59 protein-coding genes are annotated in these 55,832 nt (G+C 59.7%); 38 read left to right on the top strand and 21 right to left on the bottom strand.

Annotated elements, in window-relative coordinates:
* The first annotated feature begins 4 nt into the window (after positions 1–4).
* Positions 5–658, top strand: a complete 654-nt coding sequence (locus QSK43_RS10030; protein ID WP_332303366.1) for an alpha/beta hydrolase — start codon at positions 5–7, stop codon at positions 656–658.
* Between the two features lie 44 nt (positions 659–702).
* Here the strand turns inward: QSK43_RS10030 and gmk are convergent, their stop codons facing one another.
* From gmk to mltG, 3 genes are all read right to left on the bottom strand, one after another.
* Positions 703–1,365 carry a guanylate kinase gene (gene gmk, locus QSK43_RS10025; RefSeq protein ID WP_332303365.1) on the bottom strand — a complete coding sequence of 221 codons (663 nt, stop codon included), beginning with the start codon at positions 1,363–1,365 and terminating at the stop codon, positions 703–705.
* 4 nt (positions 1,366–1,369) lie between these two features.
* Positions 1,370–2,257, bottom strand: a complete 888-nt coding sequence (locus QSK43_RS10020; RefSeq protein ID WP_332303364.1) for a YicC/YloC family endoribonuclease — start codon at positions 2,255–2,257, stop codon at positions 1,370–1,372.
* 66 nt (positions 2,258–2,323) lie between these two features.
* Positions 2,324–3,544 (bottom strand): endolytic transglycosylase MltG, encoded by a 1,221-nt coding sequence (gene mltG / locus QSK43_RS10015; RefSeq protein ID WP_332303363.1) that lies wholly within the window; start codon positions 3,542–3,544, stop codon positions 2,324–2,326.
* Between mltG and QSK43_RS10010 the strand changes: the two genes are divergently transcribed.
* Positions 3,534–3,914, top strand: a complete 381-nt coding sequence (locus QSK43_RS10010) for a hypothetical protein (protein WP_332303362.1) — start codon at positions 3,534–3,536, stop codon at positions 3,912–3,914. The genes mltG and QSK43_RS10010 overlap by 11 nt on opposite strands.
* Here the strand turns inward: QSK43_RS10010 and fabF are convergent.
* The 4 genes from fabF to fabD form a co-directional block, all read right to left on the bottom strand.
* Complete coding sequence (fabF, locus tag QSK43_RS10005; RefSeq protein ID WP_045017301.1) at positions 3,911–5,173, bottom strand: beta-ketoacyl-ACP synthase II; 1,263 nt, start codon at positions 5,171–5,173, stop codon at positions 3,911–3,913. The genes QSK43_RS10010 and fabF overlap by 4 nt on opposite strands.
* Before the next feature lie 165 nt (positions 5,174–5,338).
* Positions 5,339–5,575 carry an acyl carrier protein gene (locus QSK43_RS10000; protein WP_003502080.1) on the bottom strand — a complete coding sequence of 79 codons (237 nt, stop codon included), beginning with the start codon at positions 5,573–5,575 and terminating at the stop codon, positions 5,339–5,341.
* 350 nt (positions 5,576–5,925) lie between these two features.
* Positions 5,926–6,663 (bottom strand): 3-oxoacyl-[acyl-carrier-protein] reductase, encoded by a 738-nt coding sequence (fabG, locus tag QSK43_RS09995; RefSeq protein ID WP_045016896.1) that lies wholly within the window; start codon positions 6,661–6,663, stop codon positions 5,926–5,928.
* A gap of 164 nt (positions 6,664–6,827) precedes the next feature.
* Positions 6,828–7,772: an ACP S-malonyltransferase gene (fabD, locus tag QSK43_RS09990; RefSeq protein ID WP_332303361.1), complete on the bottom strand. Its 945-nt coding sequence runs from the start codon at positions 7,770–7,772 to the stop codon at positions 6,828–6,830.
* Positions 7,773–7,995: 223 nt separating this feature from the next.
* On the opposite strand from fabD, the gene QSK43_RS09985 reads away from it, so the two are divergent.
* From QSK43_RS09985 to rplI, 5 genes are all read left to right on the top strand, one after another.
* Complete coding sequence (locus QSK43_RS09985) at positions 7,996–9,039, top strand: aldo/keto reductase (RefSeq protein ID WP_332303360.1); 1,044 nt, start codon at positions 7,996–7,998, stop codon at positions 9,037–9,039.
* A gap of 291 nt (positions 9,040–9,330) precedes the next feature.
* Positions 9,331–9,792 carry a 30S ribosomal protein S6 gene (rpsF, locus tag QSK43_RS09980; RefSeq protein ID WP_045016900.1) on the top strand — a complete coding sequence of 154 codons (462 nt, stop codon included), beginning with the start codon at positions 9,331–9,333 and terminating at the stop codon, positions 9,790–9,792.
* A gap of 13 nt (positions 9,793–9,805) precedes the next feature.
* Positions 9,806–10,054, top strand: a complete 249-nt coding sequence (gene rpsR, locus QSK43_RS09975) for a 30S ribosomal protein S18 (protein WP_003496832.1) — start codon at positions 9,806–9,808, stop codon at positions 10,052–10,054.
* Between the two features lie 188 nt (positions 10,055–10,242).
* On the top strand, positions 10,243–11,217 hold the full coding sequence (locus QSK43_RS09970) for a DUF2232 domain-containing protein (RefSeq protein ID WP_332303359.1): 975 nt from the start codon (positions 10,243–10,245) through the stop codon (positions 11,215–11,217).
* A gap of 14 nt (positions 11,218–11,231) precedes the next feature.
* Positions 11,232–11,807 carry a 50S ribosomal protein L9 gene (gene rplI, locus QSK43_RS09965; protein WP_045016905.1) on the top strand — a complete coding sequence of 192 codons (576 nt, stop codon included), beginning with the start codon at positions 11,232–11,234 and terminating at the stop codon, positions 11,805–11,807.
* 254 nt (positions 11,808–12,061) lie between these two features.
* Here rplI and QSK43_RS09960 read toward each other — a convergent pair whose 3' ends face one another.
* From QSK43_RS09960 to QSK43_RS09950, 3 genes are read right to left on the bottom strand one after another with little or no spacing between them, the layout of a single operon-like run.
* On the bottom strand, positions 12,062–13,129 hold the full coding sequence (locus tag QSK43_RS09960; RefSeq protein ID WP_332303358.1) for an HlyD family secretion protein: 1,068 nt from the start codon (positions 13,127–13,129) through the stop codon (positions 12,062–12,064).
* Between the two features lie 19 nt (positions 13,130–13,148).
* The gene (locus QSK43_RS09955; RefSeq protein WP_332303357.1) at positions 13,149–14,837 is read right to left on the bottom strand and encodes an MFS transporter; all 1,689 of its coding nucleotides are present in this window, start codon (positions 14,835–14,837) and stop codon (positions 13,149–13,151) included.
* A complete protein-coding gene (locus QSK43_RS09950; RefSeq protein ID WP_332303356.1) occupies positions 14,834–15,289 on the bottom strand; it encodes a MarR family winged helix-turn-helix transcriptional regulator in 456 nt (151 codons plus the stop codon). The genes QSK43_RS09955 and QSK43_RS09950 overlap by 4 nt, the downstream gene beginning before the upstream one ends.
* 324 nt (positions 15,290–15,613) lie before the next feature.
* Here QSK43_RS09950 and QSK43_RS09945 point away from each other — a divergent pair, with 324 nt between their 5' ends.
* Positions 15,614–17,110 carry a replicative DNA helicase gene (locus QSK43_RS09945; RefSeq protein ID WP_332303355.1) on the top strand — a complete coding sequence of 499 codons (1,497 nt, stop codon included), beginning with the start codon at positions 15,614–15,616 and terminating at the stop codon, positions 17,108–17,110.
* A gap of 110 nt (positions 17,111–17,220) precedes the next feature.
* On the opposite strand, the gene QSK43_RS09940 is transcribed toward QSK43_RS09945, so the two are convergent.
* From QSK43_RS09940 to QSK43_RS09930, 3 genes are all read right to left on the bottom strand, one after another.
* Positions 17,221–17,523, bottom strand: a complete 303-nt coding sequence (locus QSK43_RS09940; RefSeq protein ID WP_332303354.1) for an AzlD family protein — start codon at positions 17,521–17,523, stop codon at positions 17,221–17,223.
* Complete coding sequence (locus QSK43_RS09935) at positions 17,520–18,224, bottom strand: AzlC family ABC transporter permease (protein ID WP_332303353.1); 705 nt, start codon at positions 18,222–18,224, stop codon at positions 17,520–17,522. Before QSK43_RS09935 ends, QSK43_RS09940 begins: the two co-directional genes overlap by 4 nt.
* Positions 18,225–18,319: 95 nt before the next feature.
* Positions 18,320–19,177 carry an AraC family transcriptional regulator gene (locus tag QSK43_RS09930; protein ID WP_332303352.1) on the bottom strand — a complete coding sequence of 286 codons (858 nt, stop codon included), beginning with the start codon at positions 19,175–19,177 and terminating at the stop codon, positions 18,320–18,322.
* Positions 19,178–19,263: 86 nt separating this feature from the next.
* Here QSK43_RS09930 and alr point away from each other — a divergent pair, with 86 nt between their 5' ends.
* The 13 genes from alr to QSK43_RS09865 all read left to right on the top strand — a co-directional run bounded on the left by alr (position 19,264) and on the right by QSK43_RS09865 (position 31,114).
* Entirely contained in the window at positions 19,264–20,457 is a 1,194-nt protein-coding gene (gene alr / locus QSK43_RS09925) for an alanine racemase (protein ID WP_332303351.1), read from the top strand.
* Positions 20,458–20,623: 166 nt separating this feature from the next.
* Positions 20,624–20,893 (top strand): type II toxin-antitoxin system ParD family antitoxin, encoded by a 270-nt coding sequence (locus QSK43_RS09920; RefSeq protein ID WP_332303350.1) that lies wholly within the window; start codon positions 20,624–20,626, stop codon positions 20,891–20,893.
* A complete protein-coding gene (locus QSK43_RS09915) occupies positions 20,886–21,200 on the top strand; it encodes a type II toxin-antitoxin system RelE/ParE family toxin (protein WP_332303562.1) in 315 nt (104 codons plus the stop codon). The genes QSK43_RS09920 and QSK43_RS09915 overlap by 8 nt, the downstream gene beginning before the upstream one ends.
* Positions 21,201–21,206: 6 nt before the next feature.
* Positions 21,207–22,613, top strand: coding sequence for a DNA repair protein RadA (gene radA, locus QSK43_RS09910; RefSeq protein ID WP_332303349.1), 1,407 nt, complete (start codon positions 21,207–21,209; stop codon positions 22,611–22,613).
* An 89-nt stretch (positions 22,614–22,702) separates the two neighbouring features.
* Entirely contained in the window at positions 22,703–23,290 is a 588-nt protein-coding gene (locus QSK43_RS09905) for a CvpA family protein (protein WP_332303348.1), read from the top strand.
* A gap of 141 nt (positions 23,291–23,431) precedes the next feature.
* Positions 23,432–24,940 (top strand): amidophosphoribosyltransferase, encoded by a 1,509-nt coding sequence (gene purF, locus QSK43_RS09900; RefSeq protein ID WP_045016943.1) that lies wholly within the window; start codon positions 23,432–23,434, stop codon positions 24,938–24,940.
* Between the two features lie 148 nt (positions 24,941–25,088).
* On the top strand, positions 25,089–25,829 hold the full coding sequence (locus tag QSK43_RS09895; RefSeq protein ID WP_332303347.1) for an SDR family NAD(P)-dependent oxidoreductase: 741 nt from the start codon (positions 25,089–25,091) through the stop codon (positions 25,827–25,829).
* Between the two features lie 211 nt (positions 25,830–26,040).
* Positions 26,041–27,426, top strand: a complete 1,386-nt coding sequence (cysS, locus tag QSK43_RS09890) for a cysteine--tRNA ligase (protein WP_332303346.1) — start codon at positions 26,041–26,043, stop codon at positions 27,424–27,426.
* 252 nt (positions 27,427–27,678) lie between these two features.
* Complete coding sequence (locus QSK43_RS09885) at positions 27,679–28,047, top strand: endonuclease domain-containing protein (RefSeq protein ID WP_332303561.1); 369 nt, start codon at positions 27,679–27,681, stop codon at positions 28,045–28,047.
* Positions 28,044–28,517, top strand: coding sequence for a GFA family protein (locus QSK43_RS09880; protein ID WP_332303345.1), 474 nt, complete (start codon positions 28,044–28,046; stop codon positions 28,515–28,517). Before QSK43_RS09885 ends, QSK43_RS09880 begins: the two co-directional genes overlap by 4 nt.
* The gene (locus QSK43_RS09875; RefSeq protein WP_332303344.1) at positions 28,517–28,981 is read left to right on the top strand and encodes a GFA family protein; all 465 of its coding nucleotides are present in this window, start codon (positions 28,517–28,519) and stop codon (positions 28,979–28,981) included. The genes QSK43_RS09880 and QSK43_RS09875 overlap by 1 nt, the downstream gene beginning before the upstream one ends.
* Entirely contained in the window at positions 28,978–29,934 is a 957-nt protein-coding gene (gene pip / locus QSK43_RS09870) for a prolyl aminopeptidase (protein WP_332303343.1), read from the top strand. The genes QSK43_RS09875 and pip overlap by 4 nt, the downstream gene beginning before the upstream one ends.
* Positions 29,935–30,025: 91 nt before the next feature.
* On the top strand, positions 30,026–31,114 hold the full coding sequence (locus QSK43_RS09865) for a helix-turn-helix transcriptional regulator (protein ID WP_332303342.1): 1,089 nt from the start codon (positions 30,026–30,028) through the stop codon (positions 31,112–31,114).
* Here the strand turns inward: QSK43_RS09865 and QSK43_RS09860 are convergent.
* Positions 31,095–31,352: a hypothetical protein gene (locus tag QSK43_RS09860; protein ID WP_332303341.1), complete on the bottom strand. Its 258-nt coding sequence runs from the start codon at positions 31,350–31,352 to the stop codon at positions 31,095–31,097. The two genes, QSK43_RS09865 and QSK43_RS09860, sit on opposite strands and share 20 nt — an antisense overlap.
* 374 nt (positions 31,353–31,726) lie before the next feature.
* Here QSK43_RS09860 and rarD point away from each other — a divergent pair, with 374 nt between their 5' ends.
* Positions 31,727–32,635 (top strand): EamA family transporter RarD, encoded by a 909-nt coding sequence (gene rarD, locus QSK43_RS09855; RefSeq protein WP_332303340.1) that lies wholly within the window; start codon positions 31,727–31,729, stop codon positions 32,633–32,635.
* Positions 32,636–32,641: 6 nt separating this feature from the next.
* On the opposite strand, the gene QSK43_RS09850 is transcribed toward rarD, so the two are convergent.
* Together QSK43_RS09850 and QSK43_RS09845 are read right to left on the bottom strand one after the other, a co-directional pair.
* Positions 32,642–34,402: a peptidoglycan D,D-transpeptidase FtsI family protein gene (locus QSK43_RS09850; protein ID WP_332303339.1), complete on the bottom strand. Its 1,761-nt coding sequence runs from the start codon at positions 34,400–34,402 to the stop codon at positions 32,642–32,644.
* A 194-nt stretch (positions 34,403–34,596) separates the two neighbouring features.
* Positions 34,597–35,217: a TIGR00730 family Rossman fold protein gene (locus QSK43_RS09845; RefSeq protein ID WP_332303338.1), complete on the bottom strand. Its 621-nt coding sequence runs from the start codon at positions 35,215–35,217 to the stop codon at positions 34,597–34,599.
* 156 nt (positions 35,218–35,373) lie between these two features.
* On the opposite strand from QSK43_RS09845, the gene QSK43_RS09840 reads away from it, so the two are divergent.
* The 6 genes from QSK43_RS09840 to QSK43_RS09815 all read left to right on the top strand — a co-directional run bounded on the left by QSK43_RS09840 (position 35,374) and on the right by QSK43_RS09815 (position 43,251).
* Positions 35,374–37,383: a LysM peptidoglycan-binding domain-containing protein gene (locus tag QSK43_RS09840; protein ID WP_332303337.1), complete on the top strand. Its 2,010-nt coding sequence runs from the start codon at positions 35,374–35,376 to the stop codon at positions 37,381–37,383.
* 111 nt (positions 37,384–37,494) lie between these two features.
* Positions 37,495–39,381, top strand: coding sequence for an ABCB family ABC transporter ATP-binding protein/permease (locus QSK43_RS09835; RefSeq protein ID WP_332303336.1), 1,887 nt, complete (start codon positions 37,495–37,497; stop codon positions 39,379–39,381).
* A 108-nt stretch (positions 39,382–39,489) separates the two neighbouring features.
* Positions 39,490–40,245 carry a phosphatidylserine decarboxylase gene (locus QSK43_RS09830; protein ID WP_267884602.1) on the top strand — a complete coding sequence of 252 codons (756 nt, stop codon included), beginning with the start codon at positions 39,490–39,492 and terminating at the stop codon, positions 40,243–40,245.
* Between the two features lie 30 nt (positions 40,246–40,275).
* On the top strand, positions 40,276–41,145 hold the full coding sequence (gene pssA, locus QSK43_RS09825) for a CDP-diacylglycerol--serine O-phosphatidyltransferase (RefSeq protein ID WP_332303335.1): 870 nt from the start codon (positions 40,276–40,278) through the stop codon (positions 41,143–41,145).
* Positions 41,146–41,317: 172 nt separating this feature from the next.
* A complete protein-coding gene (locus QSK43_RS09820; RefSeq protein WP_003496883.1) occupies positions 41,318–41,449 on the top strand; it encodes a hypothetical protein in 132 nt (43 codons plus the stop codon).
* 509 nt (positions 41,450–41,958) lie between these two features.
* Positions 41,959–43,251: a GGDEF domain-containing response regulator gene (locus QSK43_RS09815; RefSeq protein ID WP_332303334.1), complete on the top strand. Its 1,293-nt coding sequence runs from the start codon at positions 41,959–41,961 to the stop codon at positions 43,249–43,251.
* 125 nt (positions 43,252–43,376) lie between these two features.
* On the opposite strand, the gene QSK43_RS09810 is transcribed toward QSK43_RS09815, so the two are convergent.
* On the bottom strand, positions 43,377–44,138 hold the full coding sequence (locus tag QSK43_RS09810) for an SOS response-associated peptidase (protein ID WP_332303333.1): 762 nt from the start codon (positions 44,136–44,138) through the stop codon (positions 43,377–43,379).
* A 10-nt stretch (positions 44,139–44,148) separates the two neighbouring features.
* Positions 44,149–44,472: a YnfA family protein gene (locus QSK43_RS09805; RefSeq protein ID WP_332303332.1), complete on the bottom strand. Its 324-nt coding sequence runs from the start codon at positions 44,470–44,472 to the stop codon at positions 44,149–44,151.
* Between the two features lie 106 nt (positions 44,473–44,578).
* On the opposite strand from QSK43_RS09805, the gene QSK43_RS09800 reads away from it, so the two are divergent.
* The 9 genes from QSK43_RS09800 to QSK43_RS09760 all read left to right on the top strand — a co-directional run bounded on the left by QSK43_RS09800 (position 44,579) and on the right by QSK43_RS09760 (position 50,854).
* On the top strand, positions 44,579–44,995 hold the full coding sequence (locus QSK43_RS09800; RefSeq protein WP_332303331.1) for an NUDIX hydrolase: 417 nt from the start codon (positions 44,579–44,581) through the stop codon (positions 44,993–44,995).
* A gap of 83 nt (positions 44,996–45,078) precedes the next feature.
* Positions 45,079–45,519 (top strand): TIGR02301 family protein, encoded by a 441-nt coding sequence (locus tag QSK43_RS09795; protein WP_332303330.1) that lies wholly within the window; start codon positions 45,079–45,081, stop codon positions 45,517–45,519.
* A gap of 105 nt (positions 45,520–45,624) precedes the next feature.
* Entirely contained in the window at positions 45,625–45,882 is a 258-nt protein-coding gene (locus QSK43_RS09790; protein WP_003496894.1) for a hypothetical protein, read from the top strand.
* A gap of 14 nt (positions 45,883–45,896) precedes the next feature.
* Entirely contained in the window at positions 45,897–46,655 is a 759-nt protein-coding gene (locus QSK43_RS09785; RefSeq protein ID WP_332303329.1) for a hypothetical protein, read from the top strand.
* 435 nt (positions 46,656–47,090) lie between these two features.
* The gene (gene ygfZ, locus QSK43_RS09780; RefSeq protein ID WP_332303328.1) at positions 47,091–47,936 is read left to right on the top strand and encodes a CAF17-like 4Fe-4S cluster assembly/insertion protein YgfZ; all 846 of its coding nucleotides are present in this window, start codon (positions 47,091–47,093) and stop codon (positions 47,934–47,936) included.
* A gap of 2 nt (positions 47,937–47,938) precedes the next feature.
* Positions 47,939–48,562: an HD family hydrolase gene (locus tag QSK43_RS09775; RefSeq protein ID WP_332303327.1), complete on the top strand. Its 624-nt coding sequence runs from the start codon at positions 47,939–47,941 to the stop codon at positions 48,560–48,562.
* Positions 48,559–49,077: a tyrosine phosphatase family protein gene (locus tag QSK43_RS09770; RefSeq protein ID WP_045016999.1), complete on the top strand. Its 519-nt coding sequence runs from the start codon at positions 48,559–48,561 to the stop codon at positions 49,075–49,077. The genes QSK43_RS09775 and QSK43_RS09770 overlap by 4 nt, the downstream gene beginning before the upstream one ends.
* Positions 49,078–49,154: 77 nt before the next feature.
* Complete coding sequence (locus QSK43_RS09765) at positions 49,155–49,976, top strand: mechanosensitive ion channel family protein (protein WP_045017001.1); 822 nt, start codon at positions 49,155–49,157, stop codon at positions 49,974–49,976.
* Positions 49,977–50,176: 200 nt separating this feature from the next.
* The gene (locus QSK43_RS09760; protein WP_332303326.1) at positions 50,177–50,854 is read left to right on the top strand and encodes a ZinT family metal-binding protein; all 678 of its coding nucleotides are present in this window, start codon (positions 50,177–50,179) and stop codon (positions 50,852–50,854) included.
* A 195-nt stretch (positions 50,855–51,049) separates the two neighbouring features.
* Here the strand turns inward: QSK43_RS09760 and QSK43_RS09755 are convergent, their stop codons facing one another.
* The 3 genes from QSK43_RS09755 to QSK43_RS09745 form a co-directional block, all read right to left on the bottom strand.
* Positions 51,050–51,868 carry an ABC transporter permease gene (locus QSK43_RS09755; RefSeq protein ID WP_045017005.1) on the bottom strand — a complete coding sequence of 273 codons (819 nt, stop codon included), beginning with the start codon at positions 51,866–51,868 and terminating at the stop codon, positions 51,050–51,052.
* Positions 51,865–52,653, bottom strand: a complete 789-nt coding sequence (locus QSK43_RS09750; RefSeq protein WP_332303325.1) for an ABC transporter ATP-binding protein — start codon at positions 52,651–52,653, stop codon at positions 51,865–51,867. Before QSK43_RS09750 ends, QSK43_RS09755 begins: the two co-directional genes overlap by 4 nt.
* A 152-nt stretch (positions 52,654–52,805) precedes the next feature.
* Positions 52,806–53,849, bottom strand: coding sequence for an ABC transporter substrate-binding protein (locus QSK43_RS09745; protein WP_332303324.1), 1,044 nt, complete (start codon positions 53,847–53,849; stop codon positions 52,806–52,808).
* A gap of 292 nt (positions 53,850–54,141) precedes the next feature.
* Here QSK43_RS09745 and QSK43_RS09740 point away from each other — a divergent pair, with 292 nt between their 5' ends.
* Positions 54,142–55,701 (top strand): VOC family protein, encoded by a 1,560-nt coding sequence (locus QSK43_RS09740; RefSeq protein ID WP_332303323.1) that lies wholly within the window; start codon positions 54,142–54,144, stop codon positions 55,699–55,701.
* Positions 55,702–55,832: the final 131 nt, after the last annotated feature.

The following is a 55,832-nucleotide window of genomic DNA, read 5'->3' as shown; positions in this document are numbered from 1 at the left end:
TTCGATGAGAGGTCCCGAACGGGTGACTAAGATATCGGCGCATGCGGGATTTCATTTCAGGGTAGACTTGTCCTCGCCGACCGTCACGAAATCCGTTGTCTTATTACATGGTTCGGGCCGAGCGGAAGATGATCTCATTCCATTCGGATTGTCCGTCTTTGCAGATGCCGTTTTATTTTCACCCAGAGGATGCCTCCCTTGGGAAGACGGGTTCGCCTTTTTCAGACGGACTCCCGATCGTCAAATTGATATGGACGATCTCGCAAAGCGGGCAGAACGCTTATGCAATTTTCTCGATTTCGTAGCCAATGAAACGGGCCACACGCCTCTGCTTGCCGGATACTCGAATGGCGCGATCGTCGCGGCGGAGACGATTCGGCAAAACAGGGAATTGTCCCAAGGGGCGATACTGCTTCGCCCTCTTTCCCCATGTCCAGACCGCAATTTTCCACCATTGGCTGGATATCCAGCGCTTCTGATTGCTGCGGAGAACGACCAGCGCCGCGAGCCCTCGGACGCTCCATATTTGGCCGGGCAGTTGGAAAAAGCCGGCGCAGACATTGTTTTAAGAGTAGTCGCTGGTGATCACGGCTGGGCTGACGATGGAGCCGACATCCGTATTTGCAAACACTGGCTTCACGACCATTACAAAGGCTGACTTGTATCGATTGAGACGCCAGCCCTTATTATTTGCCCGATTACTTAAAGCTGCGGCTCTTCCGCGAGCAACGCGCGCACGAAATCGAACATGCCGTGGCGGCGGTCGCGACGGACGCGTTCCGCTTTGACGATCGCCTCGACGGCTTCGAAGGCCGCCTGCAGGTCGTCATTGAGGATGACGTAGTCATAGTCGCGCCAATGCTCGATCTCGGCGCGGGAATTGACGAGCCGGGTCTGGATAACGGCTTCGGTGTCTTCGGCGCGGCGGTGCAGGCGCGATTGCAGTTCGGTCATGGTCGGCGGCAGGATGAAGATCGAAACGACATCCGCCTTCATCTTGTCCTGAAGCTGCTCGGCGCCCTGCCAGTCGATGTCGAACAGCATGTCGCGTCCGGCCGCCATCGCCACTTCCACCGGCTCGCGCGGCGTGCCGTAAAAATTGCCGTGAACCTCGGCCCACTCCAGAAGCTCGTCACTGTCACGCAGACGCTCGAAGTCGCGTTTGGAAATGAAGTGATAGTGGATGCCTTCGATCTCGCTCTGGCGACGTGGGCGCGTCGTCACGCTGACGGACAGGCTGATGTTCTTGTCCTTGTCGAGCAGGTTGCGCGCGATCGTGGATTTGCCCGCGCCCGATGGCGACGAAATCACCAGCATCAGCCCTCTACGGGCAATCGTAACAGGGGAATTGTTCACCGGGGCCATGGGTCTACTCCAGATTTTGGACCTGCTCGCGGAACTGGTCGATAACCACTTTCAGCTCTATGCCTGCTGCGGTTACCGCACTGGCGTTCGATTTGGAACAGATTGTATTCGACTCGCGGTTAAATTCCTGTGCAAGAAAATCGAGCTTGCGCCCGACCGGCCCGCCATCGGCCAAAAGCTCACGCGACGCCTCGACATGGGCGCGCAACCGGTCGACCTCTTCGCGCAGATCCGCCTTGGTGGCGATCAGCGCCGCCTCGGCGTGAAGACGGTCGCGATCGAGCCCGTGCATGCCCTCGCCGATGAGGGCGATCTGCTGGGCAAGCCTTGCGGCAATCTGTTCCGGCTGGCGGGAGGGATCGCTCTCGATAAGGCCAGCAAGTTGCTCGATCCTGTCGATCTGGCCGGACAGGATTGCAAACAGCGAAGCCCCTTCCCGCTCGCGCATGTCCTTCAGCTTCTCGACGGCGACGGCAAAGCCGGCAAGCACATCGGCGTTGCGCGCGGCCTGCGCCTGCGCATCATCTTCCGCCTCGCGAAAATCGACTAGCCCACGCAGCGACAGCAGCGTATCGAAGCTCAGCGGCTTGTCGTCTACGATGCCGACAAGCTCTTGCTTGAGAGCCAGAACAGCGGCGAGAGCATCGCGGTTGATCACCGCCTCCAACCGGTTTTCCGCAATCGCCAGCGTCAAGCCCGCCTGAACATTGCCGCGGGAAAAATGCCCGCCCGCAATTTCCCGCAGGCCCGCCTCCAGCGCTTCCAGACCGGTGGGCAGACGCAGGCGCACATCGAGTCCCTTGCCGTTCACCGAGCGCAATTCCCACGCCCAGCGGTAACGGCCGGACGTTCCTTCGCTGCGCGCGAACCCGGTCATCGATTGCAATGTCATATTTAAAATGCCCCCATCATGCCGTCAAAAAACGGGCCTTGTGATGACAAGGCCCGGTCAGGATTATCAGTTATTGGCCGGTTTTTCCGCTTCCGCGCCGCCGGGTTGACCATCCACGACGACATCGGGATTGGCGCCTGAAGCCGCCTTTTCCGCCTCGATCTTGCGCCAGCGGCGCACATTGGCGTTGTGCTCGTCCAGCGTCTTTGCAAATACGTGGCCGCCGGTACCGTCGGCGACGAAATATATGTCGTCGGTGCGCCACGGATTGGCGACTGCCTCGAGTGCGGCCCGGCCCGGATTGGCAATGGGAGACGGCGGCAGGCCCTTGATGACATAGGTGTTGAACGGCGTCTGCTTTTGCAGGTCCGACTGATAGATCGGCCTGTCGGAAGGCTTGCCGTCGCCGCCGAACAGACCGTAGATGATCGTTGGATCGGATTGCAGGCGCATGCCCTTCTTCAGGCGATTGTAGAAGACCGAGGCGACATGGGCGCGTTCGTCGTCCTTGCCGGTTTCCTTTTCGACGATCGAGGCGAGCGTCACGAATTCCTCGACCGTCTTGATCGGCAGGTCGGGGTCGCGTCGTTCCCAGATCATGTCGATGAGCTTGTCCTGCGCCGCACTCATCTGGTTGATGATTTCCTCGCGCTTCGTACCACGGGTAAAGCGGTAGGTATCGGGACGAAGGCTGCCTTCCGGCGGCAGGGCCGAGGGCAGTTCGCCATCCAGTATCTCGTCTGCGCCAAGGCGCGCGAACATCTGCTTGACGGTCAGACCTTCGGGCAGCGACACGGAATAAAGGATCGACTTGCCGGATTCCAGCAGCATCATGATGTCCTTCATCGATGCGCCAGCCTTGATCTCGTATTCACCCGCCTTCAGCGTCTGGTCTTTTTGCAGGTAGCTGCCCGTCATCAGACGGAAGACACGGGCATTGGAGACGACGTCGTTGCGCTCGAGATTATTGGCGATCTCAATGAGGCCTGCGCCATTGCGCACCGTGAAATGCGTGTTCGTCGGAAGCGGACCCGGCTCCTGGAACGCGTTGATCATGTAATAGAAAGCCGCGACCGCAAGCACGCAGACGGCAACCGCAAGCGTCATCAGAAAATTCAGGAAGATCACCAGCTGGCCATGGGCCTTGCGGGAGCGCTTGGGCGGAGCCGGCACTTTTTCCGGGCGCAGCGCCTCGGTCGGAGATTTCGGGATGATCGGGCCGCGATTGCCCTCGCCCGCACCGTCCCGTCCGTATGATCCCTGGCTGTTCTGGTTCGTGTCGCTCACCGTCGGTCCTTTTCAGTTCGGCGTTGTCAGCGCTTTTTGCGCAGGTAATGCGGCAAAAACAGGTTCGGAATATCTTCCTGCACCACATAGAGACATCGTGAAGGCCTCATTGCCTTCCTTCACGAATCGTCGTTTCCGGCAAAGCCGGTCGGGGAAGCCGTCTGCCGCGGGAAATCCGCCCGCAGCAGGAAACCATTCCGAAACCGGCAAACCGTCTCCCGTAAACGACTACAATATCGGCGCGAAAATCAAAATGGCTTTCGCAAGCCGCAATACGTTCTTCAAAAGAAGAGCGTGCCTTCAGCACCCGGCAGGAGGGAGCCGCATCGCCTCAGGCAGTTTGCGGCGCCGGGTAGTCTTTGCGATTTAAGCTTCGTAACGACGCAGCACGAGGGAGGCGTTGGTGCCGCCGAAACCGAAGGAGTTCGACAGGGCGACGTCGACCTGCCTCTTGCGCGCCTTGTGCGGCACCAGATCGATCTTCGTCTCCACGTCGGGATTGTCGAGGTTCAGCGTCGGCGGAACGATGTTGTCGCGGATCGCAAGTGCTGCGAAAATCGCCTCGATCGCACCGGCTGCACCGAGAAGGTGGCCAGTGGCCGATTTGGTCGAGGACATCGAGATTTTCGAAGCCGAATCACCGACAAGCCGCTCGACCGCGCCAAGCTCGATCGTGTCGGCCATAGTGGAGGTGCCGTGGGCGTTGATGTAGTCGATATCAGCAGGCGTCAGGCCGGCGCGCTTCAGCGCCATCACCATGCAGCGATATGCGCCATCGCCATCCTCGGACGGAGCCGTGATGTGGTAGGCATCGCCGGAAAGGCCGTAACCGACGACTTCGGCATAGATCTTCGCGCCGCGCGCCTTGGCATGTTCCAGTTCTTCCAGAACGACGATGCCTGCGCCTTCGCCCATGACGAAACCGTCACGGTCACGGTCATAGGGGCGGGACGCCTTTTGCGGATCGTCATTATGCTGGGTGGAAAGCGCCTTGCAGGCGGCAAAGCCGGCAAGCGCAATGCGGCAGACCGGCGATTCGGCACCGCCCGCAACCATGACGTCGGCGTCACCGAACGAGATCATCCGGGCGGCATCGCCAATGGCATGCGCACCGGTCGAGCAGGCCGTCACCACGGCATGGTTCGGCCCGCGCAGCTTGTGGCGGATGGAAACATGGCCGGAAACAAGGTTGATCAGACGGCCGGGAATGAAAAATGGAGAAATGCGGCGCGGGCCCTTGTCGCGCAGCGTATAACCCGCCTCGACAATACCTTCCAGACCGCCGATGCCGGAGCCGATCAGAACGCCGGTGGCGATCTGGTCCTCGTCCGTTTCGGGGTGCCAGCCGGCGTCGGCAAGCGCCATGTCGGCAGCGGCCACACCATAAAGGATGAACGGATCGATCTTGCGCTGCTCTTTGACTTCCATCCAGTCATCGGCATTGAAGGTGCCGTTGGAGCCATCGCCGACGGGAATGCGGCAAGCGATCTTTGCGGGCAAGTCTTCGACTTCGAACTCGGTCACGAGACGGGCGCCGTTCTGGCCGGCCAACAGCCGCTCCCAGGTCACTTCCGTTCCGCATCCAAGAGGAGATACCATGCCGGTACCGGTGATAACGACACGCCTCATCGTCAACGCTCCGCCCTTATCCAAATCATCAGTCTTCTTTGCAGCACCGCGCATCACGAAACGGCGAGGACAAGCGCTGCAATATTGTCGGTCTCACGATAAAATATTGGCCCGGACAAGCCGGGCCAAGACGGGAGGTTGTGACACCTCCCCGATACAGGTCGATCAGGCCTGGGCCTTCTCGATGAACTTGACGGCGTCGCCGACTGTCAGGATCGAGTCAGCTGCGTCGTCGGGAATCTCGACGCCGAACTCTTCTTCGAAAGCCATGACGAGTTCAACGGTGTCGAGCGAATCAGCGCCCAGATCGTCAATGAAGCTTGCGCCTTCAACAACTTTGTCGGCGTCGACGCCCAGATGATCAATTACAATTTTCTTTACGCGTTCTGCGATATCGCTCATGTCGGTTTCCTCGACCTTTATTTTGAAGGGAATGCCTTACGGCACCCTGCCCTGTTAGAAGCCCTCATGCGCCGTTCAAATCCGGCACCGCTGGCAAACCCGTTCAACCCGGTCCAAGCTAGACATCGTCGCGCAAAATCGCAACGGCTTCCTGTCTCTCCGGGACGACTGTTCACAGTCTTGGCCCGATTAACACGGTTTCAATCGGTCGAAAAGCCTGAAAACGCGCTAAGCACAACGTATGACAGGCAATTTCGCCGGAAACCGGCATGGAGGGTCTTGCAGCGCCGGGCACCCAAGAAGGTGCTGAAATAGCGCCGCAATCTTTTCAAGACGCCTTTGAGCCGGCGTCAGATCATCGCCATGCCGCCATTGACGTGCAGGGTCTGGCCGGTCATGTAGGCGGCTTCATTGGAAGCCAGATAAAGAACGGCCGAAGCGACTTCGGCACCGGTTCCCATGCGCTTCATGGGAATGGCGCCCATGATGGCCTCTTTCTGCTTGTCGTTCAACTTGCCGGTCATGGCGCTTTCGATGAAGCCGGGCGCCACACAGTTGACGGTGACGTTGCGGGTGGCGATTTCCTGCGCCAGCGACTTCGAAAAGCCGATCATGCCGGCCTTGGAGGCGCAGTAGTTGGCCTGGCCGGGATTTCCGGTGACGCCGACGATGGAGGTGATGTTGATGATGCGGCCGAAGCGGCGGCGCATCATCGGATGCGTCAGCTCACGCGTCAGGCGGAACATCGCAGTCAGGTTCACCTCAATGACGTTGTCCCAGTCCTCGTCGCTCATGCGCACGAAGAGACCGTCCTTGGTGATACCGGCATTGTTGACGAGAATATCGACGCCTTCCAGCTCGGCCTCGGCCTTTTCGCCGAGCGCCTTGACCTCGGCGCGATCGGCAAGGTTGGCCGGGAAAATCTTGACGCGATCGCCAAGTTCCGCCGCCAGCGCCTCGAGCTTTTCAACGCGCGTGCCGTGCAGGCCGACGGTGGCGCCCCGGCTGTGCAGAAGGCGGGCGATTTCCTCGCCGATGCCGCCGGTCGCGCCGGTTACGAGAGCCTTACGGCCTGTCAGATCAAACATGTTGCGTTCCTTCTCCGAAGCATGTCTCCCAAAAGTGTGCAGCGGTTTTGGGACAAAGACATGCGTAAAAACAAAATTCAAAGCAATTCCGTAAAAGCCTTTTAGCGGAATTGCATCGGGAATTGCCGTAAAACAAAAGGCCGTTACGGGGGGAAAGCCCGCTCTCAGCCTATCAGGGTTGCCAGAAGCAGGTCGATATCCGCAGCGCCGTTAACGGCAACGCCATTCACCGTCTTGTCGATGCGGCGGGCAAGGCCTGTCAGCACCTTGCCGGAGCCGATCTCGTAAAGCTGCGTCACATTGTTGGCCGCGAACCATTCCACCGTCTCGCGCCAGCGCACCTGGCCGGTCACCTGCTCGACCAGCAGGGCGGCAATCTCGTTGGCATCGGAAACGGGAACGGCGCGCACATTGGCGATAACAGGCACGACCGGGTTCTTCTTTTCGACGGCCGCCAGCGCCTCACGCATCGCTTCTGCGGCAGGCGCCATCAGCGCGGAGTGGAAGGGCGCGGAAACAGGCAGCATGATGGCGCGCTTGGCGCCCTTTTCGGAAGCGATCGCCGCTGCCTTTTCGACAGCCGCCTTGCCACCGGAGATGACCAGCTGGCCACCGCCATTGTCATTGGCGATCTGGCAGACGCCGAGAATGCCGGCTTCCTCGCAAATGCTGGACACAACATCATGCTCCAGCCCGATGATCGCCGCCATGGCGCCCTCGCCCACCGGTACGGCGGCCTGCATGGCATTGCCACGGATGCGGAGAAGCCGGGCGGTATCGGCAATAGAGAAAGTGCCGGCGGCACAGAGCGCAGAATATTCGCCGAGCGAATGGCCTGCGACATAGGAGACGGCATCGGAGAGCTTGAGACCGCGCGCTTCGAGAACCCGCATCACCGCCATGGACACCGCCATAAGGGCCGGCTGGGCGTTCGCCGTCAGCGTCAGCGTCTCTTCCGGGCCGTTCCACATGATATCGGAAAGCTTCTGGCCAAGCGCCTCATCGACTTCCTCGAAGACGGCGCGCGCCTCCACATAGGTGTCGGCAAGTTCCTTGCCCATGCCAACGGCCTGGCTTCCCTGACCGGGAAATGTGAATGCAATACCCATGGGATGTGGTCCTTCTTTTCTGGCCTTGCCTTTATTCTTTTCGACTTCCATTCACATTCCGGCCTGCGGAGTCAAGGCTTGAGCGCCCCGGCGACCCTTCCACGAGGCATTGCCTGCCTATTTTCCCCTTAATCTTTAATCATATTTTTTCTTGCACTGCGGCAATTCCCGACTACTTTCATGCCACCTTTCAAACCATCTCGCCAAGCACCGGGACATTTTCATGAAACAGAGACTATTGGGCCGCACGGGTATTTCCGTGTCCGAAATTTGCCTTGGAACGATGACATGGGGCACGCAGAACACTGAAGCCGAAGCGCATGCGCAGATGGATTACGCCGTCGAAAATGGCGTCAATTTCTTCGATACGGCCGAACTTTACCCCACCACCCCGGTTTCCGCCGAAACACAGGGACGGACGGAAGACTATATCGGCACATGGTTCGAAAAGACCGGCAAGCGCGATCAGGTCGTGCTCGCCACCAAAGTCGCCGGTTCTGGGCGCGACTATATTCGCGGCGGACGCGATATCGATGCGAGCGCCATCCGCGAGGCGGTGGATACCAGCCTCACGCGCCTGAAGACGGATTATATCGACCTCTACCAGATCCATTGGCCGAACCGTGGCACCTATCATTTCCGCGGCGCCTGGAGCTTTGACGCCTCCGGTCAGGAAAAGGAACGCACGCTTGCCGAAATCACCGAGAAGCTCGACACGCTCGGCGAACTGGTGAAGGCCGGCAAGATCCGCGCCATCGGCCTTTCCAATGAAAGCGCCTGGGGCACGCAGAAGTATATCGATATTGCCGAGGCCCGTGGCCTGCCGCGCGTCGCCACCATCCAGAACGAATATAGCCTGCTCTACCGCACCTTCGATCTCGACATGGCGGAAGTCGCACATCACGAAGATGTCGGCCTGCTCGCCTATTCGCCGCTGGCGGCGGGGCTGCTCACCGGCAAGTACCAGAACGGCGCACGCCCGGCGGGATCGCGCGCAACCATCAACCAGGATCTCGGCGGCCGCCTGCAACCGCTTCAGGAAGCGCCGGTCAAGGCCTATCTTGAATTGGCCTACAAATACGAGATCGATCCGGCGCAGCTCGCGATCGCCTTCTGCCTGACCCGCCCGTTCATGGCCTCCGTCATCATAGGTGCAACGACGATGGAACAGTTGAAGGTGGATATCGCGGCAGCCGATGTGAGCTTGTCCGACGAGGTGCTGACAAGCATCGCGGCGATCCATCGGCAGTATCCGATGCCGATCTGACACCATCACGGCGCGCTTTTTCGCCCCCGGTCCTTGCATTCCAGGCAAAAATGGGTATAAGCGCGCTGTTCACAACACCCGGTCCAATTGGCTGGTGGCTGAACGGAGGGCTGGTTCCGGTAACGGAACAGCAGGAACCATAAGGTTTTTCCGGCCTCCCGTGTCTCCGCTCTCGACCGTCTCGAACAACGCTTTTCTTGCTTTAAGGCTTTACCGCCTACCCAAGAGCAGTCGTTGAGGCTTAGCGCCGTTGCCGGGTGAAGGACGAAACGCAAGAAAGGCAAAGCTTAAATGGCTCTTTACGAACACATCTTCCTTGCCCGGCAGGATATTTCTGCCCAGCAGGTCGACGCACTTGTCGAGCAGTACAAGGGCGTTATCGAATCGTTCGGCGGTAAAGTCGGACGCGTCGAGAACTGGGGTCTGAAGTCCCTTACCTACCGCATCAAGAAGAACCGCAAGGCTCACTACGCTCTCATGGACATCGACGCTCCGGCGCCTGCCATCCATGAAATCGAGCGCCAGATGCGCATCAACGAAGACGTTCTTCGCTACATGACCATCGCCGTCGAAGCCCACGAAGAAGGCCCGTCCGCGATGATGCAGAAGCGCGACCGTGACGACCGTCCGCGCCGCGATGGCGACCGTCCGGACCGTGGCCCGCGTGAAGATCGCGGCCCCCGCCCGCCGCGCGAAGGTGGCTTCGGCGACCGCGAAGACCGTCCGCGCCGTCCGCGCGAAGACCGTGCATAAGGAGAATTGACCAATGGCTGATACATCCTCTTCCCAGGCACGCCGCCCGTTCCACCGCCGTCGCAAGACGTGCCCCTTCTCCGGCGCAAACGCTCCGAAGATCGACTACAAGGACGTTCGTCTTCTACAGCGCTACATTTCCGAGCGCGGCAAGATCGTTCCTTCCCGCATCACGGCCGTTTCCCAGAAGAAGCAACGCGAACTCGCCCAGGCGATCAAGCGCGCGCGTTTCCTCGGCCTGCTGCCTTACGTCGTAGCGTAACGATTTGAAGCGAGGCTGCGTTTCGCACGCGGCCTCGTTTTTCTCGACCCACTGACTCTTAATCAGCGGGTCGAAAATTACTGATCCTTCCGCGTTGGGCGCGGATCGATACCATAAATCCCATGTTGGGGACGACGATCCTGATTGGACCGGTCCTCTAACTGCTTAATTTCCAGCAGGACAGCGAAGTGCAAAAGTTGAACCAGACAGTGCTGATATCAGGCGTTCTCGCCGGAATATGCGCCGCGTTTCTAACGCTTGGCGCAACGGCACAGTCGTCCTTTTCTTTCCTGCTTTACGCCGGTTCGGCCATGCCCATCTTCATCGCCGGCATGGGCTGGGGCAACCGCGCCGCCGTTGTCGCGATCATCACCACCGCCATCATCGGCGCGCTCGTCATATCGCCGCTTTTCTCGCTGACCATCGCGATCTTCACGCTGATCCCGGCAGGCTGGCTTTCGCATCTTGCCAATCTGGCGCGCCCGGCCTCCGAACTTGGCGGTCCCGATGACCTGCTTGCCTGGTATCCGCTGTCCGGCATCGCCCTGCATCTTTGCCTTCTGGTTGCGATTGCCGTCGTCATTCTCGGCTGGATGATCGGTTACGGTCCCGATCTCGTCTCCCGCATGGTCGATCTGATGATGACCTCGGTACAGAACCGCGAACCGCTGTTCGAGCCGAATGCCGAGGCGCTGACGCAGACGAAGTCGCTGCTGGTTCTGATGCTGCCGATCGTTCAGGGCGGGCTCTGGGTCATCCTTTTGTTTGCAGCCTATTATTTCGCGACCCGGCTGGTCGGTTCCTTCGGCAAGGGCCTTCGCCCACGCGAGGACATTCCTTCCGCGCTGCGCATGCACCGCAACGCGATCTTCGTTTTTCTCGGCGGCATCGTCGCCATGTTCTTCGGAGGCGTCGCGGCCATGATCGGCGCGGTCGTCTGCGGCACATTCGGCGCGGGCTTCCTGATGGCAGGCTACGCCTCGCTGCACAAACGCGCGCGCGGAAAGGACTGGCGTCTGCCGGTTCTCATCCTCGCCTATCTCTCGGCGGTCTTCGTCTTTCCGCTGCTTATCATTCTCGTATTGGGATTGAGCGACGTGCGCAGCACGATCTCCCTCACCCCGACGCGGAAAACTGACAATACGAACGAAACCAACACATAGAAAGGATCAAGAAGATGGACGTTATTCTTCTCGAACGCATCAACAAGCTCGGCCAGATGGGCGAAACCGTAAAGGTTCGCGACGGTTACGCACGTAACTTCCTGCTGCCGCAGGGCAAGGCGCTGCGCGCCAACGCCGCCAACAAGACCCGTTTCGAAACCGAGCGCGCAACGCTTGAAGCCCGTAACCTCGAGCGCAAGTCGGAAGCCCAGACGGTTGCCGAAGCGCTTGCAGGCAAATCCTTCATCGTCGTCCGTTCGGCTGGCGAAACCGGCCAGCTTTACGGCTCTGTCGCTGCTCGCGACGTCGTCGACATCCTAGCTGCCGAAGGCTTCAACATCGGCCGCAACCAGGTTGAACTGAACACGCCGATCAAGACCATCGGCCTGCACGACGTTACCCTGCACCTGCACGCCGAAGTCGAGCTTCAGGTCGAACTGAACGTTGCCCGTTCTGCCGAAGAAGCTGAACGTCAGTCCAAGGGCGAAAGCCTCACCTCGGCCGACGCCATCTACGGCGTTGACGAAGACGCGTTGCGTCCGGAAGACTTCTTCGATCCGGAAGCTGACGGCAACGGCGACGACGAATAAGATTTTGGCTTAGCGGCCAGAGGAAAACCCCGGATGGTGACATCCGGGGTTTTTTGGTTCTTAGGATTGGAGTTTGCCGAGAGATACCCCCCTCTGCCCTGCCGGGCATCTCCCCCTCAAGGGGGGAGATCGACCCGAGGCGAGGTTTCGGCCATCTCAACATTTGAGAATGAAGTGGTGGTAGAGCTCCTTGCCGATCTCCCCCCTTGAGGGGGAGATGTCCGGCAGGACAGAGGGGGGTGCCTTGCCGCGCACTACTTCGCCGCCGTCTCCGCCCTCTCCGGCTCTTTGCTCTTGTCCACATGCACAACCACCGACATGCCCGGCGACAGATCCGCTGCCAGCGGCTGATCGGCATCGATTGCGATGCGAACGCCGAGACGCTGGGCGATCTTCACGAAGTTGCCGGTGGCATTGTCGGGTTTGATGACGGCGAATTCCGATCCCGTGGCGGGCGAGAAGCGCTCGACGCGGCCGTTGAGCTTGCGGCGATGCAGGGCATCCACCGAGATCGTCACCGGCTGGCCGACCTGCATGCCCGCAAGCTGGGTTTCCTTGAAATTGGCGATGACCCAGACGTCATGCGGCACGACGGCCATCAATTGCGTTCCGGCCGTAACATATTGGCCGGTGCGCACGCCGACTTCGCCGAGCCTGCCATCCACCGGCGCGTGAATTTCGGTATTGTCGAGGTCGATTTTTGCGAGTTCGACAGCAGCCTCGGCATTGGCGACGGCGGCTTGCAGGGAGCTGCGGTTGACGATGATCGTCTGCAGATCCTGCCGCGAGACCTCGAGTGCTGCTTTCGCCTGCGACAGCGACGCCCGCGCCTTTTCCAGTCCGGCATGCGCCTCTTCCTGTAGGCTGGAGGTACCGGCACCGCTCCTGATGAGGTTGTCCTGACGGTCGGAGGCAAGCTGCGCCTGCTTCAACGATGCCTCGGCGCTATCGACCGCAGCCTCGCTGGACCGGATATTGGCGTTGGCGGCGTTTTCCTGCTGACGGGAATTGTCGAGCGCGGCCTTATGGGTGTCGAGCGTGGCTTCCGCCTGCGCCAGTTTCTGGCGGTAGATGCGGTCGTCGATCTTCGCCAGCAACGTGCCTTGGCTGACCTCCTGATAATCCTTGACCGGCACGTCCACGACATAGCCGCTCACCTGCGGGCTCATCGTCGTGACGTAACCGCGCACGAAGGCGTTGTCGGTCATTTCGACGGTGGAGAGGAACGGCGGCAGGCGCCAGGCGTAAAGCACGAGCGCGACACCGGCCAGGCCGCCGAGCAGCACGAGAATGGAAACGGGGGTAAAAAACTTCTTCAGCATTTTATCACTCTTGGAGGGTTCAAGACTGTTGTGCCGGTGCCACATCGACACTGTTCCCCAAAAGGAACGGGCGGATGCGCAGCCATGCAAGGTGGATCAAAAGCGCGATGAGCGCCAGCGCCGAAACAACGGATATCAGCAGGAACGTGTCGTTATAGGCGAGCACATAGGCCTCCTTGCTGACCTGCTGGCCAAGAAGGGAAAGTCCCTCGGCCTTCAGCAGCGCCGGATCGGTGATGACGTGGCTGTAGGCGCCGGAAAGCTGCGACACGCGCTGGGCGACAACCGGGTTGGTGAGCAGGATATTCTCCACCAGGATATTGGAGTGGAATTTTTCGCGCAGCGTCACGAAACTGCCAAGCAGCCCGGTCATCAGCATCGATCCCGTGATCTGGGTGAACAGGAAGATGGTGATGAAATTCACCAGATAGGGCGCACCCCGAGCAAGTGCGGCGGCAAATCCCTTGGCCATCACAGGCGGCAGGAACATGGCGGCGCCAAACGCGATCATCATCTGGCTGAGATACATTTCGCTGGGTCGCGTGAGATTGGTGGACTGGCTGTCCATGAACGAGCCGGCGGCAATCAGTGTCAGCGCAATCACATGGGCCGTATCGACGTATTTCGTCAGCATCAGCCATGCGCATGCCGCACCGCCAAGCACCGTCGCCAGAAGCACCAGAGCATAAAGCGTGATCGTCTGGTCGTTCAAAAGGCCAAGCTGCTGGTAGAAGCTCACCGCCGTCGAGGACTGCTCCGAGGAAACCGCACGGTAGATGAGCAGGACCGCTATGACATGCAGGTTGGTTTTCGAGAAAATCCAGCGCAGGTCGAGCAGCGGGTTCTTGCGCGGCAATTCGATGAAGGCCATCAGCGTCAGAAGCGTGATCGATATCGCCAGAAGCACGCCCAGCCACCATGTTTCGAACCACCAGTAGAACCGGCCGAGCGTCAGCATGACCGCGAGGCAGCCAAGACCGCCCGCAAGCAGAAGATAGCTCAGAATATCCATGCGCTCGATGACTTTCGCACGCGGCGGCGGCGTGACCTTGAGCACGTAGATCATGGCGAACGAGATCAGCGCAAATCCCACTTCCATGGAATAAAGCGCGTTCCAGCCGCCGATTTCCAGCAAGGAGGGTGAGACGATGCGCGCCAGCGGTGCCGACAGCAAGGTACCGGTGAGCGCTATGCTGAAACCGAGCGAAAACTTCCGCGCGGGCGGAAAGGCCTCCAGAATATAAAGAAAGCCGAGCGACGAAATCGGCGCGGCAGCCATGCCGCTGACAAAACGAATAACGATCGCCGAATGCAGGTCCGTTACGAACAGGTTGAGACAGGAAGCGACCACGAAGACGATAATCGAAAGTTCGGCAAAGGGCCGCAATCCATATTGCGTTCGCACCTTGAACAGCGCGACGGAAAACGTGGCATAGGGCGCCATATAGGCGGCGGAGAGCCAGGCGACCTCGGCCACCGTGGCGGAAAACTCGCCCTGCAACTGATAGAGATTGGCCATGAGGAGGTTCATGCCCAGCCCTTGAGTGATGAAGAACGACAGGCCCGCGAAGATGAAGCACAGCCGCAGCCATACCGGACGCTCCACCGGCTGCGGCGGGGCGGCAACGGCGGGTTCCGGCGCGGTCTCGCCAGCTTCGGCATTTTCGGAAACGCCCTGATCGGCTGTTTGCGGGATGACCGTTCTCACGATTGCACCCTCCCGGCCGCGAGGTTTTGCAGATTGGCCGAAAGCCTGCGCATGACATCCAGCGCCATCGCCAGATCCTGCGAGGAAACATCGGCGGCGATTTCCGAACGCAGCGCCTTTGCCACCGCCTGCACCGTCTCGGAGGTTTTCTCCCCTTCCACCGTCATGTGGATGCGTTTGGCACGGCGGTCGGTCTCGTCGGAGCGGCGCTCGATGAGGTTCTGTTTCTCCATGCCATCAAGCACGCGCACCAGCGTCGGCGTTTCTATTTCCATTTCCTCGGCAAGTTCCGTCTGGGTCAGCGGTCCGCGCCGCGACAGGGCGAAAAGCGCACGCGCACGTGCAAGCGTCAGACCGCTTTCCCCTACCCGCGCGTCGAAAAATGCGCGCAGCTTGCGGGTGAAGGCGGAAACCTCGTCCAGAAGCTGTTCCTTGTCGGTTTCGCGAGACATGTCAGTAAGCCTTATAATTAGCACACTACTTATTTACTGCCTACTTATTCGGAAGCCTGACGATTTTCAAGTTTCTTTCATGCCGGGTCTGCCATGCGGTAAACTCATGGCAGCGAATCACATTGCCATGAAATTCCGGGGTCCTCAAACCGGGTCCGTCCCTCACCCGCCTGTGGATTGCTGGGGACAACTGAAGATGTGATCCAGCTTTGCAGAGCGGACGTCAGCCTGCGGTGTAGTGTTGCAACAATATCATTGACTGCCATGCCCCAGAAAGCCAAACCCAAGGTTTAAGCACAAAGGCAAAGGGAGATCGCGCAAACCATGAACGACGCTGTGAGAAAGATCACCCCCGCGCAACCGGCGGAACCGCACTATCGCGAGGCCCCGAACAACATCGAGGCGGAACAGGCGCTGCTTGGCGCCATTCTCGTCAACAATGACGCCTATTACCGCGTGTCGGATTTTTTGAAGCCCGTGCACCTCTACGAACCCCTGCACCGCAAGATTTTCGAGGTTGCGGGCGATATCATCCGCATGGGCAAGACCGCCAATCCGGTAACGATCAAGACCTTCCTGCCGGCCGACGACAAGATCGGCGACCTGACGGTGGCGCAATATCTCGCGCGTCTGGCCGCCGAAGCCGTGTCGATCATCAATGCGGAAGATTACGGCCGGGCGATCTACGATCTGGCGCTGCGCCGCGCGCTGATCCAGATCGGCGAAGATGTCGTCAATATCGCCTATGACGCGCCGCTGGACATGCCGCCGCAGACGCAGATCGAAGATACCGAACGCCGCCTGTTCGAACTGGCGGAAACCGGCCGTTACGACGGCGGCTTCCAGTCGTTCAACGATGCGGTGGCGCTGGCCATCGACATGGCGGGTGCTGCCTTCGAGCGTGACGGCAATCTCTCTGGCATTTCCACCGGCATTCATTCGCTCGACGCCCGCATGGGCGGCCTGCAGCGGTCCGACCTTATCGTTCTTGCCGGTCGTCCAGGCATGGGTAAAACCTCGCTTGCCACCAACATCGCCTATAATATAGCGGCGTCCTATGATCAGGAAGTCCAGCCTGATGGTTCGTTCAAGGCGAAGAACGGCGGCGTTGTCGGCTTTTATTCGCTCGAAATGTCGTCCGAACAGCTGGCGACCCGTATCATTTCCGAGCAGACCGAAGTCTCCTCCTCGAAAATCCGCCGCGGCGAGATCACCGAGGCCGATTTCGAAAAGCTCGTCGCCTGCTCCCAGATGATGCAGAAAGTGCCGCTCTATATCGACCAGACCGGTGGTATCTCCATCGCCCAGCTTTCCGCCCGCGCCCGCCGCTTGAAGCGCCAGCGTGGCCTCGACGTTCTGGTGGTGGACTATATTCAGCTGATGACCGGGGCTGGCAAAAGCGGCGAAAACCGCGTGCAGGAAATCACCCAGATCACCACGGGCCTCAAAGCGCTGGGCAAGGAACTCAACGTTCCGATCATCGCGCTTTCACAGCTCTCCCGTGCGGTGGAAAGCCGCGAGGACAAGCGTCCGCAGCTCTCCGACCTGCGTGAATCGGGTTCGATCGAGCAGGACGCCGACGTGGTGCTGTTCGTGTTCCGCGAGGAATATTACGTCAAGAACATGGAGCCGCGCGATACCGCCGACCCGAAATACACCGAATGGGAAACGCATTTCGACCGGGTGAAGGGCACGGCCGACGTCATCATCGCCAAGCAGCGTCACGGACCGACCGGCACGGTGAAGCTCGCCTTCCAGGCCGAATTCACCCGCTTTGCGGATCTGGCCGACCCGAGCTTCAGCCAGTACGAAGAGCATTGATCCGAATTGAACAACGGGGGCGGACCGGCTTCAGCCTGTCGCCCTCGGTATTCTGATGCGCCTTCACAATCGAATGCACAGAGTCTTTTCAAGGCTTTGGCGGGATCGCCTCACAATCCGATTCCGCGCAGCAGCGCCACGGTGACGACGCCGAGCGTTGCGGCCGGCAAGAGGCTGAGGCGGAGCGCAGCAATCGCCGTCACCGCGCAGGCGATGGTTTCCGCCGGTCCGCTTGCAAGCGCCGTCGGCGTGACCACGGCCATGAGAACAGCCGGCGGAACTGCGCCGAGCGCTTTTTTCAGGCGTGGCGTCAGAGTGAAATGATCGACCAGCAGCAGACCGCCCAGGCGCGTGGCGACGGTTGCCGCCATCATGGCGAAGATCGTGAGCAGCGTGTTTGCATCAAGCGTCATGCCGGCTGCTCCAACTCTTCACCCTGTCCGCAGGCGGCAACGGCAAGCCCCGCCAGGGCACCGGCGGCGATATACCAGGCGCCTGGCAACAGCGCATGGGTGAGATAAGCGGCACTGGCACTCGCCAAAAGCACGAGGCCCGTTTCCCTGCCCTTCCAGAACCCCATCAGCAGCACGATGAACACGGCCGGAAATGCAAAATCCAGACCGATGACCGACATGTCTCCCATGACGGAACCGAGCAATGCGCCTGCCAGAGTGGCAAGGTTCCAGACGAGATAAATCGACAGCGCAGCGCCCGTGAAAAACGCCGCAGTCAGCCTGCCGGTGATGACCCGGAACTCCGACAGCGCCCAGGATTCGTCGGTCAGCAGCAGCATGGCCGCATATTTTCGCCAACCGCTGAAATCCTCCAGCTTGCCGGCGATGGAGGCGCTCATCAATACATGGCGCAGATTGACCAGCAGTGCGGCGAAACCGAGAGCGCTCCAGCTTGCCGGATGCGTCCACAGATCCATGGCCACGAATTGCGAGCCGCCGGCAAAAACCAGCAGCGACATCAGCGAAGCTTCCAGCGGCGACAGGCCCTTGCCGATGGCCACCGCACCGAACACCACGCCGATCGGCACCATCGCGACCAGCAGCGGGGCGGCGGCCCTCAACCCCGCGCCGAATTCCGCGCGCTTTTCCAAGTGGGACATCGCATTCTCCTTTTCAGAAGAGTGCGATTACGCCCCACTGGGCCTCACGGTCTTGAAGGAAAGTGACATTGCACGGCGGAAACGCAAAGTTGGGTTTATGCCACCCGGAATTGCCCCGGCGTGACGCCGGTGCGTGCTTTGAAATGCCGGGTGAAATGCGCCTGATCGGCAAAACCGCACAACGCCGCAACCTCGGCCGGCATCTCGCCGGCGCGCAGAAGACGGCGCGCCTGCCGGATGCGTATATCGGTCAGATATGCGTGCGGCGTTATATGAAATTCCTTGCGGAAGGCGCGAATAAGGTGGGCGCGGCTGAGGCCGGCGATCGAAGCCAGTTCCTCAAGGCCGATATCGGTCTCGTAATTGTCGGAGAGATAGTCGCGGGCGATATGGACCGCCGTTTTCTCATGGGTTTCAACGGGCAGGATGATGGCGCTGCCATGCCTGCCGAACAGTGTGGCGAGAACCGAAAACATGCCCTCATCCGCCTCCAGAGCGCCGGATCCGGTCTCCAGCCGCCGGTGCGCCATCTGGAAGGCTGCCGCCATCTGCGGATCATGCGGCAGAAACCGCGGAAAGGACGGTGTGCCATGGAAGGCCCTGCCCGTCACATCCTCGATGATATCGCGCAGGAGCGCCGCATCGGGATAGATCATCCGGTAGCGATAACCGCCGCCACCGGGCGCGCCGTCGTGAATCTCGCCCGGATTGATGAGATAAAGATGCCCCGGCCCCGTCTGCTCTGTGGTCCCCTGAATGGTGGAAATCTGCGAGCCGCTCTCGATCGCGCCGATCGAAAACGTGTCATGCGCATGCGGCGAATATTCATGTGTCAGGAATGTCGCGCTCAGACATTCCATGCCGCCGAAACGCCGATCGCGCCAGAAACGCGTCGTTTCCGTCGCTGCAACGGGCATGAAATCTATGGCCTGTTCCTGCGAAACATTGTGCATAGAGCGAGTTTAAATCAATCGGTCATTACCGTCTTGAACAAAAGTGCTAGGCTCCCACCCGGTTCCAAATCAACCGGACGCATGGCATGACAGACGACTTTGAAGACACATTCCCCGAAAACGAAACTGGCCCCGAAAACGAAATCGATGCTTTCGAACATGCGCCGTTGAGACTGACGGTCGATCTGGGTGCGCTGGCCGATAACTGGCGGGACATGAAGAAGCGTTCCGGCAATGCGCGGACGGCGGCTGTCGTCAAGGCGGACGCCTATGGGCTTGGCATCGAGGATTGCGGCGCGACACTCTACCACGCCGGTGCGCGGGATTTCTTCGTGGCGACGGTGTCTGAAGGGGCGACCCTGCGGTCCTATGCCCCGGAAGCGCGCATCTTCGTGCTATCAGGCATCTGGCAGGGCCAGGAGCGTCAGGTCTTCGACAATGATCTCGTGCCGGTTCTGGCCTCGGAAGAACAGCTTTCCTTCTGGATGGCGACGGTTGCCGAGCGCGGCGACCACCCCTGCGCGCTGCATGTGGATACCGGCTTCAACCGGCTGGGACTGCCGCTCGACGACGCGCTGTTTCTGGCCGACGACGTGACCCGGCCGGCGAGTTTCGACCCGGTTCTGGTACTGTCGCATCTCGCCTGCGCCGACACGCCGTCTTCGCCCATGAACAAGGTCCAGCTCGAATCATTCCGGAAGGTTAGCGCCGCTTTCGAAGGTATCGAATCAAGCCTTTCGGCCTCGGCCGGGATATTTCTGGGTGCTGACTATCACTTCGACCTCACCCGCCCCGGCATCGCGCTTTATGGCGGTGAGGCTGTCAACGACGTTACAAATCCGATGCGGCCCGTCGCCAGGGCCGAAGCACGGATCATCCAGATTCGCGAAGCGGGCGAAGGCCAGACCGTCAGCTATGGCGGCACCTTCCTGCTCAAACGCACAAGTCGCCTTGCCATCGCTTCCGTCGGTTATGCGGACGGATATCAGCGTTCTCTGTCCGGCTCCGGCATTCCCTTGCGCGAAATGGGCCATGGCGGCGCCTATGGCATCATCAACGGCCACAAGGCGCCGGTGGCCGGCCGCGTGACCATGGACCTCACCATTTTCGACATCACGGACATACCGGCAAATGCCGTTCGTACCGGCGATTATATCGAACTTTTCGGCCCCAACGTACCGCTCGACGAAGTAGCGCGGGCGGCCGGCACAATCGGTTACGAGATGCTGACGGGGCTAGGCCTGCGTTATGAGCGGCAATATCTGATGGCTGACGACTAGAATAGGTCAGGCTCATCCTGAGCCAGACCTATTCTAGATTCCTCTATTTTCGTTTGTCTTTCGGGAAAACCGGGTTCCACTTTTTCCCTGATAAACTCCGGGCCGCGCCGTTGGCCCTTGGAAAGCGGAAGCGACCTGTGCTACAAGAGAACAAAAGGAGATCGAAATGCCCGAAATCCATTTGAGCGAGCAAGATGAAAAGTTCATCGAAGAGCAGGTAGCGGCGGGCGTCTATAGTGATGCGGACGCGGTTATTCATGCGAGCCTGCAATTGCTGAATAGCGATGAGGGCAAGAGGGCCGCACTTCAGTTGCTGATACAGGAAGGGCTTGACGATGCCGATGCGGGCCGGGTGCATCGCTATGCTTCGTCGGAAGATTTCCTCAGCGATATAAAGCGCGTTTCCTCACAGCAAAAAATGGGGACCGATCATTAAATTCCGGACCCCTATCTGGACCACGCGGGCAAGGCTCGATGTTGCCGAGGACCATGCCTATATCGAGACTGAAAATCCCGTTGCTGCGGATCGCCTTGTTCTCGATATTTTCTCCAAGATCGAATCGGTAGCGGCACTCGGCCTGTCCGGTGTTTCAAGAAGCGGATATGGAGTGGGATTGCGTAGCATCAGCTATCGTGAGCGCGTGATCTTTTTCCGCATCGATGAGGCTGATCTAACCGTTCTGCGCGTGCTGCACGGCCACCAGGATATTTCCGCCAGCGATTTCAAACAAGAAGAAAACTGACTTAACATGGCCAAAGCCAAGACCCAATTCGTGTGCCAGAACTGCGGCACGGTACACAACCGCTGGGCGGGAAAATGCGAAGGCTGCGGCGAGTGGAATACCATCGTCGAGGAAGACCCGATGGGCGGCATCGGCTCCGGCCCCGGCAAGACGCCGAAAAAGGGCCGACCGGTCACGCTCACCTCGCTATCCGGCGAAATAGAGGAAGCACCGCGTATTCCGACCGGCATCAGCGAACTGGACCGGGCGACCGGCGGCGGCTTCGTGCGTGGTTCGGCGGTTTTGATCGGCGGCGATCCGGGTATCGGCAAATCCACCCTGCTGATGCAGGCGGCGGCGGCCCTTTCGCGACGGGGTAACCGTGTCATCTACGTATCGGGCGAAGAGGCGGTGGCGCAGGTGCGCCTGCGCGCCCAGCGCCTCGGTGCGGCGGATACCGATGTGCTGCTGGCGGCCGAAACCAATGTCGAGGATATTCTGGCAACGGTTTCCGAGGGCAAGCGACCCGATCTGGTCATCATCGATTCCATCCAGACGCTGTGGAGCGACACGGCCGATTCCGCTCCCGGCACGGTAACGCAGGTGCGCACCGGCGTGCAGGCGATGATCCGCTATGCCAAGCAGACCGGCGCGACCATGGTGCTTGTCGGCCATGTCACCAAGGAAGGCCAGATCGCCGGCCCGCGCGTGGTGGAGCATATGGTAGACGCCGTGCTTTATTTCGAAGGCGATCGCGGCCACCACTACCGCATTCTTCGCACCGTCAAGAACCGCTTCGGGCCGACCGACGAGATCGGCGTGTTCGAAATGTCCGACCGGGGATTGCGCGAGGTTTCCAACCCGTCCGAGTTGTTCCTCGGCGAGCGCAATGACAAATCTCCAGGCGCCGCCGTCTTCGCCGGCATGGAAGGCACACGTCCCATTCTGGTCGAGGTGCAGGCGCTGGTCGCGGCAACCTCGCTCGGCACGCCGCGCCGCGCGGTGGTCGGTTGGGATAGTTCACGACTCGCCATGATTCTCGCCGTGCTCGAGGCCCATTGCGGCGTGAAGCTCGGCCAGCACGACGTTTATCTGAACGTCGCCGGCGGATACCGCATTTCCGAACCGGCGGCGGATATGGCGATCGCGTCCGCACTGGTTTCCTCGCTTGCCGGTCTTGCCCTGCCCGCCGATTGCGTCTATTTCGGCGAGATCAGCCTGTCGGGCGCGGTACGGCCCGTCTCCCACACGGCCCAGCGGTTGAAAGAAGCCGAAAAACTCGGTTTCTCCGACGCACTTCTGCCGTCTGCTTCGGCTGAATTGCCTAAAGCGGGCAAGGGTCGCTGGACGGAAATCGAGAGCCTGCCGGACCTTGTCGCCCGCATCGCAGGCTCCGGCAACCGGTTCAAACAGGTTGAGGACGACGAATATTGATCCTTTCGCCAAGGGAAACAGTGGTGTAAGAGGATCGCACAATTGGCAAGGCAGCGTCTGACAAGGCGTCGCACCTCCGGAGTTGGTATATGCCCATTACAATTTTCGACGGCATCGTCATCGCCGTTGTTCTTTTCTCCGCCATTCTCGCGATGGTACGCGGTTTTTCCCGTGAGATATTGTCGATCGCGAGCTGGGCGGGTTCGGTCGCCGCCGCCTATTATCTTTATCCGATCCTGCTGCCCTATGCGCGCAACTATACCGATGACGACAAGATCGCCATTGCCGGTTCGGCCGGTGTCGTCTTCCTCATCTCCCTCGTCGTCATTTCCTTCATCACCTCGCGCATTGCCGATTTCATCATCGACAGCCGCATCGGTGCGCTGGATCGCACGCTCGGTTTCCTGTTCGGCGCAGCGCGCGGCATTCTGCTGCTGGTCGTCGCGGTCGCCTTCTGGAACTGGCTGGTGGATGTGAAGACGCAGCCGCAATGGGTAACCCAGGCCAAGTCCAAGCCCTTCCTTGACGGGCTGGTGGGCAAGCTTGAAGCGGTCCTGCCCGATGATATCGAGCCGCAGATCCGCGCCCGCATTCTCGGAAAACAGCAGGAGCCGGCAGCAGCCCAGGCGCCTGCGGAAGATGTACCGGCAACAAATCCGCCGGCAACGAATAATTGACACAGTGTCGCGCCTTGCAATGCATGCAAGGCGCGCTATTTGTGCTAAATATCAAGCACGACACAGACAGGCCGACCGGGAGACAAACTCACCGGGGGGAGGTCTTTCGTTTTTTCTCGTTAGAGAGCAAGGGCAAGCCGGATGATTGAGCCGCTTTCGCATTCCAAGTTCCATGAGGCCACGTTCAATGAAGAGATCGACGGCGACACGCTGCACGAAGAGTGCGGCGTCTTCGGCATTCTCGGCCATGCCGACGCCTCCGCCCTGACCGCTCTCGGCCTGCATGCGCTTCAGCATCGCGGCCAGGAGGCAGCGGGCATCGTCTCCTTCGACGGCAAGCGCTTCCATCAGGAACGGCATATGGGCCTCGTCGGCGATCACTATACCGATCCGGCAACGCTTGCCCGCCTGCCCGGCTCCATCGCGATTGGCCACACCCGCTATTCCACGACAGGCGAAGTGGCGATGCGCAACGTGCAGCCGCTGTTTGCCGAGCTGGAAGAAGGCGGCATTTCGATTGCCCATAACGGCAATTTCACCAATGGCCTGACGCTTCGCCGCCAGATCATCGCCACCGGCGCCATCTGTCAGTCGACATCGGATACCGAAGTCGTGCTGCACCTCATCGCCCGTTCGCGCCACAGCTCCACCGCCGACCGCTTCATCGACGCCATCCGCCAGATGGAAGGCGGCTATTCGATGCTGGCCATGACGCGCACCAAGCTGATCGCCGCGCGAGACCCGATCGGCATCCGCCCGCTGGTCATGGGCGAGCTTGATGGAAAGCCGATCTTCTGCTCGGAAACCTGCGCTCTCGACATCATCGGCGCGAAATTCGTGCGCGACGTTGAAAACGGCGAAGTCATCATCTGCGAAATCCAGCCTGATGGCTCGATCAGCATCGATGCGCGCAAACCCTCGAAGCCGCAGCCGGAGCGTCTCTGCCTGTTCGAATATGTCTATTTCGCCCGTCCCGATTCCGTCGTCGGCGGCCGCAACGTCTATACAACACGCAAGAACATGGGCATGAACCTTGCCAAGGAAGCGCCACTGGAAGCGGACGTTGTCGTTCCGGTTCCCGATGGCGGCACGCCGGCAGCCCTCGGTTTTGCGCAGCAAAGCGGTATTCCCTTCGAATACGGCATCATCCGCAACCATTATGTCGGCCGTACCTTCATTGAGCCGACGCAACAGATCCGCGCTTTCGGCGTCAAGCTCAAGCATTCTGCCAACCGGGCGATGATCGAAGGCAAGCGTGTGGTGCTGGTGGATGATTCCATCGTGCGCGGCACGACCTCGGTGAAAATCGTGCAGATGATCCGCGAAGCGGGTGCCAAGGAAGTGCATATCCGCGTCGCCAGCCCGATGATCTTCCATCCGGATTTCTACGGCATCGACACGCCGGATGCCGACAAGCTTCTGGCCAACCAATTTGCTGATGTCAACGACATGGCGAAATTCATCGGCGCCGATTCGCTTGCCTTCCTGTCGATCGACGGGCTTTACCGCGCCGTCGGCGGCGAGAACCGCAACAATGCGCGCCCGCAATTCACGGATCATTATTTCACCGGCGATTATCCCACCCGCCTTCTCGACCAGAATGGTGAGGCGATGGGCAGCAAGATTTCCATGCTGGCCAGCAACGGCTGACAGTCCGGACGAACAAGCGGCCACCGGCTTCCGGTGGCCGCTTTTTTATTGCGCGCGATTGAGCCTTGCCCGCTGCGGCATTTTGATCGCTTGCGATTGACGTCAGTCGCTTCATAAAAGAAGCGGAATGAATTTCGGAGGGGGAAACATGACCATCAATCTCAAGGGCCGGATTGCGCTCGTTACCGGCGCTTCGCGCGGCATCGGTTATTTCACGGCGCTGGAACTCGCCAAGGCCGGTGCGCATGTCATCGCTTGCGCCCGCACGGTCGGCGGCCTCGAGGATCTGGACGACGCCATCAAGGCTGTCGGCGGCACGGCGACGCTGGTTCCCTTCGATCTCTCCGACATGAACGCCATCGACGCACTGGGCGCCAATATCTTCGAACGCTGGGGCAAGCTCGATATTCTGGTCGCCAATGCCGGCGTTCTCGGCGTCATTTCGCCGGTCGGCCATATCGAGGCGAAAGTCTTCGAAAGGGTCATGACCATCAATGTCACCGCCACATGGCGGCTGATCCGTTCGGTCGAGCCGCTGCTGTTGAAATCGGATGCCGGCCGCGCGCTGATCCTGTCTTCGGGCGCCGCGCATAGCTGTCGTCCCTTCTGGGGTGTCTACTCCACCTCCAAGGCCGCCGTGGAGGCCCTTGCCCGCACCTGGGCTGCGGAGACGCAAAAGACGCCGCTGCGCATCAACAGCATCAATCCCGGCGCGACGCGCACGGCCATGCGCGCCCAGGCGATGCCCGGCGAAGACCCGGCGACCGTACCGCACCCTTCCGAGGTTGCCGCTGCCATTCTGCCGCTTGCCTCCCCCGAGCTTACCGAAACCGGCAAGCTCTTCGTGGTGCGAGACCGGAAATTCGTGGACTACCGTCTGCCGGAATAAGCTTTTGGCCGACGACCGGTCTGGCGAAGAGAGAAACGCTTGACCGCAAAAGACGGGCGCGCCATAAGGCAAGACATGAAAACAACGATCTGCACCTGCTGCTGAATAAATTTTGCTGGTTTACCACCGGCCAGATCGTTTTCGTCTCCCGCAAAGTCGCAAAGACAAACGTTCCGGCCAGGACAATATTCTGCCTTTAGGGAACTGCCGCATGTCCTTGCGCCTGAAATTTCACAATACACTGACCCGCGAAAAGACGGAATTTGCGCCGATCGACGCTGAAAACGTGCGCATGTATGTCTGCGGCCCAACGGTTTACGATTTCGCGCATATCGGCAATGCGCGCCCGGTCATCGTTTTCGATGTTCTCTACCGGCTGCTGCGCCACGTCTATGGCGAGAGCCATGTGACCTATGCCCGCAACATCACCGATCTCGATGACAAGATCAACGCGCGGGCGCTGCGCGACTATCCGCATCTGCCGCTGAACGACGCCATCCATGCGGTGACGAAAAAAACCGCCGACCAGTTCCATGAGGATGTGGCCGCGCTCGGCTGCCTTCAACCGACTGTCGAACCGCGCGCCACGGACTATATTGCTGAAATGATCGGGCTCATCGAGAAGCTGATCGCGCGCGGCCATGCCTATACGGCGGGTGGCGAAGTGTTGTTCGACACCCGGTCGATGGCGGATTACGGCCAGCTCTCCAAACGCCCGCTGGACGAGCAGCAGGCGGGTGCGCGTGTGGCGGTGGAGGCCCACAAGAAAACGCCCGGCGATTTCGTGCTGTGGAAGCTTTCCTCACATAACGAACCCGGCTGGGAAAGCCCCTGGGGCCGAGGCCGTCCGGGCTGGCATATCGAATGCTCGGCCATGGCCGGTCGCTACCTCGGCGAAGTGTTCGACATTCACGGCGGCGGGCTCGATCTCATCTTCCCGCACCACGAGAACGAAATCGCGCAATCGCGTTGCGCCCATGGCACGCATGTCATGGCCAATCTGTGGATGCATAACGGCTTCGTGCAGGTGGAAGGCCGCAAGATGTCGAAGTCCGAGGGCAACTTCGTGACCATCTACGAATTGCTGCACACGGAAAAATTCGGCGGCCGCCAATGGCCGGGCGAAGTTCTTCGCCTTGCGATGCTGATGACGCATTATCGCGAGCCGATCGATTTTTCGGTGAAGCGTCTGGAAGAGGCCGAACGCCTGCTCGCCAAGTGGCCTGCGACCGAAACCACCGACGCCGCACCGGATGCAACCGTGCTTGATGCACTGGCCGACGACCTGAACACGGTTGCTGCCGTGCAGGCGCTGCACGCGCTGGCGCACGCCGCCAATACCGATCCTTCGAGGCTCCCTGCCTTTGCGGCCAGCGCCGCCCTGCTCGGTGTTTTGCCGAAGAAGGCGGAAATGGACGAGGCCATCGTTTCGGCCGTGGATGCCCTGGTGCAGCTGCGCCTTGAAATGCTGAAGGCGAAGAACTTTGCGGAGGCGGATCGTTTGCGCGATGAGCTTTCCGAGAAGGGTATTCAGTTGAAGGATGGCAAGGATAAGGAAACGGGTGAGCGGACGACGACTTGGGAATTGAAGCGGTAGGGTCTCGTCTGCAGCTTACCCCCCTCTGCCCTGCCGGGCATCTCCCCCACAGGTGGGGAGATCGACTGGAAGCACACTCCCGCTCCATATTCAGCGTTCAAGATGGGCGAGCGATAACCGCAATTGATCTCCCCACCTGTGGGGGAGATGCCCGGCAGGGCAGAGGGGGGCCTGACAGTCACCACAATCCGCTTGCGGTTTTGAATTACCTCAACCAATCTGGGGTAAAGCAGCTAAATGGCGGACCCAATCATGCCGCACGCAGACGTAGACCCGATGCATCGCAAGTACGCAAAGCAGATGCGGAAAACGATGACAGATGCCGAGCTAAAACTCTGGAACGCCATTCGCGCTCATCGCCTTGAAGGCTTAAGTTTCCGCAGACAAATGCCGATCGCCGGTTTTATCGTCGATTTCGCTTGTTCGGATCATCGCCTCATTGTCGAGGTCGATGGTTTTCAGCACACATCCGAGGCAGCGTTACAATACGATCGCGAAAGAACTGCTCGGCTGCAGAAAGACGGCTGGACCGTCCTGCGGTTCTGGAATGATGATATTATGAAGGACATAGACAATGTCTGTCTCCACATTCTTCGAACGGGAAAGGAGAGCCAAGCATGACGACTTACACAGGCGGATGCCAATGCGGCGCGATCCGCTTTCGCGCAACTGGTGATCTCAAAGACAGTTCGATCTGCCATTGCCGCATGTGCCAGAAAGCTTTCGGCGCCTATTATGCGCCGCTGGTTTCGGTGCGCGAGGTCGAATTTGAATGGACGCGTGGCGAGCCGAAACGGTTTCAGTCCTCCAGCGTCGTCAAACGCGGTTTTTGCGCCGAATGCGGCACGCCGCTGACCTATGAGGCTCCGGATGGCATCGCGGTTGCCGCCGGTGCTTTCGACGACCCCGCTGCCCTGCCGCCCACCATTCAGTGGGGGGTGGAACGCAAGATCGATTTCGTCGACAGCATCCACACGCTGCCAGCGGTCCCCACGGAAGATGATCTGACGTCAGTCAGCTATCTCACGGATCTGGTTTCCTACCAGCATCCCGACCACGACACCAAGACCTGGCCACCGGAGAACAGATAATGAGCGAAACGGGCTTTTCGGGCGGCTGCCAATGCGGCGCCGTGCGTTTCCACGCGGGCAAGATCGGCCGGCCATCCATCTGCCACTGCCGCATGTGCCAGAAGCATTTCGGCAACTTCTTCGGCGCGCTGGTGACCGCCGATCAGGCGCATCTCACCTGGACACGCGGCCAGCCTTCCCTCTTCCGCTCGTCCAAAAAAATCCATCGCGGCTTCTGCAACAAATGCGGCACGCCGCTGACCTATCATTACCCTGATGGCGTGGAGATCGCCATCGGCGCATTCGACGAACCGGCGCTGATCGAACCGCAGGTGCAGGTCAATATCCACAAGCGCATGCCGTGGATCGAGCAGCTGTTTACCAAACCGGCAATCCAACAGAGCGTCGATGAGGCTGATATCACCTCCTACCAGCACCCGGATCACGACACGGCCGAATGGCCACCGAAGGAAAGTGAGATATGAGGCAAGAATTGCGCAGCTATTATCCCGAGATTGAACCCTTCGAGAGCGGTATGCTCGATGTCGGCGACGGGCACACGATCTATTGGGAACGGGTTGGCACACGCGGTGCAAAACCGGCGGTTTTTCTGCATGGCGGCCCGGGCGGCGGGGTGAACCCCACACATCGGCGCGTCTTCGATCCCGCACTTTACGACGTCGTCCTGTTCGATCAGCGCGGCTGCGGCCGCTCCACGCCGCATGCGGAACTTGAAGCCAACACCACCTGGCATCTTGTCTCCGACATCGAAAAACTGCGCAGGCTCTGCGGCTTCGAAAAATGGCTGGTTTTCGGCGGTTCCTGGGGTTCCACTCTGGCGCTCGCTTATGCCGAGACGCATCCGGACCGCATCAGCGAACTGGTCCTGCGCGGCATCTACACCGTCACGAGGCCGGAACTGGACTGGTATTACCAGTTCGGCGTCTCGGAAATGTATCCCGATCGCTGGGAAAACTTCATCGCGCCCATTCCGGAGGCGGAACGTGGGGCAATGATGCAGGCCTATAACCGTTACCTCACCGGCATGGATGAGGCCAAGAAGCTCGAATGCGCCAAGGCATGGAGCCAGTGGGAAGGCGCAACCATCGCTCTCGTCACCGATCCCGATCGCGTCGAGGATTTCGGCGAGGACAAATATGCCATCGCGTTTGCGCGGATCGAGAACCACTTCTTCGTCAACGGCTGCTGGCTGGAAGAAGGGCAATTGCTGCGCGATGCCGGCAAGCTCAGCGATATTCCTGGTGTCATCGTGCATGGGCGTTATGACATGCCCTGCCCGCTGAAATATGCTTGGCAGCTTGCCAAGGCGTGGCCGAAGGCGGATTTCCATATTGTCGAGGCGGCCGGACACGCGTTGAGCGAACCCGGCATTCTCGATCGGCTGATCCGCGCAACCGATGGCTTTGCCGGAAAATAGCCCGTTCAGATCGACCGGATTTACCGGTCGTTGGCAAACATCCCGTATCCTGTGTTGACCTTTGTAAAAGCAGCGCATTCCGGGGCATGGCGTGACCGATATCAATAAGACACTCGACCTTATATACGAAGCAGCATTCCTGCCGGACAAATGGCAGGAAGTGCTGGATATCATGGCTCACGGCGCGTCTGCCCACGGTACGGCACTATTCAGTACCAGCACGACGACAGCGCGATCGATCGCCTCGGACTCTCTTGCCGATCTCACCCAGAAAATGGTGGATGAAGGCTGGCTCAACCGGAACTCGCGCGCCGCCAAGCTGCTGACAATCGAGCATGAGGGCTTCATTGACGAAGCTGATCATTTCAGCGAGCAGGACTACAATTCGCAGCCTATTTTTACGCAGGTCATGCAGCCTCTCGGTTACGGCTTCGGAACCTCCACCTTCATTACATCGCCAAGCGGGGACCGAATGATCTTCGCGGTGGAGAAAAAGGCGGCGACAGGGCCCGTCAGCGCTGAGGCCATCGCATATCTCGATCGCCTTCGTCCGCATCTCGCAAGGGCGGCGACGATGGCCAGCAGACTGGAATTCGAACGGGTCAGGGCCGCCGTAGAGGCTTTGCAGATAGCCGGCCTTCCTGCCGCCGTTCTTCGCGCCGATGGCGTGGCGATTGCCGTAAACCATCTCCTGGAGCAAATGTCGCCGCGTATCATGACGGCTGCCTTCGGGCGAATTCGGTTTCTTCACGCGCCTGCCAACGCCTTTCTGACTAGCCTGCTCGAGCAACGACGCATGGCGCAAAGCGGCGCAAGCGGTTCTTTTCCGCTGCCGACGATGGAAGATCACGCTCCTGCCGTCGTCCACGTGATGCCCGTGGAGGGTGGCGCGCGCGATATCTTCACCAATGCGGCATTGTTTATGATCGTCACCCCCATCGACCGCCAACGCGTGCCTTCGGCGGAAGTCATCAAGGGCCTTTTCGATCTCACGCCGGCGGAAGCAAAAGTGGCGCGTGAATTGGCAACAGGCAGCGACGTTGCTTCGGTGGCACACCAGCTATCGGTTGGCAGAGAGACTGTGAGGTCGCACGTGAAGGCGATCCTCTCCAAAACAGGAATGTCGCGTCAGGCGGACTTCGTAGCTGCGATTGCGAGCATCAGAACCATCGAAAAATGATCGACCGGCACCAGTTGGAAAATCCTGTTCTCGCAAGATAGCTATAAAGCACCCAGATCAGCACCAGAATGATGGCGGCGGGCCAGAGAATGCATAGAACAAAACCAAACACCCCGGCAAACGTCACCGCTTTTCCGCTCCGTTTTTGTTCAAGAAGTGTTTCAAAAGCAAAAAACAATGCCACGAGCGTATAGCCGACAGCACCGGAGATTTTTGCCGCAATTTCAAAGTCGAACATGGAGTTTTAATCTTCCTGCCTGGAACTGCGGCAGAAATTGCACAACCATGCAGCTTCTTCGTCCCCAATTCGGGGGACATGCGGTAAACAAAATTCAAATTACGATTGCATGCTGGAGACGACGTACCTGCTTTCAGTGGCAACGACGACAGCAAGGCCAAGAGTAGAGCAGCCTTGCTTGCGGACACGAAGTGTCCGGACGTGGTCATATGAAATTATCAACATCCGCCATTTTTTTGCGAAAACGGTCTGTTTCAAGAGCAACGCGCCTCTTATCCGTGCAGTTTTTCTCATGAACGCTTCACGGAAATGAATTGGCCGCCGCCACGCCGATCCGCTATGAAGAGCCATCCCTAATAATTGGCGGTATTCCCATGGCACTCGATAAAACGCTTCCGGCCCAAGAGGGCGGCGATAGCGCGCGCGGTTTTGCTTTCGCGCTTTCCGCATATCTGCTGTGGGGGTTCCTTCCCTTCTACATGAAGGCGGTCGCGCATATTTCACCGATCGAGGTCATCGTGCATCGCGTGATCTGGTCGGTACCGATCGCCGCTGCGGTGTTGATCGCGCTTGGACGGACGGCGGAAATCAGGACGGCGCTGAAAAACCCGAAAATGCTCGCCATGGCCAGCCTCACGGCCGCTCTTATCAGTATCAATTGGGGCGTCTATATCTGGTCGATCGGCGCGGGCCGCGCGCTCGATGCGGCACTGGGCTATTTCATCAATCCGCTGTTCAGCATCTTTCTCGGTGCGGTGCTCCTGAAGGAAAAACTCTATCCCGCACAGATCGCCGCCATCGTTCTGGTGGCGCTCGCGGTCGCGATCCTCACCTGGCATGCGGGCAGCCTGCCGTGGGTTTCCATTGCACTCACCGTGTCCTGGGGCTTCTACGCCTTCTTCCGCAAGACGTTGCCTATCGGCGCCACACAGGGCTTTCTGCTTGAAGTCATGCTTCTCTCCGTTCCCGCCGTGCTGGTGATGGCATGGCTGGGCTTCAGCGGACAGGCGCATTTCATGGCAGGCAACACGACTGACACCTGGCTTCTGGTCGCCAGCGGCCTCATTACCGCCGTTCCGCTCATTCTTTACGGCAACGGCGCAAAACTCCTGCGGCTGTCGACCATCGGCATCATGCAATATATCGCGCCGACGATGATCTTCCTGATCGCCATCTTCGTCTTCAAGGAGCCTTTCGACATGGTGCGGATGGCGGCGTTTGCGATGATCTGGGTGGCGCTGGCGATCTATACCGGCTCAAGCCTGCTGCGGCTCAAGCGGTAACAACCGTCAATAATCGACCAGCAATTGCGGTGTCGCGTCATAGCCGAAGCGTGGTTTGACGCCGAGAAGGGCGGCCGTCCGGGCGATGATTTCGCGGGTCATGGGTGCTGCGGTCGAGGCCGCCGTGCGCCCTCCATTCACGCCGGTCCTCGGGGCGTCGATCATCGTCAGCACGACATATTTCGGCTTGTGCATCGGAAAGCCGGCAACGAAAGCGTTGAAATTGATGTCCTTGGCATAACGGCCATTGATGACCTTGTCGGCGGTGCCGGTCTTGCCGCCCACATGAAATCCCTCCACCTGTGCGCCCCGACCCGACCCTTTGATGCCGTTCCAGTTGAAGAGATAGCGCATATCCGCACTCGTCTTTCCGTTGATGACGCTGCGGGAAAGCCCCGCCGCATCCTCTCTGGAGCGCGGCAGGAAGGTCGGCGAAATCAGGTTGCCGCCATTGATGAGCGCTGCAGCCGCCACCGCCGTCTGCAACGGGGTGGTGGCGACACCGTGGCCGAAGGAGATGGTGACGGAATTGATCTTCTTCCATGTGCGCGGCTGGGTGGGCGTAGCAACGCCCGGCATTTCCGTGTCCATTCTGGAGAGAAGCCCCAGTTTCGTCAGGAACTGCTGATGGCCTTCGATCCCGACCTTGTCGGCGACTGCCGCCGTGCCGATATTCGATGAATATTGAAACACTTCCGGGATTGAAAGCGGGCGGTTCCTGCCCCTGAAATCCTTGATGGTGAAGCCGCCCATGCGGATCGGCCGCGACGCATCCACCACCGAACCCAGCGTGATCGCGCCCGCATCCAGCCCCATGGCGAGCGTGAAACTCTTGAAGGTGGAGCCCATCTCGAAGGTGGCGTTGCTCATGCGGTTGAACCAGCCTTTTTCATACTCCCTGTCGATGCTGCCATCGGCAAGTGTGCGGGAAGGTTCGTTCGGATCGTAATCGGGCACCGACGCCATGGCCAGCACCTCGCCCGTCTCCACATCCAGTATCACCGAACCGGCCGCTTCCGCCTGATAGGCGCTTTTCGCCTTCAGGACGACCTCGCGGACGATGTTCTGCACCCGCAGATCGATCGACAGTCTCACCGGCTCCAGCGGCGCGCCGCTGGCAAGACCGGTCGCACGCAGGTCGGCCAGCCCCTGCTGGTCGAGATAACGCTCCATCCCCGCAAGGCCCTGATTGTCGACATTGACGTGGCCGATAATATGCGAAGCGGTGGGGCCACCCGGATAAAAGCGCCGCTTTTCCGGCCGGAAACCGATGCCGGGTATACCAAGGTCGAGGATATCCGCCTGCTGGCGCGGCGTCAGCTGACGCCGCAGCCATTGAAAGCCGGTATCCGAGCGCAATCTGCGGTGCGTTTCGCGCCAGTCGAGATTGGGGATGACGGTTGCGAGCTTCTCAACAACTTCATCCGCGTCCACGATCCTGCGCGGATCGGCATAAAGCGACACCATGTTGAGATCGGTCGCGAGCAGCGTGCCGTTGCGGTCGACAATATCGGGTCTGGAAGCGACCGCGATGGAGCCGGTGTTGACCCATGCGGTCGCGACGGGTTCGGCAAGGCCGTATTGGACGAGACGTGCCGCGACGACGCCAAAGATGACGGTGAAGACCGCAATCAGGAGCCCGAGCCTCTTTTTCGCCTCAACCCGGCGGCGGGCAGCGGAACCGAGGATCGCGTCCCGCCCCTCAAACGGGCTTCGCTGAATAATAAAATGCGCCCGGCTTTTCAGCCGCACCAAAAAAGCAATCATTCCCCAGTGAGCCCCGCTCTCATGGCGGCGAAAATCAAATTCCGCGCTCAGCCAACGCCTTATTGACGCTGGCACAGGATCGGGCGCGGAGCCATGAAAACAGCGGGCGGGGAGATGCCGCAGTCAAATCTCTATTAATATACACTTAAAACTATAACGAACCGCATGGCGGTTCGTTAATATTCATCCGATGCTTAAAGACGGGAGATTACCGAAGGATCGCCTTCCGGGTTCTGCTGCGCAAGCGCCCGGTCGATGATGGCGGGCACAATGTCCTTCACCTCGTCGATGACCAGCGGGTTCAGAAGATGGGCGCGATGGATAAAACCCTGATCGCGCATATGCTGCACGAGTTCCAGCATCGGGTTCCAGAAGCCGTTGATATTGGCAAAAACAATGGGCTTGGCATGACGGCCGAGCTGGGCCCAGGTCATGATCTCGACGATCTCTTCCAGCGTGCCGACGCCGCCCGGCAGGGTCACGAAGGCATCTGAGCGCTCAAACATCATATGTTTGCGCTCATGCATGTCCTTGGTGACGACAAGCTCGTTCAATTGTCCGAGAGAATGGCGCGTCGCCTCCATATCGACCAGAAATTCCGGTATGATGCCGGTTACTTCGCCGCCATTGGACAGAACGCCGCTGGCAACCGCGCCCATGATGCCCTTGGTGCCGCCGCCGTAAACGAGGCGAATGCCGTTTTCGGCAATGGATTTCCCAAGCGCGCGGCCTGCTTCCATGTGGGCGGGATCACGTCCGGGCTGGGAGCCGCAATAAACGCAGATGGATCGAATCGCTGTATTTTTGTCCGTCATCAAGTGAAGGAACTATGCTGGATGCGGCACGTCAAGAAAATTTGGGAAATCCCTTGCAAATATGGCCTTTTACGGCCACGCCGCTTGTCTGGGGCAAGGTAAGACGCTAGCAATCTCAACTCGTGTAAAAAGCTTACAATACCCGGAGATTCCAGGATGAAAAACAATAAAGCCGGTTTGCTGGCGCTGATCGTGCTGGGCGTTGCGTCCCTGCTCATGATCTTTTTCGTCCTGCCGAGGATCTCCAATGACGGCAAACCGATCGGCGACGCCATCAACGAGGCGGGCAACGCGGTGAAGAACAGCGTTGAAATGGGCGGCGACAAGGCGGGTGATATTCTATCCGACGCGGCCGAAGAGACCGCCAATATCGCCGACAAGGTGGGACGCCTGGCGGCTTCCGCAACCCAGTCGATCAAGAATCTGACCACGCTTTTCGCCGATAGCAAGGTTCCTTCCGACGCCGATTTCGCGACGGCACGTAAAAATGTCGAGGCATCGCTCAAGGAACTCACCAATATCGAAATTCCCGAGACGCTGGACGAAACGACGTCACGCCTCATCACCACGGCGCGCGCTGCGGCCGAACGCACCACCGTCTTCCTGCGCGGACTGCCCGAAAGTGCGGCCGCTGCCGCCGCACAGGTTCGCCGTCTCGCGGGCGTCTTCACCGGCACTGACGATGGTGCGCCCGTACCGGCAAAGCCCGCCGCAGCACCGACCGATGCTGCGCAGACCTCTTCCGGTGCGCCAACCTTCGACGTGCTGCGCGTCGAACCGGATGGCTCGGCCGTGATTGCAGGCAAGGCACAGCCCGGCTCCAAGCTGGAAATTCTCAGCAACGGCAAGGTGGTCGCCCAGACGACAATCGACGGTACGGGCGATTTCGCCGCCGTTTTCGACAATCCCCTGCCGCCCGGCGACCATGAGCTGGTGCTGCGCTCGACCGACACCAACGGCAAGGCGACGCAATCCGAAGAAGTGGCGACCGTGTCCGTGCCTGATGGCAAGGCGGGCGAACTTCTGGCCATGGTTTCCAAGCCCGGCAAAGCGAGCCGCGTGCTCGCCATGCCGGAGGCTGCACCCTCCGCGCTCCAACCCGCGCAACAGCAACAGCCTGCAACGACAACGGCCAACAACACGACCGCGCCCACCGCCGGCACGACGGCTCCGTCCGCTGCCGGCGCGACCCCCGCTGCCCCGTTGACCGCAACCGTTCAGGTCACCGCCGTCGAATTCGAAGGATCGAAGATTTTCGTCGCGGGTTCCGCACCCGCCGCTTCGACGGTGCGCGCGCTGGTCGACGACAAGGAAATCGGCAAAAGCACCACGGAAGCTTCGGGCCATTTCGTCATTGAGGGCAATGTCGAACTTTCCGTCGGCAGCCATATCATCACTGTCGAGGAACTGAATGCCGACGGCACGGTGAAGCTGCGCGTGCGCGTTCCTTTCGAGCGTCCGCAGACCGATCAGGCAACCGTCGCCATGCAGGCCCCGGCCACCGCCTCGCCTTCTGTCGCAACGACCGCCGCGCCCGCTGAGAACCAGAGCACAGCAAGCGACCGCGCCGCTTTCGAAAAACTGCGCACGGATGTCGCCAAGGCCTTCGGCATTCTGTCCAATCTCTACAAGGATCAGGCGACACCGGCGCTCGATCAGGCCATTGCCGGTCGCTCCGCCGTGGTGATCGGTCTCAAGTCGCTCTCCGAGTTCCGCACTGCCGCTGGCACGGAGCCGTCCTTCACCGCCTTTGCAGGCGACATCACCGCCAAGGCGCGTCAGCTGCTGACATCGGTAGAGGCATGGCCGAACGACGTGGCGGGGATTGGCAAGGGCATCGCGACGCTCGCAAGCCGTCTTGCCGAACTCCACATCATCGCGCCGCCCGCACCTGCACCGCAGGCGCCCGCCGGTCCGCAGACATTCGAGCAGCCGCCGCTTGCCGAGAGCCAGAACAGCGTCATCATCCGCCGCGGCGATACGCTGTGGCAGATTTCCCGCCGTGTTTACGGACAGGGCGTGCGTTACACCACGATCTACCTCGCCAACGAGGACCAGATCAAAAACCCTGATCTGATCGAGCCCGGCCAGATTTTCGGCGTGCCGGAAAAGGCCCTGCCGAATTCGGAAGAACTTCACCGCAAGCGTCTGAAGAGCGGTTCCTGATCGCGTGAAGACGTTGCGGTGAACCCGCGACAATCCTATCTGTGACAAGCACGGCGGCTTTATCAAAGCCGCCGCCCTGCTGTCGGCTTCCGGCAGTGACCGGAGCGAATGATGGCCACGAAGAAAAAAACCATTTCGGCGGATTCCAGCAATCCCACACAGACCTTGATCAATCTCTGGCCCTATATGTGGCCGGAAGGCCGGCTTGACCTGAAGATGCGGGTGATCTGGGCGACGGTGTTCCTTGTTGTCGCCAAGCTGGTGCTGATCCTCGTCCCCTATTTCTTCAAATGGGCGACAGATGCGCTGAATGGCAAAATGGACATGGCCGGTCTGGTTCCGGCCTTCCTGCTCGGCGCGGTCGCGCTTGTCATCGCCTATAATCTGACGCGGCTGATCCAGGTCGGGCTCAACCAGCTGCGCGATTCGCTTTTCGCCAGCGTCGGCCAGCACGCCGTGCGCCAGCTGGCCTACCGAACCTTCGTGCACATGCACCGGCTTTCCCTGCGCTTCCATCTGGAGCGCAAGACCGGCGGGCTTTCGCGGGTTATCGAACGCGGCACCAAGGGCATCGAAACCATCGTCCGCTTCACCATCCTCAACACTGCGCCGACCTTCATCGAATTCCTGCTGACGGCGATTATCTTCTGGGCGTCCTACGGCTTTTCCTATGTGCTGGTCACTGTTGTCACCGTCTGGACCTATATCTGGTTCACCGTCCGGGCCAGCAACTGGCGTATCGGCATTCGCCGCGCCATGAATGACAGCGACACCGACGCCAATACCAAGGCGATCGACTCGCTGCTGAATTTCGAGACCGTCAAATATTTCGGCAACGAGGAGATGGAGGCGCAGCGCTTCGACGTCGCCATGGAACGTTACGAAAAATCGGCAATCTCGATCTGGACGTCACTTGGCTGGCTGAACTTCGGCCAGGGCGTGATCTTCGGCATCGGTTCCACTGTCATGATGGTGATGTCGGCGCTTGCCGTGCAGCGCGGCGAACAGACCATCGGCGACTTCGTGTTCGTCAATGCGCTTTTGCTGCAGCTTTCAGTGCCGCTGAACTTCATCGGTTTCGTCTACCGCGAAATCCGCCAGGGATTGACCGACATCGAACAGATGTTCGAGCTTCTCGAGGTCGAAGCCGAGGTCACCGACAAAGCGGACGCGAAACCTCTTGCGGCCGGGCCGGGCGCCATCTCGTTCCGCGACGTGCATTTCGCCTACGATCCCGAACGGCCGATTTTGAAGGGCGTTTCCTTCGACGTGCCGGCGGGCAAGACGGTGGCGATCGTCGGGCCTTCGGGTGCGGGGAAATCCACCATCTCGCGGCTGCTCTATCGTTTCTACGATATTCAGGAAGGCGCCGTCACCATCGACGGACAGGACATACGCGACGTGACGCAAAAGAGCCTGCGCTCGGTGATCGGCATGGTCCCGCAGGATACGGTGCTGTTCAACGACACGCTCGCCTACAACATCCGTTACGGCCGCCCTTCGGCGACGAACGAGGAGGTCACGGCGGCGGCGGATGCGGCGCAGATCAGCGCCTTCATCGGCAAGTTGCCGGATGGTTACGCCACCATGGTCGGCGAACGGGGTCTGAAGCTTTCCGGCGGAGAAAAGCAGCGCGTGGCGATCGCCAGAACCATTCTGAAGGCGCCGCCGATCCTCATTCTCGACGAAGCGACCTCGGCGCTCGACACCCATACCGAACAGGAAATCCAGAGCGCGCTCGATATCGTTTCGAAAAACCGCACGACGCTGGTCATCGCCCACCGCCTTTCCACCGTCATCAGCGCCGATGAAATCATCGTGTTGAAGGAAGGCCTGATCGCCGAGCGCGGAACGCACGGCTCGCTGATGGCGCAAAACGGTCTCTATGCCTCGATGTGGAGCCGCCAGCGCGAGGCAATCAGGGCAGAGGAAATGCTGCGCCATGTTCGCGAAACCGACGATCTCGGCGTGGTGGACCGCGGCGAACCCGCGCATTGACGGGCATAAACCTTAGGGAACAGGGGCTGCACACCAACCGGACCATTGCCGGGCGGGAAGTTTGGCTGTAACCAGCTAGGCGAACTTTGTCGCATGCCCGTATGGATCATGTCGTATCACGACAATATACAGACGCGGCAGGCGAAAACCGGAGCAAGGAAACTTATGAATCTGTTCGACACCATTCGCAACACCATCGTACCGATCCACAAGGAAGGTTACGTCTTCGTAGCCGCCTTCTTCGTCGCATCGCTGGTGCTCGGCTGGATATCCGAACCGCTTTTCTGGGTCGGTCTCGTTCTGACCGCCTGGTGCGCCTATTTCTTCCGCGATCCCGAGCGCGTGACACCGCAGGATGACGATCTGATCATCAGCCCCGCCGACGGCAAGGTTTCCGCCGTCCAGACCGTCGTTCCGCCGCTGGAGCTGGAACTCGGCAAGGAGCCGATGGTGCGCATCTCGGTGTTCATGAACGTGTTCAACTGCCATGTGAACCGTGCACCGGTGCGCGGCCGCATCGTCAATGTCGCCTACCGCCCCGGCCTCTTCCTCAATGCGGAAGTGGACAAGGCCTCCGAAGACAACGAGCGTAACGGCCTCGTGATCGAGACCGCGCATGGCAAGGTCGGCGTGGTGCAGATCGCCGGCATGGTCGCCCGCCGTATCGTCTGCTGGGTCAAGCCGAATGAACCGGTTGATGCCGGCGAGCGTTTCGGTCTTATCCGGTTCGGCTCGCGCCTCGATATCTTCCTGCCGGAAGGTTTTCAGCCGCGCGTTTCGGTGGGCCAGACGGCGATTGCCGGTGAAACCGTGCTTGCCGAGTTCGGCTCCGCCAAGGGTCCGGTCGTCAGCCGCCGCGGTTGACGGAAAACGGAAACAGGAAGGGCATGAGCCATGGAAACGCCGATTTCGGAGCCGCAACAGAACGGAAAGACTGAGGGCCGCAACGATAGCGGCCGTGGGCCACGCCTGAGGGAAATCCCCTTTCGCCTCGTGATTCCCAATCTCATCACCGTTCTGGCCATCTGCGCGGGCCTGAGCGGCGTGCGCCTTGCCATCGAGGGCCGATTCGAACTGGCCGTCGGCATGGTGCTGCTCGCCGCCTTCCTCGACGGTATCGACGGGCGCATCGCCCGCATGATGAAGGCGACTTCCAAATTCGGCGAACAGATGGATAGTCTGGCCGATATCGTCAATTTCGGTGTCGCCCCTGCCCTCGTCGTCTATATCTATCTGCTCGATCAGGTCCGTTCGATCGGCTGGATCGCCGCCCTCATCTATGTCATCGCCGCCGGCCTGCGCCTGGCGCGCTTCAACGTCATGATCGAGCGGCCGGTGAAAGCGCCGTGGCAGAACGAATTCTTCGTCGGTGTTCCGGCCCCCATGGGCGCCATGCTGGTGCTTCTGCCCGTCTATCTCGGCTTCCTCGGTGTGGAACCGGGCAAACCCTTCGCTTACGTCGCCGCCGCCTATACCGTGCTGATCGGTTATCTCCTCATCAGCCGTCTGCCGGTCTGGTCGGGAAAATCCGGCACCAGCCGAATCCGCCGCGATCTGGTGTTGCCGATGATCCTCGTCGTCGTGCTTTACGTGGCGATGCTGATGAGCTTCACCTGGGAGGTGCTGGTCCTGACCGTTGCCGCCTATCTCCTCTTCATTCCCATCAGCGCCCGCCTGTGGCACCGCCGTTATGGCACGCTGACAATCGATGAAGATGCGCATGGCGACGCGGATGGCGGCGATGGCCTCGATCGCGGTATTTAAAACCTGAGGCTTTATTTTTCTCTTCCGGGCCGAAGTGGGATGTGGCGCGAAATGTCGCAGTCTCAAAAAAACGGTTTCGTTTTTTTCGCCTCGAATCCGTCAAGATTTCCCTCGAAAGAAGTCGCTCACACGCTTCGCACAGGCGATTGGCGTGAATTGTGGAGAGAGAAAAATGACGAACGAGACGAAGGCGCAGCCGCAGGCCAAGCCTGACCTCAACAGCCACTACCGCCCGCTCGGACTGAAGGCCGTTGCAGCCGCGGCCCTGATGCTGAAGCGCAAGCCTGCCGCCAAAACCGCCTGAATGCATTCACTCCTTCCGGCTCGACCGGAAAGAGGAAATCTCTGCAACACGTTGTTTTCACACAATAGTGTCCCGGAGCCGCGACGGCTTCCTTCAGGAACAGCCTAAAAGTATTTCCGGTTTTTACTGTCGCCGGCGAAGTAGCTGCGGGTCTTGCCGCTCACGCACATCTTGCCGAAAGGATTTTGGCAATCGCGCGGCGCCGTCACTGGCGCCGCAGCTTTTATAGGCGTTGGCTTCAAAAGTCATACAAATGATACGACATTTTCATAAATCCCGCCGTTTTCCGTAACCAAGTTGCAACGAAACAGGTGTAGAATGCTCCACTTCTGCAGTTTAGCTGTACGGATAGTTTCGAATATACTACTGAACATCAAAGAGTTTTCTACTTTCACGATTCTTCCCGCAACAATGCGCAAGCCCGATTTTCGGATCCGTAGGCATACGGCGACGGAAAGTCTGACGTTTCGGGAAACCGTCGAAATGGGCCATTGGGGGCTTGGGACCGCATGCAGGACAAAATCCTTCTGATTGAAGATTCCGTTGCTCTTTCCATATTGCTGACGACGCGGCTCTCGGAGGAAACGCAAGCCGAGGTCATCCATTGTGACAGCATGGCGCAAGCCGATATCCTGTTGCAGGCCCATGATTTCACACTGGCGCTCACGGGGCTCAATCTGCCCGATGCGCCGAAGGGTGAAATTCTCGCGCTTCTTTCGGAACGCAAGGTGCCGGCGATCGTTTTCACCGCCACGGTGGATGACGAGGCGCGCAAGCGCTATGCCGAGAAGAAGATCATCGACTACATCGTCAAGGACGGTCATCGCACCGTCGATGCGGTGGTCAAGACGGTCGACCGGATTTTGACCAACAGGCTGTTCTCCGTTCTCGTGGTCGATGATGCGCGCACGGCGCGTTCCGGCCTCGTGGAAATTCTGGAGCGGCAGAACTTCAGGGTCAGCGAAGCGCATTCGGGCAATCGGGCGCTGGAAATCCTGTCGCAGGATCCGTCGATCCAGCTTGTCATCACCGATTATCATATGCCCGACATGGACGGCTATGAGCTGACGCGCCGCATCTGCGACAGCCGCTCGTCGGAGGATCTGCGGGTCATCGGCATATCGTCCTCCACCGACCGGCTGCTTTCGGCAAGCTTCCTCAAGGCCGGGGCGTCGGATTTCGTCTATCGCCCTTTCGTGCCGGAAGAATTGCAATGCCGCATCGACAACAATATCGAGACGCTGAAACAGCTCAAGCGACTGCGGGAACTGGCCGAACGCGACCATCTGACCGGATTGCCCAACCGCCGCTCTTTCTTCGAGCGCACGCGGGCGCTGATGGAGGTCATCAACGACGATGCCGAGAGCGGCGCGGTCGCTATCCTCGATATCGACCATTTCAAGAAGATCAACGACACGCTCGGGCACGACGCCGGTGACAGGGCCCTGAAAAAGCTTGCCGAACTGTTGCAGGACATGTGTGCCGAGCAACGCCATATTCCCGCACGCCTCGGCGGCGAAGAATTCGCCGTGTTCCTGCGCGGACTGGATGCGCATGCGGCCTATCAATTCTGCGAAAACCTGCGTGAGAAGGTGGAAAAGAACGGCCGTCAGCTGAGCGGCAGCAGCCTGGCGCTGACGATTTCGCTTGGCGTTGTGGAAATCGAAAAGGGCGAGCCCTTCGACAACCAGCTGAATGCCGCAGACCAGCTGCTCTATCTCGCCAAGGCGAATGGCCGCAATCGCGTCTATTCCGACGTCATGATCCAGGAAGGCCTGCTGAAAATGGGCCGAAACGGGTAAGGCTGTCGCAGGACGGTCACCTGTGGATCGAGCGGGTGCCGCATATTTCTTCTCCCCGGCGGGGGAGAAGAAACAAGCTGCAACGCCGATCTGCAATGGTCAGCCTCGGATGCCTGGCAAGCACATCAGAATAGCGACATCTGGCCATCATCTTTAGGCGACCTGATTTTCGCAAGCGGTGCGCTTTCCGGCACCGGCTCGATGAGATCAGCACCGACATTGGCGACCTTGTTGACCTTATCGGACACAGGGATCATCTCGAAAAAATCATCCTGAACCGGCCGCATCAGATCGGCCACTTCGCGCGGCTCCTGCGTCTTGCAATCCAGCCAGCGACTGAAATCCTCGGGCGCGATCACCACCGGCATGCGGTCGTGAATGCGGCCGATCGCGGCATTGGCGGCGGTGGTGAGGATCGCGCCGGTATCGACCTCGGATCCGTCAGCGGAGGACCAGGTTTCCATAAGACCGGCAAAAGCGACGATGCCACCGTTTTTCGGGCGAATGAAATAGGGCTGGGGCTTGCCGCCCTCCTCCTTGGGTGGACGCCGCCATTCGTAAAAGCCGGTTGCCGGCACCAGCACGCGGCGATGGCGCATGGCCGCCCGAAACGACGCCTTGCCGATGGCCGTTTCCGAGCGGGCATTGATGAGCAGCGGAAAATCCTTGGGGTCCTTGACCCAGCCGGGCATAAAACCCCAGCGCACCAGCATGGCCCGCCGGTTAGGCAGGTTACTGCCACGCTCCTGCCGCTCACCTTCCAGCACGATCAGAATGGGCTGTGTGGGCGCGATATTGAACCGGGCGGGAAAATCCTCAAGGCCGATCAGGTCGAGATAATCGGCAATCTCTTCCGGCGTCGCTTTCAGGACGAAACGTCCGCACATTGTCTGCTCCTCAGGCCCGGGGGCCGAATAGAATAATGGCCGTGCCGGCAAGGCAGACGCCGCCGCCAGCGATATCCCATTTATCCGGCATCTGCCCTTCAACGCCCCAGAGCCAGAGAAGCGATGCGGCAATGTAAATCCCGCCATAGGCGGCATAGGCCCTGCCCGCCGACTCGGTCGGAACCAGCGTCAAAGCCCAGGCAAAAACCGCCAGAGCCAGCATGCCCGGCAACAATATCCAGCCCGTTTTGCCGAGTTTCAACCATGCCCAGAAGGCAAAACAACCGGCGATTTCCGCGACAGCGGCCAATGCATAAATAAGATAGACCTTCATTCCACCGTCTTCTGCGTGCACAATCGATCCGATTCCCGAATACAGCATTGGTATTCTGGGACCAATATAGACAGGCCCAAGACGGCTTAAACAAGCGAAACCATTGATGACCCTTCGTATCAAGCCCCGCCCCGCCTCCTCCGCCATCGTCAGGAATGGAGACCGGCTGCTTCTCGTGCGCCGCATCAACCCGCCGTCGAAAGACATGTTCACCTTTCCGGGCGGGCGCGGTGAGGAAGGCGAAACGCCAGCGGAGACCGCGCTTCGCGAATTACAGGAAGAAACCGGTATTATCGCCCGCGAACCGCAATTGTTCGCGACCTACGATTTGCCGTCGCATGACTCGGAAGGTGTGCTGACGAGCCACTATTTCCTCTCCGTCTTCACCGTGGAGACGGATACGGACCCGGCGGTGACGGCGGCTGACGACGCGGCGGATGCGGGCTGGTTCACGCTTTCCGAAATCAAGCGGTTGCCGGCGCCTGAAAGCGTCATCGAATGCGCCGAGCGTCTGCTTGCATGATTGCCAGCCGGCCAGAATCGCTATTATCTACGGTCCATCCGCCCGCCGGGTGTTCACGAGTATGTGTGGGGCTGAATAGAATTTTGATACGACCAACCATTTTCCTGTCTCTTTTCCTGATCATGCTGGTTCCTGCCGGGCAAGACGGCATTGCCTATGCGCAGCCTTCCAAGGCTGCTTCCAAAGAGGCCCGCCCGCCGGAAGCACAACCGCCCAAGCCAGCACCCTATGACGACAGGCTGGCAAGGCTTTCGGAGATATTGGGCGCGGTGCAATATCTGAGAACGCTGTGCCCCTCTTCAGGGCCAGAGGACTGGCGCAAATCGATGAGCGATCTTCTGGCTGCCGATACGGCCAACGAAGCTGAGAGGCGTCAGCGCATGACGGCTGCATTCAACCGTGGATATCGTTCCTTTGCGGCCATCCACACCAGTTGCACACGCGCCGCCGTCATGGCAGAAGAGAGCTACCGTAACGAAGGGGCAACACTTGCTCAGGAAATAGCTTCCAGGTTCGGAAATTAGCGGATTGTTAACCTCTTTTCGCCGCAGCCCGTGCCGTTTTGATAAAAGGCTGCTAGTGTTGTTAACAGGGTGGTAAGGACTTGCCCGCCCTGTCGAGGATGAAAAATGCAGACGAGCCGTAACGAAATCGACGACATGATCGTGCATGAAAAGATGCAGGTCGCTCTGGAACACCAGAACGAGGCATGGGCTGACGGCATGGCCGACGGCATCGAGCCTGAGATCATCGCCGATGCCGCCATCGCTCTGGCCATGCGCGAAACCATCCGTATGCACGGTGAAGCCGGCGCTGAAGCAATGCTGGAATCGCTGCGCCAGCGCATGCTGGAAGGCGAATTTTCTCCGCAGCGGGTGATACAGTAAAGTCGGGGTCTATCATGTCTTGCCTGAGCAAGGGGCTTTTGCGCTCTTCCGCCATGCTGTCCATTCTGCTTGCCCTGACCGCGGGGCTGCCGAGCCGTGCCTTTGCGCTTTCCGAGCTGAAACCGGCGCAAAATACCGAAAGCGAACCGCAAGCCCAAAATGGCGAGCAGCCGCAACGGCCCCAGCCGCCGGAGCCTGACGAGATCGAAGGTGATTCGGACGGCATTCCCCTGCCCGACCCTCTGGTCGACCGTTCCGCCGGTCAATCGACCCAGCAGCCCGCCAAGCCGGACAATACGCCTGAAATGTCGGTCGTTATCGAGCATGACTTTTCCAAGGCGCCGGAAGCCGTGCGCAAGCTTCGCCAGCAGATCATTGACGCTGCCGCATCTGGCGATATCGAGAAACTGCGGCCGTTCATCGCCGCCAGCGACAAGCAGTTCCGTATCGACGGCACTGACAGCGACGACCCGATTGCGGCGCTGAAAAGCTATTCCGGCGATCCCGACGGTCTTGAAGTGCTGGCGATCATCATCGACCTGCTATCGACTGGCTATGCCCACATCGACGCCGGCACGCCCGATGAAGCCTATGTCTTCCCCTATTTCGCCGGAAAGCCGCTCAATACGCTGACTGCGCCTGAAAAGGTGGAGCTGCTGCGCATCATCACGGCGGGCGATCTGGCCGACATGCAGGAATTCGGCAATTACAGCTTTTACCGCATCGGCATTTCGCCTGACGGCAAGTGGAAGTTCTTCACCGCCGGCGATTGATCGCATCGTGGTGCTTGCCGTTCTTTTGCAAAAATCCTAACTGTGCGGAATGAGCATTTGGCAAAAGCGCGGTCGCGCTGTTGCCATGATGTGCGAAACAATCGAGGGAGCATTTCTACGATTCGGTTTCAAAGTGAACGATACGAGGATTTAGATTGGTGCGGCAGGTTTGAAACTTGCTGTGGTTCGTAACGCTCCCTACTCCCGTCATCCCGGTCTTGAGCCGGGATCCAGCCAGCCCAAGTCCTTGGGCTGAAAAGGGTTTCCCCGCCGCGCCGACGCGCGTCGACTGGATTCCGGCTCAGGGCCGGAATGACGGAAGAAGAAAGCCCCAACGACGGCAAGCTTTAAGCCTGCCTCATCAATCCCGGCCCGTGCGTCGTATGCTGTGAACGGTTTCGGCCAAATGCCCTCAATGAACCGAACGGTGACGCCATGCCTTCCGCTTTTCTTGCCGACCGCCGCCTGATCAGAGTTTCCGGTACGGGTGCCGAAGAATTTCTGAACAATCTGATCACGGCCGATGTTGAAAACCTGCCGGAAGGCGAAGCGCGCGCCGCAGCCCTTTTGACACCGCAGGGCAAGATCCTGTTCGATTTTCTGATCGCGCGCGAAGGGCCGGGTTACGTGATTGAAACTGGCGCTGCCGAACAGGATGCGCTGCTGCGTCGCCTGACCATGTACAGACTGCGCGCACCCGTCGATCTCAAGCTAGAGCCTGTCGAAGGCGTCAGCGTTTTCTGGAATGAGGGCGCGCCAGAGGCTGGCGTGAAGGATGGCCGTTTCACCAAGGCCGGCATCGATCTGTTCCGTGTGCCTGATGCTTCGACCTCAGGCGACGTGGCGGCCTACGACGCCTTGCGCATCGAACAAGGCATTGCCGACTCCGGCCGGGATTATGCGTTGCAGGACGCCTTCCCCCATGATGTGCTGATGGATGTGAATGACGGCATCTCCTTCAAAAAAGGCTGCTTTGTCGGCCAGGAGGTCGTCTCGCGCATGAAGCATCGCGGCACCGCAAGACGGCGCATCGTCACCGTTTCGGCCGAGAGCACGCTTCCCGCTACGGGAACAGACATCACCGCCAATGGCAAACCGGTCGGCACGCTGGGAACCGTTTGCGGCAACAAAGCGCTTGCCATCGTGCGGATCGACCGCATTGCCGATGCGCTCGCCTCCGCTACACCACTGCTTGCGGAGGATGTCACCGTGACCGTGGCACTGCCGGTCTGGACCGGCATTTCCTTCCCAACAGTCGATCCGGCACAGGCGGAGGAATAAGCTTGGCGCCCGCAAAAAGTCCGCGCGCCTGGCAGCGCATGCTTTCCGGACGGCGACTCGATCTGCTCGACCCCTCGCCGCTCGACGTTGAAATCGCCGATATCGCCCATGGTCTTGCCCGCGTCGCCCGCTGGAACGGCCAGACGCGCGGCGATCACGCCTTTTCCGTCGCCCAGCATAGCCTCATCGTCGAAACCATCTTTTGCCGTATGTGCACGAATGCGACGCCCGACGACATGCAGATGGCGCTTTTGCACGACGCGCCCGAATATGTCATCGGCGACATGATCTCGCCGTTCAAATCCGTGGTCGGTGGCGGTTATAAAACCGTGGAGAAACGGCTGGAAGCCGCCGTGCATCTGCGCTTCGGCCTGCCGCCGCATGCCTCGCGGGAATTGAAGGACCGCATCAAGAAGGCGGATACGGTTGCCGCCTTTTTCGAGGCGACGGAGCTTGCCGGCTTTTCCATCACTGAAGCGCAAAAATTCTTCGGCCTGCCGCGTGGCATCACCCGCGACATGTTCGACATTATCCCGCTTCCCTCGACGGAGGCGCAGAGGTTGTTCATCGAACGTTTCGAAGCGATCGAGGCGATGCGTGCCGTAAAAATCGGGGACGTGAAATGACTGCCATCGTCGTATCGCCACTGTCGCGGATCGCGGAAATGGCCGTGAAGCACAAGGCCCGCGAAATGGTGACGCTGATCGCCAGGGAGCAGACCTTTCACCGCCCGGCTGTGATTGCCGCTGATCGTCATCTGACACTTGCCATGAACGACATCACCTTTAAGGGCACAGGCGATCTCATCGCTCCTGATGATGCGCATGTGCTGCGGCTGATCGATTTCGCGCGCGAATGGGATCAATCCGCACCGCTTCTCGTCCATTGCTGGATGGGCGTGTCGCGCTCGCCGGCCGCAGCCGTCATCGCGGCGCTTTGCCTCTATCCGGATCAGGACGACATGGCGCTTGCGCTCAGCCTGCGCGCCGCCTCGCCCTATGCCACGCCGAATACGCGCATCATCGCCATCGGCGACCGGCTGCTTGGCCGCGATGGCAGGCTGGTGGCAGCAATCAAGGCAATCGGCCGGGGTGCGGATACGGATGGCAATGTGCCCTTCGTGCTGCCGCTCGGCAACTGACGCTTCCGCCTGGCGGAACCCCGGCGGCGTCCGTTCGTTACCCAACCTGAACAGCAATAAGAATCACGGGACAATTCATGGAACAACAGGCAACGGATATCATCGTCGCATCACAGGCTGCGGTGAGACAGGCGAGCGCGCTTGCGGTGCAATATTCCTTCTCGATCGTCGGCGCGCTTCTGCTCCTGATCATCGGCTGGCTGGCCGCGACTTTCCTGCAACGCTGGGCTTTTCAGGGCCTGTCGCGCATTCGCGGCTTCGATGCGACGCTCGCCGGTTTCTTCGCGGGCGCCGTCCGTTATGTGGTGCTTATTCTGGTGCTGGTCATGGTGCTCGGCCAGTTCGGGGTGCAAACGGCCTCCATTCTTGCCGCACTTGGCGCCGCCGGTCTCGCCATCGGTCTGGCACTTCAGGGCACGCTGCAGAACATTGCCGCCGGCATCATGCTTCTGGTGCTGCGTCCCTTCCGGGTCGGTGAATATATCGAGACCAGCACGGTCACCGGGACGGTTATCGAAATAGGCCTGTTTGCGACCGAGCTTAAAACCAGCGACGGACTTTACCGTCTCGCGCCCAACTCCACCCTGTGGAACGTGCCGATCACCAATTACAGCCGCTTCCCCTCACGCCGCCATGAATTGAGCCTGACCGTTGCCAACGACGAAGATCTGACGGCGGCGCAGGACATGCTGATGCGCGTGGTGCGCTCGGAAAGCCGGGTGCTGCTGGACCCCGCCCCCATCACCTTCGTCGATTCGGTCAGCGCCGACAGCGCCACCGTGAAATTGCGCTACTGGGCCCGCAGCGACAATTATTTCGCGACCACGCGTGACGTGACGAAGGCGATGAAGCTCGCTTTCGATGAGCGCAAGGCGGAATTAAACGCGCAGACCGCTTGAGCTGAGCGCGTCCCAACCGCTCCCTTCTCCATTCATTCTGTTTCATACGAAAGCCGGCCCAGTGCCGGCTTTCGCCATTTTTCGCGCAAGGGTGGCGACAGGCGCTCTTGCGTCTGGCGAAAGACGTGTTTATACGACCTATTCGTAATGTTATTACATTACGAATCTTTCGATTTTGGAACATACAAAGGGGCAGAACAATGCAAAAAACCATCACCCGCGTCACCGGCGCGCTTGCCATCGGTTCCATGCTGCTGATGACAGCCTCGGCACTGGCAGCCGGAAACGACAAGGCCGCCTCCGCGCATAGCCATGACCACAGCCACGGTCAGACCGAGGCCGAGAAGCAGATCTACAAGGGTTATTTCGAGGACGCCCAGGTGAAGCCGCGCACGCTTTCCGACTGGGAAGGCGACTGGCAATCGGTCTATCCCTATCTGCTGAACGGCTCGCTCGACCCCGTCATGGCGGAAAAGGCGGCCCATGGCGACAAGAGCGCCGAAGAATACCGCGCCTATTACGCCATCGGCTACAAGACGGACGTCAACCGCATCGTCATCAAGGGCAACAGCTTCTCCTTCTATCGCGAAGCCAAGCCAATCGAGGCAACCTATGCCGACGATGGCTATGAAATCCTCACCTATAAAAAGGGCAACAGGGGCGTCAGGTACATTTTCAAGAAAACCGGTGGCGACGAGGCAGCACCGCAATTCGTCCAGTTCAGCGATCACACCATCGAGCCTGCCAAGGCCGGCCACTACCACCTCTACTGGGGCAACGACCGCAAGGCGCTGCTCGATGAAGTGACCAATTGGCCGACCTATTATCCGTTTATGATGGACGGCCCCGAGATCGTGAAGGAAATGTCGGCGCATTGAGACCGAAACCTCGCGTTTCTCTCATCATGTGTGAATGACGTGAGCGGGCGCGGTTTTAGCCTTCTCCCCGCCGGGGAGAAGGTCGCGGCAGCGGGTTGAGGGGGCAACTCTCGGCTTATCGCTGGCGTTGCCCCCTCACCTACCCCTTCGGGCCATCTTCTCCCCGGACGGGGAGAAGAAACAAGCGGCCACCGCTCACTGCCCCATGGTCGAGCGATGCGCCCAGCCGGTCATGCGCCTTTCGAGCCAGGCCATGATCGCGTACATGACGATGCCTTCCACAGCGAGCATCAGCAGGCCGGCAAAGACCAGCGGCACGTTGAACTGGCTCTGCGCCGAACTCATCATGTTACCGAGGCCGTAATTGGAGGCGACGGTTTCCGATACGACCGAGCCGACGAAGGCAAGCGTGATGGCGATTTTCAGCGAGCCGAAAAAATAGGGCATGGAACGCGGAATGCCGACCTTCAGCATGATGTCCATCTTTTTCGCGCCGAGTGCGCGCAGCACGTCCTCCGTTTCCGGTTCGATGGTGGCAAGACCGGTCGCGACATTGACGACGATGGGGAAGAAGGAGATCAGGAAGGCGGTCAAGACGGCGGGCACGGTGCCGATGCCGAACCAGATGACGAGAATTGGAACCAGCGCCACTTTCGGGATGGCATTGAAGCCGATCATCAGCGGATAAAGCCCGGCATAGATGGTTTTCGACCAGCCGATAAAGAGACCGATGGCGAGACCGGCGGCCACCGCAATGGCGAAACCCAGCGTCGTCGTATAAAGCGTCTGCAGCGAATTCTTCCAGATCGGCGACCAATATTGCACGATGGCCTGCCCGACCCTGACCGGCGACGGCAGAATGGTCGGCGGCATTTTCAGCGCGTAAACCAGCAATTCCCACAGGACAAAGAGCGCCAGCGTATAGAGCCAGGGCGCGGCTTTCACCCAGTTGACCCGGTCGATCAGCGGCTTTGACGGCGCGACCGCCACGTTGCTTTCAACAATCGCGCTCATGCCGCCACCCTCGCCTGCGCTATTTCGCCATGCAGTTCCTGCACCATGTCGTTGAAACCCTTGTCATACATGATATCGAGCTGGCGCGGCCGCGCGAAAGGCACACGGTGTTCCGCCAGCACACGGCCCGGCCTTGCGCTCATCACGAAAATCTTGTCGGCCAGAAATGTCGCTTCGCGCAGATCATGCGTTACGAGAATGATGGTGACCCGCTGCGCCGTATGCAGATCGCGCATGACGCACCACAACTCCTCGCGGGTGAAGGCATCGAGCGCGCCGAAAGGCTCATCCAGCATCAGAAGATCCGGTTCGTGGATCAATGCGCGACAAAGATTGGCGCGCTGCTGCATGCCGCCGGAAAGCTGCCAGGGATATTTCGATCCGAAGCCTTTCAGGCCGACGATCTCAAGCAGCCGCTCTGCTTTCGCGACATATTCAGCCTTGTGAGCGCGCAGACGTCGGCGATGTTTCTCGACGATCTCCAGCGGTAGCAGGATATTTTCCAGCGTCGTGCGCCAGGGCAGCATTGTCGGGTTCTGAAACGCCATGCCGACAATGGAGACCGGCTCCGTGACCTGCCGCCCGGCGACGATGACATTGCCCCTCTGCGGAATATGCAGCCCCGTCACCAGCTTCATCAACGTCGATTTGCCGCAACCGGACGGACCGACGACCGCCGCGAACTCGCCCTTCTCGACCTTCAGGTTGAGACCGGAGACGGCCAGCGTTCCATCCGCCCCACCGTAACGCATGTCGACATTGTCTATTTCCACGAGATGTGCCATCGCAGTCCCCAATTTTTTGGCGCGCGCATGCGGCACCATCATCCTCGCCTCAATTTCGAAGCAATCGCAAACGCCCGGCGTCGCGGCAGGTATCTTCTCCCCGCCGGGGAGAAGAAGCGAGTGGCGCTCGCTCGCTTCATCGTTTCCTCCCATCAGGGAAGCATGCGTTCTTCCTTGGGCGGCAGGTAGGTTGCGTCGAAGACCTGATCCGCCTTGACGTTGCCCTTCAGACCCATGGAAACTTTCAGCGTTTCGAGGGAGGCAGCAAGCCGAGCCGGATCGACGCCGCCCATGCCGTTTTCCACCACGTAGGGTGTCTTGATGTTCATGCTGTTGGCCATGTTGAGGCGTTCAAGCTCGATGGCGCTGTCGAGCGTCTCGTTGCGCTTGAGCACGGCCGCCACACCCTCTTCCGGGGTCTTGACGGAATCGGCGAAGCCCTTGGCCAGCGCCTTGATGAACCCCTTGACGGCTTCAGGGTTTTTCTCAGCGAAATCAGTGTTTACCAGCACCGCGTTGCCATAGAGATTCAAGCCATGCTCGGCCATCAGGATGGTCGAGATATCGTCGTCGGCAATGCCCTGCTTCTTAAGATTGAGGATCACCGAAAAGGCAAAACCGAAGACGCCGTCGACATCACCCTTGGCGAGCATCGGTTCACGCACCGGAAAACCGATCGATTCGATCTTGATCTTGCTGTCATCCAACCCTGCGACCTGCTTGAAGGCCGGCCATTGCGCAAAAGCGCCATCCGGCGGCGGCGCACCGAGTTTCTTGCCCTCCAGCGATTTCGGATCGCCGGTGACACCCAGCGACTTACGGCCGACGATGGCAAATGTCGGGCGTTCATAGACCATGTAAACGGCCTTGACCTTCTGGCTCGGGTCTTCATCGAGGAATTTCATCACCGAGTTGATATCGCCGAAACCCATCTGGTAAGCGCCCGTCGCCACGCGCGGAATGGCTTCCACCGAACCATTGCCGCTGTCGATCGTCACGTCGAGGCCTTCGGCCTTGAAGTATCCCTTGTCGAGCGCAAGCAAGAAACCGGCGGCGGGACCTTCGAATTTCCAGTCGAGCGTGAATTTCACCGGCGTTTCGGCATGCGCGCCAGTCGCGGGTAGCGAAATACCGGCGGCGGCGCCAACAACGGCGATGGCTAAAGCTCTGCACAACAACCTACGCGTTAATATCATCTATTCCCCCTGATGGTTCTGTTTGGTTTGGTTGCATAAGACCCAATTCCAACCATCAAGGCAAGATAAAATTGCATACAAAATAGCCGTAATTGTGTATGCTTATTTTATAGTCACAAACGATCGATACAAAGGCAGAAAGCCCGATTTCTACGCATCCCGCATGCAACGAAGCCACGGGGATACCGTTCACGCAGAGAACACAGCGTTCTCATTTGTCGGGGTTGCGGATCAGGGGCAGCGTGAGACAAATAGAGCTACGAACAGCAGGCGAAACGGGCGGGGCGGCAAGATGAATTCTGCACTGGGCATACACCACATCACGATGATCACCCGGAAGGTGCAGGCGAATGTCGATTTTTACGCTGGCTTCCTCGGCCTGCGGTTGGCCAAGCGCACCGCGGGCTTTGAGGACGCCATGCAGCTTCACCTGCTCTATGGCGATGACATCGCCTCGCCCGGCTCCCTTCTGACATTTCTCGTCTGGGAAGATGGCGGTCGGGGCCGCGTCGGTTATGGCCAGACGCTGGAAGTCTCGCTGGCGATCGATCCCGCCAGCATCGGCTTCTGGCTGACGCGGGCGCTGAAATTCGGCATCCGCACTGAGGGACCGTCCGATGAATTCGGCGCCCCGGTCATCCGGCTGAAAGATCCGGATGGCTTGATCGTCAAGCTGGTCGGCACTCACGCTTTTCCCGACGCCACGCCGCACGAAACGGACGACATTCCCGCAGAAGACGCCATTCGTCGTATCTACGGCGCAACGATGCTGAGCGAGGTGCCGGAAGAAACCGTGGCTTTCCTCACCAGACATTTCGATTATCGGCAGGAAACCCAGACGGGCGCGATCCGCCGGCTCGTTTCGCAAAGCGGCGATATCATCGATGTGCGTGACGCCACCGGCTTCTGGTCCAGCGCGCCCGGCACCGGCACCGTCGATCACATCGCTTTCCGCGCAAAGGACATGGATGAGCTGAATGCGGTTCTGACCGGGCTGAAATCGCTGAATTCCAGCCCCACAAACGCCCATGACCGCAAATATTTCCACTCGCTTTATGTCCGCGAACCGGGCGGAGTGCTGATCGAAATGGCGACCGATGGCCCCGGCATGACAATTGACGAGCCGTTGGAAGCGCTCGGCGAAAAACTGTTCATTCCCCCACTCTTCATGAAGGACGAGGCGGATGTGCGCGTGGCCCTGCCGCAATTTTCGATGCCTGGCGAGGAGCGTATCGTCTATCGTGACCTGCCCTTCGTGCACCGCTTCTATACGCCCGAAAAGCCGGATGGCAGCACCATCATTCTGCTGCACGGTTCCGGCGGCAGCGAAACGAGCCTGATGCCGCTGGCACACCGGGCGGCTCCGGGCGCCACGCTCCTCGGCGTTCGCGGCCGTAGTACGGAAGACGACGTCGCCCGCTGGTTCCGGCGTTTCCCCGATTTCAGCTTCGACCAGAAGGATATCGTCTCAGAGGCGGAAGCCTTTTCCGCCTTTGTCGACAGCGCTATCAGGTCCTATGGTCTCGACCGTTCGAAACTGCGCTTCATCGGCCATTCCAACGGCGCGAATTTCTACGCGGCCTTTACGGCGCTTCATCCGGAATTCGCCGGCGATGCACTGCTCTACCGCCCGATGCCGGTTCTCGATACATGGCCAGACACCGATCTTACCGGCCGCAATTTCCTGCTTGTCGCCGGACAACGCGACAAATACCTCGACAGGGCGGACGACCTGCGGAGCAGGCTTGCAGAAGGCGGCGCGGAGGCGCAGATGGAGACAGTCGAGGACGGGCACGATCTCGGGCTTGCCGATATCGAAGCGGCACGGCGCTGGCTTGCAGCGGCATCCTGATCCAGGGCAATTGCATATGGACCGAGCGAGTGCGGCTTCTTTCTTCTCCCCGAGGGGGCGTGTTGCAAAACACCTTGTTTCGGCCGTCTGACAGGGGGGAAGGCCGTGTTTTGGCCCCACCGTCCTGTGGA

The sequence above is a fragment of the Rhizobium sp. GR12 genome (genome assembly GCF_036596185.1).
Lineage (GTDB): Bacteria > Pseudomonadota > Alphaproteobacteria > Rhizobiales > Rhizobiaceae > Agrobacterium > Agrobacterium nepotum.
This window is presented reverse-complemented; position numbering and strand designations above follow the sequence as displayed.

What these genes read in the sequence shown, in the direction of transcription:
- radA (WP_332303349.1), top strand. Translation starts at nt 21,207, where the DNA reads ATGGCCAAAGCCAAGACCCAATTCGTGTGCCAGAACTGCGGCACGGTA.
- QSK43_RS09770 (WP_045016999.1), top strand. Translation starts at nt 48,559, where the DNA reads ATGACTGCCATCGTCGTATCGCCACTGTCGCGGATCGCGGAAATGGCC.
- QSK43_RS10000 (WP_003502080.1), bottom strand. Translation starts at nt 5,575, where the DNA reads ATGAGCGATATCGCAGAACGCGTAAAGAAAATTGTAATTGATCATCTG.
- QSK43_RS09835 (WP_332303336.1), top strand. Translation starts at nt 37,495, where the DNA reads ATGGCCACGAAGAAAAAAACCATTTCGGCGGATTCCAGCAATCCCACA.
- QSK43_RS09815 (WP_332303334.1), top strand. Translation starts at nt 41,959, where the DNA reads ATGCAGGACAAAATCCTTCTGATTGAAGATTCCGTTGCTCTTTCCATA.
- pip (WP_332303343.1), top strand. Translation starts at nt 28,978, where the DNA reads ATGAGGCAAGAATTGCGCAGCTATTATCCCGAGATTGAACCCTTCGAG.
- QSK43_RS09745 (WP_332303324.1), bottom strand. Translation starts at nt 53,849, where the DNA reads ATGATATTAACGCGTAGGTTGTTGTGCAGAGCTTTAGCCATCGCCGTT.
- QSK43_RS09885 (WP_332303561.1), top strand. Translation starts at nt 27,679, where the DNA reads ATGCCGCACGCAGACGTAGACCCGATGCATCGCAAGTACGCAAAGCAG.
- QSK43_RS09985 (WP_332303360.1), top strand. Translation starts at nt 7,996, where the DNA reads ATGAAACAGAGACTATTGGGCCGCACGGGTATTTCCGTGTCCGAAATT.
- QSK43_RS10020 (WP_332303364.1), bottom strand. Translation starts at nt 2,257, where the DNA reads ATGACATTGCAATCGATGACCGGGTTCGCGCGCAGCGAAGGAACGTCC.
- QSK43_RS09755 (WP_045017005.1), bottom strand. Translation starts at nt 51,868, where the DNA reads ATGAGCGCGATTGTTGAAAGCAACGTGGCGGTCGCGCCGTCAAAGCCG.
- alr (WP_332303351.1), top strand. Translation starts at nt 19,264, where the DNA reads ATGACAGACGACTTTGAAGACACATTCCCCGAAAACGAAACTGGCCCC.
- QSK43_RS09760 (WP_332303326.1), top strand. Translation starts at nt 50,177, where the DNA reads ATGCAAAAAACCATCACCCGCGTCACCGGCGCGCTTGCCATCGGTTCC.
- QSK43_RS09845 (WP_332303338.1), bottom strand. Translation starts at nt 35,217, where the DNA reads ATGACGGACAAAAATACAGCGATTCGATCCATCTGCGTTTATTGCGGC.
- fabD (WP_332303361.1), bottom strand. Translation starts at nt 7,772, where the DNA reads ATGGGTATTGCATTCACATTTCCCGGTCAGGGAAGCCAGGCCGTTGGC.
- QSK43_RS09805 (WP_332303332.1), bottom strand. Translation starts at nt 44,472, where the DNA reads ATGAAGGTCTATCTTATTTATGCATTGGCCGCTGTCGCGGAAATCGCC.
- QSK43_RS10030 (WP_332303366.1), top strand. Translation starts at nt 5, where the DNA reads ATGAGAGGTCCCGAACGGGTGACTAAGATATCGGCGCATGCGGGATTT.
- QSK43_RS09785 (WP_332303329.1), top strand. Translation starts at nt 45,897, where the DNA reads ATGTCTTGCCTGAGCAAGGGGCTTTTGCGCTCTTCCGCCATGCTGTCC.
- fabG (WP_045016896.1), bottom strand. Translation starts at nt 6,663, where the DNA reads ATGTTTGATCTGACAGGCCGTAAGGCTCTCGTAACCGGCGCGACCGGC.
- QSK43_RS09875 (WP_332303344.1), top strand. Translation starts at nt 28,517, where the DNA reads ATGAGCGAAACGGGCTTTTCGGGCGGCTGCCAATGCGGCGCCGTGCGT.
- ygfZ (WP_332303328.1), top strand. Translation starts at nt 47,091, where the DNA reads ATGCCTTCCGCTTTTCTTGCCGACCGCCGCCTGATCAGAGTTTCCGGT.
- QSK43_RS09790 (WP_003496894.1), top strand. Translation starts at nt 45,625, where the DNA reads ATGCAGACGAGCCGTAACGAAATCGACGACATGATCGTGCATGAAAAG.
- QSK43_RS09765 (WP_045017001.1), top strand. Translation starts at nt 49,155, where the DNA reads ATGGAACAACAGGCAACGGATATCATCGTCGCATCACAGGCTGCGGTG.
- QSK43_RS09850 (WP_332303339.1), bottom strand. Translation starts at nt 34,402, where the DNA reads ATGATTGCTTTTTTGGTGCGGCTGAAAAGCCGGGCGCATTTTATTATT.
- QSK43_RS09935 (WP_332303353.1), bottom strand. Translation starts at nt 18,224, where the DNA reads ATGTCCCACTTGGAAAAGCGCGCGGAATTCGGCGCGGGGTTGAGGGCC.
- QSK43_RS09880 (WP_332303345.1), top strand. Translation starts at nt 28,044, where the DNA reads ATGACGACTTACACAGGCGGATGCCAATGCGGCGCGATCCGCTTTCGC.
- QSK43_RS09840 (WP_332303337.1), top strand. Translation starts at nt 35,374, where the DNA reads ATGAAAAACAATAAAGCCGGTTTGCTGGCGCTGATCGTGCTGGGCGTT.
- rplI (WP_045016905.1), top strand. Translation starts at nt 11,232, where the DNA reads ATGGACGTTATTCTTCTCGAACGCATCAACAAGCTCGGCCAGATGGGC.
- rpsF (WP_045016900.1), top strand. Translation starts at nt 9,331, where the DNA reads ATGGCTCTTTACGAACACATCTTCCTTGCCCGGCAGGATATTTCTGCC.
- QSK43_RS09860 (WP_332303341.1), bottom strand. Translation starts at nt 31,352, where the DNA reads ATGTTCGACTTTGAAATTGCGGCAAAAATCTCCGGTGCTGTCGGCTAT.
- QSK43_RS09830 (WP_267884602.1), top strand. Translation starts at nt 39,490, where the DNA reads ATGTCGTATCACGACAATATACAGACGCGGCAGGCGAAAACCGGAGCA.
- QSK43_RS09820 (WP_003496883.1), top strand. Translation starts at nt 41,318, where the DNA reads ATGACGAACGAGACGAAGGCGCAGCCGCAGGCCAAGCCTGACCTCAAC.
- QSK43_RS09960 (WP_332303358.1), bottom strand. Translation starts at nt 13,129, where the DNA reads ATGCTGAAGAAGTTTTTTACCCCCGTTTCCATTCTCGTGCTGCTCGGC.
- QSK43_RS09740 (WP_332303323.1), top strand. Translation starts at nt 54,142, where the DNA reads ATGAATTCTGCACTGGGCATACACCACATCACGATGATCACCCGGAAG.
- QSK43_RS09750 (WP_332303325.1), bottom strand. Translation starts at nt 52,653, where the DNA reads ATGGCACATCTCGTGGAAATAGACAATGTCGACATGCGTTACGGTGGG.
- rpsR (WP_003496832.1), top strand. Translation starts at nt 9,806, where the DNA reads ATGGCTGATACATCCTCTTCCCAGGCACGCCGCCCGTTCCACCGCCGT.
- pssA (WP_332303335.1), top strand. Translation starts at nt 40,276, where the DNA reads ATGGAAACGCCGATTTCGGAGCCGCAACAGAACGGAAAGACTGAGGGC.
- QSK43_RS09800 (WP_332303331.1), top strand. Translation starts at nt 44,579, where the DNA reads ATGACCCTTCGTATCAAGCCCCGCCCCGCCTCCTCCGCCATCGTCAGG.
- QSK43_RS09810 (WP_332303333.1), bottom strand. Translation starts at nt 44,138, where the DNA reads ATGTGCGGACGTTTCGTCCTGAAAGCGACGCCGGAAGAGATTGCCGAT.
- QSK43_RS09905 (WP_332303348.1), top strand. Translation starts at nt 22,703, where the DNA reads ATGCCCATTACAATTTTCGACGGCATCGTCATCGCCGTTGTTCTTTTC.
- QSK43_RS09920 (WP_332303350.1), top strand. Translation starts at nt 20,624, where the DNA reads ATGCCCGAAATCCATTTGAGCGAGCAAGATGAAAAGTTCATCGAAGAG.
- QSK43_RS09950 (WP_332303356.1), bottom strand. Translation starts at nt 15,289, where the DNA reads ATGTCTCGCGAAACCGACAAGGAACAGCTTCTGGACGAGGTTTCCGCC.
- cysS (WP_332303346.1), top strand. Translation starts at nt 26,041, where the DNA reads ATGTCCTTGCGCCTGAAATTTCACAATACACTGACCCGCGAAAAGACG.
- QSK43_RS09940 (WP_332303354.1), bottom strand. Translation starts at nt 17,523, where the DNA reads ATGACGCTTGATGCAAACACGCTGCTCACGATCTTCGCCATGATGGCG.
- fabF (WP_045017301.1), bottom strand. Translation starts at nt 5,173, where the DNA reads ATGAGGCGTGTCGTTATCACCGGTACCGGCATGGTATCTCCTCTTGGA.
- QSK43_RS09945 (WP_332303355.1), top strand. Translation starts at nt 15,614, where the DNA reads ATGAACGACGCTGTGAGAAAGATCACCCCCGCGCAACCGGCGGAACCG.
- rarD (WP_332303340.1), top strand. Translation starts at nt 31,727, where the DNA reads ATGGCACTCGATAAAACGCTTCCGGCCCAAGAGGGCGGCGATAGCGCG.
- purF (WP_045016943.1), top strand. Translation starts at nt 23,432, where the DNA reads ATGATTGAGCCGCTTTCGCATTCCAAGTTCCATGAGGCCACGTTCAAT.
- gmk (WP_332303365.1), bottom strand. Translation starts at nt 1,365, where the DNA reads ATGGCCCCGGTGAACAATTCCCCTGTTACGATTGCCCGTAGAGGGCTG.
- QSK43_RS09895 (WP_332303347.1), top strand. Translation starts at nt 25,089, where the DNA reads ATGACCATCAATCTCAAGGGCCGGATTGCGCTCGTTACCGGCGCTTCG.
- QSK43_RS09930 (WP_332303352.1), bottom strand. Translation starts at nt 19,177, where the DNA reads ATGCACAATGTTTCGCAGGAACAGGCCATAGATTTCATGCCCGTTGCA.